General features: G+C 33.8%; 52 protein-coding genes (1 of these 52 running past the window's edge). 22 read left to right on the forward strand and 30 right to left on the reverse strand.

Annotation, left to right across the window (positions count from 1 at the left end):
• Positions 1-138 precede the first annotated feature (138 nt).
• The 7 genes from H6622_13210 to H6622_13240 form a co-directional block, all read right to left on the reverse strand.
• Complete coding sequence (locus H6622_13210; protein ID MCB9062474.1) at positions 139-393, reverse strand: hypothetical protein; 255 nt, start codon at positions 391-393, stop codon at positions 139-141.
• A 24-nt stretch (positions 394-417) separates the two neighbouring features.
• Entirely contained in the window at positions 418-1,416 is a 999-nt protein-coding gene (locus tag H6622_13215; protein MCB9062475.1) for a hypothetical protein, read from the reverse strand.
• A gap of 16 nt (positions 1,417-1,432) precedes the next feature.
• Positions 1,433-2,227 carry a hypothetical protein gene (locus H6622_13220; GenBank protein ID MCB9062476.1) on the reverse strand — a complete coding sequence of 265 codons (795 nt, stop codon included), beginning with the start codon at positions 2,225-2,227 and terminating at the stop codon, positions 1,433-1,435.
• Between the two features lie 81 nt (positions 2,228-2,308).
• Complete coding sequence (locus tag H6622_13225; GenBank protein MCB9062477.1) at positions 2,309-2,743, reverse strand: hypothetical protein; 435 nt, start codon at positions 2,741-2,743, stop codon at positions 2,309-2,311.
• 83 nt (positions 2,744-2,826) lie between these two features.
• Entirely contained in the window at positions 2,827-3,009 is a 183-nt protein-coding gene (locus H6622_13230; GenBank protein ID MCB9062478.1) for a hypothetical protein, read from the reverse strand.
• Between the two features lie 30 nt (positions 3,010-3,039).
• Positions 3,040-3,654: a matrixin family metalloprotease gene (locus tag H6622_13235; protein ID MCB9062479.1), complete on the reverse strand. Its 615-nt coding sequence runs from the start codon at positions 3,652-3,654 to the stop codon at positions 3,040-3,042.
• A gap of 263 nt (positions 3,655-3,917) precedes the next feature.
• The gene (locus H6622_13240) at positions 3,918-6,797 is read right to left on the reverse strand and encodes a hypothetical protein (protein ID MCB9062480.1); all 2,880 of its coding nucleotides are present in this window, start codon (positions 6,795-6,797) and stop codon (positions 3,918-3,920) included.
• 459 nt (positions 6,798-7,256) lie between these two features.
• On the opposite strand from H6622_13240, the gene H6622_13245 reads away from it, so the two are divergent.
• The 5 genes from H6622_13245 to H6622_13265 all read left to right on the forward strand — a co-directional run bounded on the left by H6622_13245 (position 7,257) and on the right by H6622_13265 (position 11,646).
• Positions 7,257-8,141, forward strand: a complete 885-nt coding sequence (locus H6622_13245; protein MCB9062481.1) for a hypothetical protein — start codon at positions 7,257-7,259, stop codon at positions 8,139-8,141.
• Positions 8,142-9,122: 981 nt separating this feature from the next.
• Entirely contained in the window at positions 9,123-10,277 is a 1,155-nt protein-coding gene (locus tag H6622_13250; GenBank protein MCB9062482.1) for a hypothetical protein, read from the forward strand.
• Positions 10,274-10,825, forward strand: coding sequence for a hypothetical protein (locus H6622_13255; GenBank protein ID MCB9062483.1), 552 nt, complete (start codon positions 10,274-10,276; stop codon positions 10,823-10,825). Before H6622_13250 ends, H6622_13255 begins: the two co-directional genes overlap by 4 nt.
• Positions 10,826-10,857: 32 nt before the next feature.
• The gene (locus H6622_13260) at positions 10,858-11,085 is read left to right on the forward strand and encodes a hypothetical protein (GenBank protein ID MCB9062484.1); all 228 of its coding nucleotides are present in this window, start codon (positions 10,858-10,860) and stop codon (positions 11,083-11,085) included.
• Between the two features lie 3 nt (positions 11,086-11,088).
• Entirely contained in the window at positions 11,089-11,646 is a 558-nt protein-coding gene (locus H6622_13265) for a response regulator (GenBank protein ID MCB9062485.1), read from the forward strand.
• On the opposite strand, the gene H6622_13270 is transcribed toward H6622_13265, so the two are convergent.
• Both H6622_13270 and H6622_13275 read right to left on the reverse strand, forming a co-directional pair.
• On the reverse strand, positions 11,636-12,298 hold the full coding sequence (locus tag H6622_13270) for a hypothetical protein (GenBank protein MCB9062486.1): 663 nt from the start codon (positions 12,296-12,298) through the stop codon (positions 11,636-11,638). The genes H6622_13265 and H6622_13270 overlap by 11 nt on opposite strands.
• 211 nt (positions 12,299-12,509) lie before the next feature.
• Positions 12,510-13,712, reverse strand: a complete 1,203-nt coding sequence (locus H6622_13275; protein MCB9062487.1) for a PAS domain-containing sensor histidine kinase — start codon at positions 13,710-13,712, stop codon at positions 12,510-12,512.
• Between the two features lie 79 nt (positions 13,713-13,791).
• Between H6622_13275 and H6622_13280 the strand changes: the two genes are divergently transcribed.
• Positions 13,792-15,384 carry a hypothetical protein gene (locus H6622_13280; protein MCB9062488.1) on the forward strand — a complete coding sequence of 531 codons (1,593 nt, stop codon included), beginning with the start codon at positions 13,792-13,794 and terminating at the stop codon, positions 15,382-15,384.
• Between the two features lies 1 nt (position 15,385).
• Here the strand turns inward: H6622_13280 and H6622_13285 are convergent, their stop codons facing one another.
• The 5 genes from H6622_13285 to H6622_13305 form a co-directional block, all read right to left on the reverse strand.
• Positions 15,386-17,233 (reverse strand): HAMP domain-containing histidine kinase, encoded by a 1,848-nt coding sequence (locus H6622_13285; protein ID MCB9062489.1) that lies wholly within the window; start codon positions 17,231-17,233, stop codon positions 15,386-15,388.
• A gap of 3 nt (positions 17,234-17,236) precedes the next feature.
• Positions 17,237-18,169 carry a YcaO-like family protein gene (locus H6622_13290; protein MCB9062490.1) on the reverse strand — a complete coding sequence of 311 codons (933 nt, stop codon included), beginning with the start codon at positions 18,167-18,169 and terminating at the stop codon, positions 17,237-17,239.
• Complete coding sequence (locus H6622_13295) at positions 18,148-19,593, reverse strand: hypothetical protein (protein ID MCB9062491.1); 1,446 nt, start codon at positions 19,591-19,593, stop codon at positions 18,148-18,150. The genes H6622_13290 and H6622_13295 overlap by 22 nt, the downstream gene beginning before the upstream one ends.
• A gap of 82 nt (positions 19,594-19,675) precedes the next feature.
• Positions 19,676-19,840, reverse strand: coding sequence for a hypothetical protein (locus tag H6622_13300; protein ID MCB9062492.1), 165 nt, complete (start codon positions 19,838-19,840; stop codon positions 19,676-19,678).
• Positions 19,841-20,070: 230 nt separating this feature from the next.
• A complete protein-coding gene (locus H6622_13305) occupies positions 20,071-22,764 on the reverse strand; it encodes a hypothetical protein (protein MCB9062493.1) in 2,694 nt (897 codons plus the stop codon).
• Positions 22,765-23,075: 311 nt separating this feature from the next.
• Between H6622_13305 and H6622_13310 the strand changes: the two genes are divergently transcribed.
• The 3 genes from H6622_13310 (at position 23,076) to H6622_13320 (ending at position 25,404) form a co-directional block, all read left to right on the forward strand.
• Positions 23,076-23,612 carry a hypothetical protein gene (locus tag H6622_13310; GenBank protein MCB9062494.1) on the forward strand — a complete coding sequence of 179 codons (537 nt, stop codon included), beginning with the start codon at positions 23,076-23,078 and terminating at the stop codon, positions 23,610-23,612.
• Between the two features lie 275 nt (positions 23,613-23,887).
• Positions 23,888-24,883, forward strand: a complete 996-nt coding sequence (locus tag H6622_13315) for a LysM peptidoglycan-binding domain-containing protein (GenBank protein MCB9062495.1) — start codon at positions 23,888-23,890, stop codon at positions 24,881-24,883.
• Complete coding sequence (locus H6622_13320) at positions 24,880-25,404, forward strand: hypothetical protein (GenBank protein MCB9062496.1); 525 nt, start codon at positions 24,880-24,882, stop codon at positions 25,402-25,404. Before H6622_13315 ends, H6622_13320 begins: the two co-directional genes overlap by 4 nt.
• Before the next feature lie 5 nt (positions 25,405-25,409).
• Here H6622_13320 and H6622_13325 read toward each other — a convergent pair whose 3' ends face one another.
• A complete protein-coding gene (locus H6622_13325; protein ID MCB9062497.1) occupies positions 25,410-25,898 on the reverse strand; it encodes a hypothetical protein in 489 nt (162 codons plus the stop codon).
• Here H6622_13325 and H6622_13330 point away from each other — a divergent pair.
• The 3 genes from H6622_13330 to H6622_13340 all read left to right on the forward strand — a co-directional run bounded on the left by H6622_13330 (position 25,897) and on the right by H6622_13340 (position 27,901).
• A complete protein-coding gene (locus tag H6622_13330; protein MCB9062498.1) occupies positions 25,897-26,220 on the forward strand; it encodes a hypothetical protein in 324 nt (107 codons plus the stop codon). The two genes, H6622_13325 and H6622_13330, sit on opposite strands and share 2 nt — an antisense overlap.
• Complete coding sequence (gene tnpB, locus H6622_13335; protein MCB9062499.1) at positions 26,195-26,548, forward strand: IS66 family insertion sequence element accessory protein TnpB; 354 nt, start codon at positions 26,195-26,197, stop codon at positions 26,546-26,548. The genes H6622_13330 and tnpB overlap by 26 nt, the downstream gene beginning before the upstream one ends.
• Before the next feature lie 270 nt (positions 26,549-26,818).
• A complete protein-coding gene (locus H6622_13340) occupies positions 26,819-27,901 on the forward strand; it encodes an IS481 family transposase (protein MCB9062500.1) in 1,083 nt (360 codons plus the stop codon).
• 90 nt (positions 27,902-27,991) lie between these two features.
• On the opposite strand, the gene H6622_13345 is transcribed toward H6622_13340, so the two are convergent.
• The 5 genes from H6622_13345 to H6622_13365 form a co-directional block, all read right to left on the reverse strand.
• Complete coding sequence (locus H6622_13345; GenBank protein ID MCB9062501.1) at positions 27,992-30,139, reverse strand: hypothetical protein; 2,148 nt, start codon at positions 30,137-30,139, stop codon at positions 27,992-27,994.
• Positions 30,124-31,290, reverse strand: coding sequence for a DUF2779 domain-containing protein (locus tag H6622_13350; GenBank protein MCB9062502.1), 1,167 nt, complete (start codon positions 31,288-31,290; stop codon positions 30,124-30,126). Before H6622_13350 ends, H6622_13345 begins: the two co-directional genes overlap by 16 nt.
• The gene (locus tag H6622_13355; GenBank protein MCB9062503.1) at positions 31,277-31,810 is read right to left on the reverse strand and encodes a nucleoside 2-deoxyribosyltransferase; all 534 of its coding nucleotides are present in this window, start codon (positions 31,808-31,810) and stop codon (positions 31,277-31,279) included. The genes H6622_13350 and H6622_13355 overlap by 14 nt, the downstream gene beginning before the upstream one ends.
• 64 nt (positions 31,811-31,874) lie before the next feature.
• Positions 31,875-32,108 (reverse strand): hypothetical protein, encoded by a 234-nt coding sequence (locus tag H6622_13360; GenBank protein MCB9062504.1) that lies wholly within the window; start codon positions 32,106-32,108, stop codon positions 31,875-31,877.
• 1 nt (position 32,109) lies between these two features.
• Positions 32,110-32,664, reverse strand: a complete 555-nt coding sequence (locus H6622_13365; GenBank protein MCB9062505.1) for a hypothetical protein — start codon at positions 32,662-32,664, stop codon at positions 32,110-32,112.
• A 136-nt stretch (positions 32,665-32,800) separates the two neighbouring features.
• On the opposite strand from H6622_13365, the gene H6622_13370 reads away from it, so the two are divergent.
• The 3 genes from H6622_13370 (at position 32,801) to H6622_13380 (ending at position 38,356) form a co-directional block, all read left to right on the forward strand.
• Positions 32,801-33,352, forward strand: coding sequence for a hypothetical protein (locus H6622_13370; GenBank protein ID MCB9062506.1), 552 nt, complete (start codon positions 32,801-32,803; stop codon positions 33,350-33,352).
• A 29-nt stretch (positions 33,353-33,381) separates the two neighbouring features.
• A complete protein-coding gene (locus H6622_13375) occupies positions 33,382-34,899 on the forward strand; it encodes a fibronectin type III domain-containing protein (GenBank protein MCB9062507.1) in 1,518 nt (505 codons plus the stop codon).
• A 100-nt stretch (positions 34,900-34,999) separates the two neighbouring features.
• Positions 35,000-38,356, forward strand: a complete 3,357-nt coding sequence (locus tag H6622_13380) for a hypothetical protein (protein MCB9062508.1) — start codon at positions 35,000-35,002, stop codon at positions 38,354-38,356.
• 4 nt (positions 38,357-38,360) lie between these two features.
• Here the strand turns inward: H6622_13380 and H6622_13385 are convergent, their stop codons facing one another.
• The 3 genes from H6622_13385 to H6622_13395 form a co-directional block, all read right to left on the reverse strand.
• Entirely contained in the window at positions 38,361-38,885 is a 525-nt protein-coding gene (locus H6622_13385; GenBank protein ID MCB9062509.1) for a hypothetical protein, read from the reverse strand.
• Complete coding sequence (locus H6622_13390; GenBank protein MCB9062510.1) at positions 38,882-39,877, reverse strand: LysM peptidoglycan-binding domain-containing protein; 996 nt, start codon at positions 39,875-39,877, stop codon at positions 38,882-38,884. Before H6622_13390 ends, H6622_13385 begins: the two co-directional genes overlap by 4 nt.
• 275 nt (positions 39,878-40,152) lie before the next feature.
• Entirely contained in the window at positions 40,153-40,680 is a 528-nt protein-coding gene (locus tag H6622_13395) for a hypothetical protein (GenBank protein MCB9062511.1), read from the reverse strand.
• A 312-nt stretch (positions 40,681-40,992) separates the two neighbouring features.
• Here H6622_13395 and H6622_13400 point away from each other — a divergent pair, with 312 nt between their 5' ends.
• From H6622_13400 to H6622_13420, 5 genes are all read left to right on the forward strand, one after another.
• Complete coding sequence (locus H6622_13400; GenBank protein MCB9062512.1) at positions 40,993-43,686, forward strand: hypothetical protein; 2,694 nt, start codon at positions 40,993-40,995, stop codon at positions 43,684-43,686.
• 199 nt (positions 43,687-43,885) lie between these two features.
• Complete coding sequence (locus H6622_13405) at positions 43,886-44,686, forward strand: hypothetical protein (GenBank protein MCB9062513.1); 801 nt, start codon at positions 43,886-43,888, stop codon at positions 44,684-44,686.
• An 87-nt stretch (positions 44,687-44,773) separates the two neighbouring features.
• On the forward strand, positions 44,774-45,922 hold the full coding sequence (locus H6622_13410; protein ID MCB9062514.1) for an MFS transporter: 1,149 nt from the start codon (positions 44,774-44,776) through the stop codon (positions 45,920-45,922).
• Positions 45,915-47,417, forward strand: coding sequence for a hypothetical protein (locus H6622_13415; protein ID MCB9062515.1), 1,503 nt, complete (start codon positions 45,915-45,917; stop codon positions 47,415-47,417). The genes H6622_13410 and H6622_13415 overlap by 8 nt, the downstream gene beginning before the upstream one ends.
• Positions 47,418-47,449: 32 nt before the next feature.
• Entirely contained in the window at positions 47,450-49,504 is a 2,055-nt protein-coding gene (locus H6622_13420) for a HAMP domain-containing histidine kinase (protein ID MCB9062516.1), read from the forward strand.
• Position 49,505: 1 nt separating this feature from the next.
• Here H6622_13420 and H6622_13425 read toward each other — a convergent pair whose 3' ends face one another.
• Positions 49,506-49,709, reverse strand: coding sequence for a hypothetical protein (locus H6622_13425; protein ID MCB9062517.1), 204 nt, complete (start codon positions 49,707-49,709; stop codon positions 49,506-49,508).
• A gap of 135 nt (positions 49,710-49,844) precedes the next feature.
• On the opposite strand from H6622_13425, the gene H6622_13430 reads away from it, so the two are divergent.
• Entirely contained in the window at positions 49,845-50,111 is a 267-nt protein-coding gene (locus tag H6622_13430) for a transposase (GenBank protein ID MCB9062518.1), read from the forward strand.
• A gap of 29 nt (positions 50,112-50,140) precedes the next feature.
• Positions 50,141-50,965: an IS3 family transposase gene (locus H6622_13435; protein MCB9062519.1), complete on the forward strand. Its 825-nt coding sequence runs from the start codon at positions 50,141-50,143 to the stop codon at positions 50,963-50,965.
• Here H6622_13435 and H6622_13440 read toward each other — a convergent pair.
• The 6 genes from H6622_13440 to H6622_13465 form a co-directional block, all read right to left on the reverse strand.
• On the reverse strand, positions 50,962-51,207 hold the full coding sequence (locus H6622_13440; GenBank protein ID MCB9062520.1) for a hypothetical protein: 246 nt from the start codon (positions 51,205-51,207) through the stop codon (positions 50,962-50,964). The two genes, H6622_13435 and H6622_13440, sit on opposite strands and share 4 nt — an antisense overlap.
• A gap of 312 nt (positions 51,208-51,519) precedes the next feature.
• Positions 51,520-53,250: a recombinase family protein gene (locus H6622_13445; protein ID MCB9062521.1), complete on the reverse strand. Its 1,731-nt coding sequence runs from the start codon at positions 53,248-53,250 to the stop codon at positions 51,520-51,522.
• A gap of 940 nt (positions 53,251-54,190) precedes the next feature.
• Positions 54,191-55,708, reverse strand: coding sequence for a site-specific integrase (locus tag H6622_13450; protein MCB9062522.1), 1,518 nt, complete (start codon positions 55,706-55,708; stop codon positions 54,191-54,193).
• Between the two features lie 62 nt (positions 55,709-55,770).
• Positions 55,771-56,016, reverse strand: a complete 246-nt coding sequence (locus H6622_13455; protein ID MCB9062523.1) for a helix-turn-helix domain-containing protein — start codon at positions 56,014-56,016, stop codon at positions 55,771-55,773.
• A gap of 10 nt (positions 56,017-56,026) precedes the next feature.
• Positions 56,027-56,989, reverse strand: a complete 963-nt coding sequence (locus H6622_13460; GenBank protein MCB9062524.1) for a hypothetical protein — start codon at positions 56,987-56,989, stop codon at positions 56,027-56,029.
• Positions 56,989-57,671, reverse strand: the 3' portion of a protein-coding gene (locus H6622_13465) for a hypothetical protein (protein ID MCB9062525.1). Its footprint extends 601 nt past the window's final position; only the last 683 of its 1,284 coding nucleotides appear in the window; the start codon falls outside the window, past its right edge; its stop codon occupies positions 56,989-56,991. Before H6622_13465 ends, H6622_13460 begins: the two co-directional genes overlap by 1 nt.

Here is a 57,671-nt window from a genome sequence, read left to right on the forward strand (position 1 = left end):
AATTAAAACACTTGGCTACAATTTTAGAATTCCTGATATCTCAGATGCATTCTCTCTTGCTTTTATGTTGACTCGAATCGGTTGTGGGATAAACGACATTCTTTTAAGTGGAAAACTTAAAAAAGCACTTAAAGTTTCCTAGTTTTTTCTCAGAATAAAATGTAATTTGTTAAATACCGCGCTATCTATGTTTCTTATGGCTTCCATAACTTCGTTTTTGTGGTTATTATTTGAATGGATAACTGTGAAAAGCTCTTTAGCACTTTTTGTTCCAGAAATGGCAATGTTTAATTTTGCCATAGCTTCTTCGATGCTACAGTTGTTAATGTCGCAATTATGAATAATTTCCATAATTTCTTTAGTCAGTATCTGGATTTTGTCTTTGTCTTCCATACCTCATAATAGAGGTTTTCTGCACTATTTTTTTAAAACGAAATTTGCCGTTCTCTTAACAACATCTGCCTTGTCTAGGATATGGAAGAATCTAGATGATATTTCTTTTGCGATAATAAGATACCTTCTGTCTATTTTACAAGGAACTTGTATTCTTTTTAGAACCATTTCACCAGTATGTTTTTTGCTGGCATATTCAAAATCTTCGTAATAAATAGGTGAGAACAATTTTTCCATTATATTAATATATAAACCAAGAGCAGTATTTACTTTAGATGAATTGTAATTTGGTTTAAGCATTTTTTTCCATTCATCTTTTATTGGGTAAGCTCCATTAGTAATTGAAATTCTCCAAAAATAGGCATCTCTTGCAATATCTTCCATCTGTTCATTTGTAAGTTTTAGCTCTCTAAAAGCTTTCATAACACTTACAAGCTTGAAAGAATTAGCTTCCATGTCTCTGACCCACTCATTGGCGTCTTTTGTGGTAACATCGGTTCTTCCATGTACGACTTTTGAAAGACCAACATCTCGATTATCCTTAGCTTTTTGTCTTGCAAAAGGAAGAAAAATGCCACTTTTTTCAATTTTGGCACAGAGGTAGATTACATTTGAAGTGTTTCTTCTTGAGCTTAAACTTAAAACCATGATAGGGGTGTATTCTTCATTGGCAAATGAAGCAAGTCTACTTGAAGAGAGAATGGTTAAAAAATAAGCCTCGTCTGTTCCGCGTTTTGTTTCTGGATACTGAAAATCCTCTAAAAGAAAACCATCTTTAAAAATGGTTTTAAAAAACTCTGAAAAATTAATATTCGAGTTAAATCCTTTGTGTCTACCTTTAGTAAGTGGGCTATTTAAAAAATCTTTCTGGCTGACATTTTTTTGTGATCTACTTTTGCTATCTTGCTCTCTTTGCTTTACAACTTCAGCTCTTACATTTGCAGACATAGACCTGCTCTCTACTACAAGATCCTTTATAGAAAACTCTCTGATTTCCTTAACTTGACCTGCATCTTTTTTCATACACCCCTCTTTTTATTCAGGCAGCTTTTCCAAATTCTTCTGCCTTAGTTCTTATAAAATCATTAAAAGCGTTCTTTTTGTAATAATTTTTACCAAGTCTGCTTATTACATTATCGTAACTTATACCATTTTTTAATAATTTTATTGCTTCTAAAAATTGTCTTTCTTTTCTCGTAAATGATGTTTTTTCAATGTATGTTAAAAAATCAATAAGAATAAGACCATTGCTAAACAACTCAGATTCCTTCGAGAGTTTATTAACATGAGATGATGACACGTTTTTTCCGCATGAATTAAAGATAGTGCACGACTCACTCATATCCGTAAACTTAGTTGATGAACTTACTGTGTCACTTATAAAGCTTGACCAATTATCACTTGATAAGCAAGTTTCTCTAGATGCTCTTAATTTAGATGATTTGTGCAAGTTTGCTATTCTATTTCTACATGAAGCAACCATATAGCCATAAACCATATCAATACTGTCAAAGTTAATATGATCGCCGATCGAAGGGAGAGTTCCATCTTCAAGTATATCCGTTAAGCTTTTATACTCAACGATATCAATATTTGACTCTTTTTTCATGCTTTTCAGCCTCTCTCTAATTAGAAAGTGTTCATATGCTGCAACAGTTCTTGCTACGACATAATAAACAACACTTTCTACCTCATCATATTCTAGTAGATCTGAAGTATCAGATGTACCTCTAATGATATTTCTTGATTTAACCTCATCTAGTAGCATTTTTGCTAATTTATCTTTGGTTAATCCTCTTTCATTATACAGTTCTTCTAAGTAACAAGAACTCATGGTAACCTCCGCAAACGTACCGCTCTAATCCATCATTTTTGTTAAATTCTTCCTATCCTTAAGAAGAACAGTTTTTACTGACTATCTATTTGGAGATGGACAGTAGTATTTTGTTTTATTCATACCTTTTGTACAGCTTGAGATATAATTCGCCTCACCAAGTCTAGGAGCTTGCGAGCAAGGAATTTGTCTCATTGAGTAATCAAAAGTTTTTGACTTTCCATAAAGCATAACTACTCTGTAGAGCATGTAGTCTTCAGTTGGTTTTTCACAAACAAATTTAACCTCTCTTCCTTTTACCGAGAGTACTGAACAATACTGATTTTCTCCTTTATCTTCTCTGATAAAACAAGATCCAGTTTGCATATCAGCAAGAGTTGGCTCTTTTTTCGCTGAATCGTAAATGCTAACCTCTTTACAGTTTCCTTCTTCGCATACGGTGTAGGTTTTTCCAGCAGCTACACTTGAGGCCATACTTGAGGTTGAAAGTAGTAATAAAGCAATTAAAGTTTTCATATATTCTCCTATGTATTTAGTTTATAGTATATCTTGCCTTGTGTCAACTAAAAATTTTAATATAACCAAAAAAAACTCATAAGCTATTGATTATATGTAATAATAGAGGTTTTTACTCCATTTATAAAATTAGCGTTCGTTGTATCCTCTTTGCGGTTATCATCCCAAACCAGTTTTTCTAGCAATTCAATAGTCTTATCTGTCTGCTTTAATTGAAGCTCTAGTAGCCTAAGTGTTTCTGTGGCTGTATTTTTTTTGTTATTCATATGGTTTCCTTTATTTTTATTTCAAATCTCTTATCTGTATAGTTCAATTATTCTTTCTTGATCATTTTTAGAAAGTTCTCTTTTTTGTTGTCCGTAAAAAGAGTAAGGATACATAACGTCTTCAGCATGATCTGAGTGAGCTAGTCCCAAAAAATGACCCATTTCATGAATAGCGATAGTTTCTAAGTCCATTGTAAAACGAGCAGTTTCTTCTCCTGTACTGAATTTGTAATTATGATAATTAAAGTGGAGATCTGCTCCTTTTATAAAACCGCCTAAAGATGTATACCAACAAAGGGCAACAGTTGTTTTTTGAGACTGATCCCAAGTGTATTGTTTTGTTGCCTCTGATACTCTGTCATGAACAGGAAGCTCTAAATTAGTATATTGGTTATTAACTCCACCTCTAACAATATCTATAGCATTTGTTCCAAGAGTATCATTCCAAACTTGAGCAGCATTTTGGAGAGCGGCAAATTCATCATCTGAAAAATCTTCGGTTACATAGATTGTTTGACCTAAATTTTCCCATCTAATATCACCTTGATTAGTATTCATTGTGGATACTACAGTTTGAGTTTTACCACATGCTACAGTTAGAGTGATTATTGCGATTAAGATGATGTTTTTTGCAGTGTTCTTCATACGTTCTCCTGTTTTATATTTATATTTAAACACTGCGTTATATTATGATCAAGTACGATATAAAAATATTCTTAAAACATTGAAATAATTAGGATTTTAATGAGTGTGAATTTAAAACAAAGTATACGTATATTATGATAAGTGCCTCTATTTTGAGTCACAGGTGTGTTAACCTATTAAAAATATTAAACCAGCTATTAAAAATAAAAACCCCCAATAAAGGGGGCTGTAAACTGCTATTAAAGCAAAAAGAAAGTAGGTTATTAATTTTGAACTATATGTGAAAAAAACAACGTAGCATTACTTTCTGAGATAAAATTACCAAAATAAGGTATCTCAGACATAGTTGAATCAAGAAATACATATAAGCCAGTATCTCGTTTTTTAGCGTAAAATAGGTCTTCTCCTTCTAGTGTAATCATCCCGTAAACTTCGGTCTTAAAAGTATCGTCAGCGGCTTTAATAGTAGCTTCATCAGTTCCATCGTAAGTGTATACACCGTAACACCAAGTTCCCCCTCCATCTAAACAAGTTTGAGATCTTGTAAAAATATAAAGAAGTGACCCGTTGTGGTACATATATCTAATACCAAGGGGAAGAGTGAGTGTTTTTTCAGCATTTGTGTTAACGTTCACACACTTAACAAGGCTTTGCTCCACATCGTTTAGCGTAGCACCTTGAATGATATAGCAAAGCTCATCTCCTAATATTACTGAATATTTTCTTTGAGTGCCATTTGAAGAGAGCCCAGGATACATAAATGTATCTAAATCAATATCAAGGTTATATTTTTGGGTGATAGTTCCATCATTTTTATTAAAATGAAACATATTTGCTATTGTTCCATCTTGAAGCAACATATCAAAGCCACCATCTGTGACATTAAAAATATTTCCATTATCTACATTATATCCCTCAGTTCCGGATGGTATAGAGTATGTTGAGTACTGAAAGAGTTCGTAACTGCCAGTGCTAACTAGATTTGCTTTGTTTGCGCCAGCCGTTGTGTAAAAATACTGACCAGTAAGTCCCGCTGATTCAAAGGCTAAATGAAAAGCATGAGTCCCTTTTTCTATACCGAAAGGAAAATTTGAATCTTCGACTGTATGGATAAGGCTAGGAGATCCATCATTTAAATACGTGTTTGGTGTACTTGAGTCTGCGGCATAAAATTTTGAGTCAGTTAAATCAAGAACTCCAAAGTCAGAGTCAGCATTACCCATATCAAAAAAATTGTCATCTCCACCGGACATGAAAACTAAATTATTGTGAACCCTAACAATTGGAGACATAATACCTGGCATAACCGCCGATCCAGACGTAAACGGCGTATCGGTTTCTTGTACAAGGTTTATGCCATCATAAGAATATAGTAGAATATTAGTTGAATTTTGGGCATCAGCAAAATAAATCTTGTTCCCTGAGACCTGAAGTGAGAGGAGATTACTACCTAGAGTTGAAGAACAATAAATGTTTTCCGAGGTTAAGTTGTCATTAACTTTAACAATGCATTTCCCCGCAGCTCCAGTATTATCATTACCATCAAAATAAAAATTATCTCCTAATTTTACAATTGAACTCACGGATATAACCTTTGTCGGCTGGTCTGCTTTTGAATAAAGTGTATATGTGTGCTCTTTATCAAAAGATAACATTGCTGTGAATCTCGCAGTATCAGAGCTTCCTGTATAAACTGTTCTTTTAACTGCATCTTTCGCATCTAGGTCCACATCAACTGTTGAACCGTTAAAAAGCTCATATGTAACAGTAAAAGGGTAGGTAGGCTTGCTTAGCGTGAAACTGTTTTTTGTAAGTTCAATTGTACAGCTACTACCTGCTGGAAGGAGCCAGTTTATACCACTTTGACAATCTCCTCCGCCTGTTCCTCCAAGTTTTGAAGTATCAACGTAGATACCAACAAACTTAGCTTTATAAGCAGAGTTATTTTTTAAAGTTAGAGAAAAAGTCATTCCAACATCAACTGGTCCAGTGCTGTCGCCATTAATTTCGAGATCGATTACTCCGTAAACCGGATTAATTGCTAATGTTTGAGTTGTTCCAGAAGTTATTGCACCGTTTTCACTATATCCAATATTAATATTATGATTTACAACTGCGCCAACATCAGTTGATTGAACCCCAAATGTACAACTTGCTCCAGAAGCTAAACTTTGCCCAGAGCAATTATCATTAACTAGAGCAAGATTTGCACCACTAACAGAAGGAAGGACAATGTTCATGCTTTCAGCTAATGAATTTGTGTCACCATTATTTGTTATAGTTAATGTTTGCTCACTGAGTGCGCTATTTCCCTCTACATCGCCAATTGCAGCTCCTGATACTGACAAATTTGCTACTGGTCTTAAAACGGGTTCTACCGGAATTTCAACGACTAAAGTCTGAGTACTTCCATTATTATCAATATAATCAAATGAAATAGAAGCTGTGTACGAAGAAGATTGAACAGCGACATTAATTTGAATACTACAAACTTCATTAGCATTGAGAGTTGTACCACTACAATCTCCCAAACTAACAAGTGATGCCCCGCTTGCTGTATTTAAAGATATACTCCCAATTGTCCCAAGATTTGAAAAGTTTGATAAGCTTAGGGTTTGAGGTGCATTTTCTCCGATAAATACGTTTGTTGGTTGAGTATAAACGTCGCTACTTACAACTGCCGTTCCATCATCCGGTTTTACAGGAGTGCCCACAGAGGTAACTTCTACAGTTTTTGTTTGTCCAGATTGGTCGTAACTAAGAAAGGCCGACTTGTTTCCAGAGTTATCAGTATTTGGGTCTTCTAGAACAATAGTACAAGATTCCCCTTTATTAAGAGTCACACCGCTACAAGTTCCGCCAGTACCAGGAAATGAACCACCTTTATATTTAAGTCCTCCCGTTTCTTTCTTACTTGATATATTAGACATAGGGGCATCTTCATTATTAGTAATTGTAATAACCCTATCTTCTTGAAGCCCAGCAGTTGAATTTGAGTTGTTAATAGAAGATGCACTTACTCCACTAGGCGCGGGCGTACCTTGATCTCCTTGTTCTCCAGCCCCGTTACTGCTTACATTAACACTTCCCTTACTACACGAAGCAAGAGATATTACGAGCGCGATTAAAACAAACAATTTCATAATTCCTCCATTTTTTTATTACTTATTGTTTCTACTTATAAAATAGAGGTTTTGATTAATCCTTGTGATTAACTTCGGAAAAAATATTGTGATGTTTGTTAGAGCGGTTGTTAATATATACATCGCAAGCTTTACAAATTGTGAACTCGTGGTTCGTTTTTGGCGCACTTGTCTGCATCACATATCTGATCTTGGGCTCAACATGGTGTTTTGAGAGATTATTCCTGAGAAAACCTGGAATATTGCAGTGACGTCTCGTTTTTGTCATCAAGTGCCAATTTGTCCGCACATTGTCCGCTTTTGTCCGCCTGTTGTCCGCTTTTGTCCGCCTGTTGTCCGCTTTTGTCCGCCCATTGTCCGCTTTTGTCCGCCAATTGTCCGCTTTTGTCCTGACATTTTACGACAAATGTGAAGAAAAATTCACGAAATAATCCACTATTTTGTATTAAAGGAGTTTTTATGGATACATCACTAATAACAGAAACCGAGATACAGCAAGATTCAAAAAAAAGGATGCTAAGAAGAAAGTCACAAAAAAAGAGCGAAGAGAAGGTCAACAAGCAAAAAAGGAATGCTATTCTTCTAGTTTCCGGGACAGTAACTTTATTATCTATTTTGCTTCTCATGAGAGATTCTTATAATATGTACGTTCAAGCGGATTCAATGCCAGCACTTTTAGCATGGTCAGCTTCTTTGATTATGGAACTAGGGGTAGTTGCTTCTATTTTGGTTATCCAGACTAAAAAAGACATTAAAAGTAACGCTTTATTTTACGTTCTTATCCTTATTTTGAGCTTATTTACGGTTTTTGCCGTCAGTTCTCACGTTGTTAGAAATAAAGACTCTAAATCAATAGAAATTGAACAACAAATTGGAGAGTTAAAAGCTGGAATTGATCAAAATACGCAAAAAAGCCTCTATTTAGAGGAACTGAAAGCGCAAAGGGATATTTTAAGAGAAAGCCTTAAGGTTAAAATGGGTAATAATAAGCAAAAAAGGGGTACTATTGAGGCTCAGATACCCTATTTTAAGGAAAATAACCAAAGAGCAAACCTCGCCAAAGCGACCCGTGACCTCAATGTCCTTATTTTAAGCTCTGAGCGTGATATAAAGGCACTAGAAGACAAGATATATGACAAATCAAACGAAATTAATGACCTCTCTAAGCAGTTATATAACTCCAAAATAGGTGCTGATAAGTCTCAAATAAGTGCATTAAAACGCAAGCTAGGGCACACATCAGACGAGGGTGTTTCGATGGTGTTATTGCGACTAATGTATGTGATATTAAATATTATATTTTCTAAAACATTTCTAGCAAACCTATTTGTATACAAAGATTAATAACCTATTTGAAATCGATTTTTAAAGAGAGAATGAATGAACCAGTTTGAATGACGTTTGTTCGTAGAACAACGGAATTTGAACGAGGGTTCGTGAAATGAGTCTCTGACCTTCCGCGATTTCATTTTTTACAGAAGGGTCTATTTTCGGTGTTTTTAGCCGTTTTTGGGTGTTTTTATGGATGTTTTTGAATTAATCTTAAAATTTTAAAAATCGTTCATTCAAAGAGTTTTTAGCATTTTTTGAAAACTTGCTTATATAGAGCTAATTAGATACCTTTAAAGCGATTTTTATTTATTTAAGAAGGGACTCTTTTGCTAAAATGCTAATTTTTCCCAATATATAGGCAAAAACCGATTCTTAGCACCCCTTTTGTTCAAAGCTTGTTTTAAAATATGCGATTAGAAGCCTTTAAATGTGCCTAGAAATCAAAATTGGATAAAATCAAGTATGAAACCTAAGAATAAACCCAATATATAGGCAAAAACCGATTATTAACACCCCTTTTATTCAAAACAGTACTTTTAATTACAGTTGTAAGTGATTGATTATATAGAGATTTATTGTTAAATATTTTAAGATTTTATCACTAAACTTAAGAATAAGCCCAATATATAGGCAAAAATCGATTCTTAGCACCCCTTTTGTTCAAAACGTGTCTTTATAAAATACTTGTAACTAATTAATATTATTAGTTGTTCATCCTAAAGATTTATGCAAATTACCACTAAACTCAAGAATAAACCCAATATATAGGCAAAAATCGATTCTTAGTACCCCTTTTGTTCAAAGCTTTGAATGAATGAATTCTTGTAAGCTATTGAAATTATTGACTAAATATTTACAAAATTTGCTTATGGAACTAGTTAGGGTGTTGAATAAACCCTATATATTGGGGATTTTGCATCCTTACAGGAGTACTTAGGGTGTAGTTTAATTTTTTTTGCACAAAATCTTCTATTTTATAATTAAGGAGATTTTATGAATGAAGGTGCTAATGTAATTACCTCCAGTGTTTTAAAAACATTGATTGAAAAGGAATCTAAGTTTTGCGACTATTCAGAAATGGTCAAAAATATCATAGCTTTTGAGCGAGATAGTAACCATAGAATAGACAAAAAGGTCGTAAAAATTAGGGCAAAGGAGTTGCTAAAAAAATCAATTCGAACGGTCGTTTGGGTTCTTGATAGGCATCTTGATCATGAGGTTTGTTTAGAAACGTCTTTAGTTTTTTGCATTAGTCCTTTTAGGGATAAATCCCTTGCTAGAGCGCTTGATATGGTTTTTGAGTTTTTTAACTCAAAAGGGGCTTCTTATAAATCAGATATTGGTCAATATATTTACTATAAGTTTAACTTAAAAAAAGTCCAAACATATATTAGGTTGAAATTTAACCCAATTGTAGACCTTTATAGAATTCTATTTCCTGGTAAAAAAATGGAAAGTGTTAAAGATGCAGTTACCAAAATCACTAAAGAGGTTATTTCTAATAAAAAAAGAATTAGTCGCTACAAGACCAAAGGTGGCGAAAAAATGACTGAAAAAAGAGCAAATAGACTTATAGCTAATTTAAATTCCAATCAGAATAAAGACATGAAAGAGGTTTTGAATGAGATTCTTGATGAAAATAATGATTCTGATAGCGAACATTTATTATTAGAAAATGATACTGAAATTCCTACTGCTCAAATTGACGTTGAAACTGATACTGACAAAATAGACAAAGAAGATATCCCTGTTAACAAAATAGAAATTCAAACTAATCAAAGATTAAGCAGTAAGCAGAAGACAGCGTATGACCTCCTAGTGGCTTTTATTTTAAGTTTTAGTACTGATCCTGGAAATGATGGGGTAATGCTTCCTGGTTTTTGGAAAAGGTGTATTGGAGATATGTCAATGAGTTCAAGTGAGCGTTGGGGTACGGTTCCGCGGGTAATTGTTGATTTTGATAAAAACGGACTTAAAAACATTGAGGAACTAAGTGATTCAGTTAGAAATGGTAGTGCCGCAAAGAGACTCTTTCATAAAGACCTTTTTCAAAAAGGAAGCTTGTTAGATGTCCTTGGTATTTATAAAGAGGTAGATTTAAACTCATATCAAAAATTGATTAATTCTATGCTGGAGGTTGTTTCATGAGTATGGCAAAAAGGGTTATATGGGATAAGACTCCAGATGAAATAGCTTTTGAATTATCTAAGAGTGATTTTGTTAAGAAGTCTCGCAGGATTATTTTAGCGGGTCCATTTTGTGCCGGAAAAACAGTGGTCGGGAAGGAGCTTGCGGCAATATTGAAAATACCTTTTTTTGATCTTGATAACTGCTTTAATCCGCTAAAAGAGTCAACTTCAGATATTAGGGATAGAGAAACTAAAGCACTTAATACATTCTTAAAAACACACCAAAAAAATCCATATATTCTAGCATTAGGAGGCGGAACGCTTCTTAGGGCGGAAAATATAGACTCTGTTAAAAAAAGCTCTATGGATATTATGATTTTTCTTAACCCACCAGAAGGTAAAATATTTTCAAATCTTGGGATTGGAGACAATCTTAAGGCGAGACAGTTTTTACCACAATTTCCATGGACTCCAGTGATTGCCTCTAAAGTTATAGAAATGCTTTCAGATAGAAAAAGTTCACTTTCTAATTTTGTACACTTTAGAAAATGTTTAGTGGTTAGTTAGCTAGAACTCCTATTTTGAATATAGGAGGATTTATGAGATCAAAAAAGAAGACTAAAACGAGTTCGGTATCTAAAAAGAGAGTGAAAAAGAAGAAAGTTGTAAAGAAAACAGCTAGAAAAAAACCTAGCAAATCTAATAATGTTTTTGATCAAAAAGAAATTGATAGGCAACTTGCAGCCATAAAATTAGCGTTATCGCGAAACGAGTTAACGTTTGAACCACTTGTCGACTATGGAAGAAAGATAAAAGATGCGGAGTAGAAAATGGATTTTAATTTACTAATTTTAGCAATGATTGGAATTGTTATATCCGGTAGTTACCTTATTACTCAGGGTGTAACTATGATAGAGGAGGTGTATACGGAATTTTCTAAACCCTTTGAGGGTATGCGAATACTACATGTAGATGATGATGAATCATGTCTAAAACTAATCTCCAAAAAGCTTGGGAGGAAGGGTGCAAATGTCCTTAGTGTTAATGGTTCACAGGAATTTGTTGATAAGATTGATGGATTCAAACCTCAGTTTGTTATCTTTGATTATAATATTGATAGAAATAACGGATGGCAGCTTTTTAGATACGCCCTTAAAAAAGGCTATCTTGATGGAGCAAAAGCAGTGTTTTATACAAGTCAAAAGACTCTCCTTAGAGATGTTATGATAAGTGAGAGATTTAAAATTCCAATACTTAGAAAAAACTCCGTAAATCCACAATATATTTATGATTCTTTTAAGAATTCATGGTTTCTTTCTCAAACTTTTGGCTCGGAAGATATTAGAAAGCTGACAGAGAACGAGGGTTCTCTAAAGCTCAAATATTAAAAGCTCCACCAGAAATTTTGGTTATCAAGTGGTCAATATTCCCTCCAGCGCAGTTTGGATCTCCATCAACTTGATCAGTGGATAGTTCCCCATATGGAATGAAGTTTGCTTGCCAATCGACATACTGTGATGGACTATTGTTATAAGAAAAAAGAATTTTTGAAAAAGTACCATCTGGTAGGTCAGGTCGTAGATTAGAGGTGTCTACTTTAACCACAATTGACCCATGAAGCTCGCAATCTTCAAGATTAGCAAATACAAAGGTGTACTCATCTTGTCTTTTTGTTAGAGACAGTTCAGGATTTCCTTCCCACGGTTGATCTTCTGCCGACTTATATACCCAGCCTTTTCCTGATACAGTTTTTCGTTGCGAACCAGGGGTATTATCTTTGTATGAAAATGTGTACAAAAATGCACCATTATACCCGATTGAAATATTTGTAACCCCTCTTCGTTCTCCGACGTTGTCTATATTTAAAACAACACCTAGGTATAATTTTTGATCAGCAATATCTGGAACAGGATAAGGACTTTTTGATTCTTGTACATATCCAGAATAGGACATCTGTTGAGCATCGATGAACTCTTGGACTCCCTTTTGTCCACAGCTAGATAGAAGAAGTGTTAAAAGCATAGATGTCATAATTTTCATAAAAACCCCAAATTGTTTAAGCAAGCTCAGTTTATCACGGTTAACACTATGAGTCAACTTGAAAATCTATTATATTTTTAATTATTTTGTAACTATCTGTAAGTATTAATTAAATTAGCATGAAAAAATTGCCATGATTTTTAATGCGGTTTTATACGACGCAAAATTATCGCTAAAAGACAGTCAAAATATTTGCAGTCGTTATAATTTGTTATTCTGAGATTTTGAGATAGATCTCTATTTTAGCCCCGCCCAAATTTGATGAGCCAGCCAAAATTCTTCCTCCATGAGAAGTAATAATTTCGTGACAAAAAGGAAGGCCAAAACCAGTTCCAATTTCGCCGTTTGAACCAGTTGATTTTTCTAGCTCTTTGTACTGAAAAAGTTCAAAAATATCTTCTGGAGGTATGCCTGGACCAGAGTCTTCAACGCAGATAAGGGCGTAATCGCTTCCTTTTTTATATACGCTAATAGCTATTTCGTCTCCTTTTTGGCAAAACTTTTCTGCATTAGTCAGTAAATTGATAATAACTTGGTTAATAAGGAGTTCGTCTATCTCGCAAAAAATTGGTTTTTCAGGTAGGCTTTCTTTTAAAGTTATATTCTTAAGTTTATATAAATTCTTAAACTCGCTAAGAGTTGTCTTTATAAATTGCACAATGTCTACGTTTTTAAGCTTGAGATCTATATCTCCTCCTTTTATTCTTTGAGAGGATAAAAGTGAAGATATTAAATAGAGTGCAGATTCCGATACGTCATAAATATTTTGAATAATTTCTGATACTTCAGTTTTGTCCATCGACTCCATATCTTCAATTAAAATTTCTGATAAACTTTGTATTTTGCCAACGGGGGTCCTGAGATCGTGGGAAAGAAGAGAGAGAAATTTATCTTTATTTGCAGAGTCCTTTTCTGATTTAATTGACTCTTTTATCGCCTGTTTTTCTGCGCTTATATCGCTTATTGCTCCAACAAAATAGCGTGTATCATTGTACCATATTTCGTTAATTTGGATTTGAATTGGAAATTCTTCACCATTTGAGCGTAGAGCATATATCTCTCTTAGGGATACATTTAGCTGGTATTTGTATTCGTTTTTTAGATAGGTTTGCATAAGAGTATCATGCATTGACGCTATGGTTTCTGGCATCAGTTTATTTATACTAGATCCTACAAGTTCATATCTGTTGTATTTAAACATTTTAAGTGCGGTCTTGTTTACCATTTGGATAATACCGTTAATGTCTGTGATAAATAGGGCACTTGTTGATACGTCCAAGATTTGCGAATTAAGCGAGTCGATAATTTTATGCTCGTTTGAAAACCAAAACACACTCTTAAAGATGATTAATATTATTAGAAAAAATGCCACTATAGCGACAATAAGTAGTAGGACATGACCTGAAATTTCCATAAAAGCTCCTATTTATAAAATAGGAGTTAAAAACTTAAAAAAATGAATTATTGACCTCTATTTTTTATATGGAGGATTTATGAGTAATATTATCTATGTGGGAACAGATGCGCATTTTTGGCAAAATTTAGTAATCGATTTCAAAACAATCGTTGAAAATGATGATATTTGTTTTCATTTTGTAAATTTACTAGAGACACCCTCTCAACTTGTTGTAAAAAAAATAGTAGATTTTAACCCAAGTATTATCTATTTTGATTACACATCATCAGGTGATATTTCTCAGTATATTAAACAAACAAGAACTTATAGAACATTTAATAATATAACCACTGTATTCTTAAACAAGAGTGCAGATGAAGAGCTTTGTAAAATGCAGATTTCAGAAAAAGTTCATCTTTTTTATACAAAAGAAGGCGATTTTGGTGAGATCATTTACGGACCACTGGATATGACTTACCCCTATATTAAGAAAAGACCAAAGTATTCAAAAGCAGTTTTTGATGGAAGAATTACTCTCCAAGTTCCTGCAAAGGTTTATTATGCGACAAGTTCAGAGGTTATAGTTGATCATGTAGGGGAATTTAATAGCGGAACAGAATTTGATACTTATAATTTTTTTGTACCAAAATCTATACTTCCTTCTCAAAAGCTAATGTCTGGAAATTCGTATAATGGCAGACCTGGTTTTTTTGCGAATGTTTTTAATCCGATAACCAGAACAAGTGACGAAATGATTGATCTTGATAATTTAGATGAATCAAGCACTTTGAATGAATATGAGGTTATACAGGAATACAAGGACTATATTAAGAGAAATTCTAAGATATATTTCCAAAATAACACTATACGCGCAATAGTTATATCTCCCGAGCTTAGTATTGGAAAAAATAAGCGGGTTTTTGATGGAGATAAGCATTACACCTATGAAATAGTGAGAACTCCTCGTGAAGCGATAGAAGTGAGTAAGGTATTTAAGCCACATATAATTGCTTTTGAATATAATCATTCTGATATGAGTATTATTCCTGAAGAACAGCGAACAAATTTTACTGGAAACGAAGGGTTTAAGTATCTTCTAAATCACTTAAATGAATTCGGTTTCAGGGGAAATTTCCTGGTGTTCGGATTAAAATCTGATCAGATTCTAACAGAAATCCTTGCTATGGCTCCTAATCGTATTTTTGCTAGAGTTGGTTTTTTAAATGAATTATCAATAGATGAAGAAGCTCAAAAATTCATTAATATCATAAAAACAAAGCAGAACGACAGGGCGTTAGAAGCCGTTAAGAAGCTTAAAAAAATAGACCCTAAAAAATACCTTAACTTAACACCAAGGCATCTTTTGGAGGATAAATGTTATTTCTCAATGGATGACAGATCAAGCATGTTCGCACTTAAGCGGCTAGCCTACTTAACAAGTATAACAGAATCTGTTGTTACTTTATCAAGTGATATAAAATTTAAACACGGCGACGTTGTCATTATTGAGTCTCCGGTAAAAGTTTTTTTAACAATTATCGACACTCAGGAAGTGTTACCTATTGCTAAAAAAAGAGAGTTTTCACAAGATTACAAATGCTTAATTAGTTTCACGGATGAAAACAAGCTTAAGGCACTAAGAAGATTTGTAAATATCGCAAAACAGCAAACAATGAAGACAAAAAAATAAATTACCAGGGAGACCCTTTCCCTTGAATTTTGATTTGTTTAGGTAGATCAGAAAAGTGCTCCTTTTCATATCCAGTTGCAATGGATACTTTTTCATATCCACAAGTAACTAAGTCTCTAGCTATATCTTCACCTTTTACACCATCTCCGAGACAAGAATCAATGTAAATTGGTGAGTCTTTGGATATATTAGGTAGCTCGTTATAAAAATCATCTTCATTTGAAAAACACTTAAATTCGATCCCCTGCTCCTTTGCTCTTGTTTTCCACACCAACCTAACGAGTGGGTCATCATCAATTAGGATTGATAAATTTCTAATCTTAGAGTCTTCTTCCATAATGATAGGGATATATGGAATCATGCTCTTATCTACGAGACCGATACCACTTTTCTCACATGTTTTTTGAATTTCGGAATTCTCATAATGGCTGGTACACAAAATACTTTCTTTTGCGATTCCCATTGATAGAATGGTTTCAAGTCCATTTGTGCTTTCTTTTTTAAATTCTTGATCAAAAATATAGATATATCCACTCTCATCGTTCTCGACTTTCCACTTTTTAAATGACTCCAGTGTAAAGAAAGACTTTATTTCTCTTTTAAATCTTGATTCCCATGCTTTATGAACTGAAGGATCGTCTTCTATGAGGACAATTTTGGAATCTCTTTTAAGACTAATTTGACTAACAAAGGACTCTGGTGGAACTATTTTTGGTATTCTGATAGTTATAGTGGTTCCCTTACCAATTTCGCTTATTACATTAATTTTACCGCCAAAAGACTCTACTACACTTTTTGCGTGAGAAAGACCTAATCCATTGCCGTTTTCCTTGCCAATAGATTCACCTTGAATAAAAATTTTGTCTAGATATTCATTCGGTATTCCCTTGCCAGTATCACTTACTTCAATAGTTACATTTTCTTTATCAGAGCTAATATTGATAATTATATCATTCTGTTTATCATTTGAAGCTTCTACGGAATTATTGATTAGATTGGATATAATTCTAGAGAACTCTTTTTTACTAAAAACACAAAATGACTCATAACCACCGTCAAGAATCGTAAATTCAATTTTTAAATTCATGTTTTTTGAATATTCGAGCCTTTTTTCAGATGTTATGAGATTTAAAAGTCTTGCAATGGAGATTTTTTCAATCTGTTTTTCTTGATCTCCAGGTTCTTTATTCTTGCTAAGAAGATCATTTGCCAGGTCGTGAATTCTGTTAATTGCTGAATTAAATATGGTTCTTTCAAATTTGGTTTCATCAGGTATAGACTTAATAGCGATGTCAAGCGCGGCAAGGGGAGAGCGGATATCGTGAGCTACTTGCCTGGCAATTTCTGCAACGAGAACTTCTTTTTCTAGCTTATTTTTAACATCTGCTTTTTTACAAATATATCTTCTTATTATTTTAGCTGAGAATAATGCTAGAAGTACTGATATGTATACCCCTATCTTTAAAGAATTAAGCCAACTATATATAAATACAACTTCGCCAACTTTAGAAGATTGATTATTCTCGAAGTAAATATCTTGCACTATTCTCGATTCACCAAAGCGAGCGTGTCTATCTCTTCTTGAGACAGGAAGTGATATTTGTTTAATGTTATCATATGATAATTCGATCAGTTCAAAGTTATTTTCTCTAATAGATTCCAATATGTATATTGTACCGCGGATATCGCCACTTTTTAAAGGACGCTTTACAACTGATGTTATCTGAGTAATTATGTTTTTTTTATTTTCTGACTCTGTTACTAAAAGAAGAGAACAAAATGTTATAGAAAGAGTTGTAAAGATCGCCAGTCCTACTGATAAGGTTGAATATTCTGATATTTTTTTCATTCATTATCCCATTGGGTGTGGCACTTGCTCTAAACATGACAGATTGACTATTTTGTTATTAAATTCTTTAATACGTCTTAGATTTATATTTTCTTCATTTATTTTTCCAAAAAACATATTTTGTAGTCGTTTTGAAGAAGAGTATGTAGTGTACATTTCAATTCCAGAAAAATATTCAAATACATTCCATGTTTTCGTTTTGAATTCTTTTGACTCTATTTTAAAGTTTGCAATTTTACTTTTTTTTATACTGTTAATATAAAAAGAACTCAGATTTAGAATATTATTTCTCAGATGAAAGTTATAGTGTTCTTTTGGTGTGTTTGGTATCATGATTAGATCATTAAAAGAATCTTCGTTATCTGCCATTAAGCAAAATAAACATTCAATCATTGATTTTTTTAAAGCTTTTTTGCAGTCTTTTGATGTTCCCAATCCAATTATGTGACCCGATTCTTTGAATTTTCCAACTGATAAAAACGTAAAATAGTTATTAAGTTTACTTAATTCAAATACCTCTACTGACCTGTCCTTAGTTCTTATCTGATAGTTTAGTTTTTCAACTTCGCTATTAACAAACTTCTTGCCGGGTGTACCAGACAAATAATGCCCTAGAAAAATATCTCTCTCAATCAATTCAGATATTGAACTTTCAAGTGACTCTTTTTTTGTCCAATGAGTACCTATTCCTCCTGCTTTCATATTATTTATTTCAAAGAAAAAGCGGTCAACAGCTTCAGAAAAACCTTTTAGGAATGCTATTTCTTCATCTTCATCTATACCAATGCCAGAATATTCACGTCCATCTATTGAAATATGTATTCTATAATCGTGCAAACCGTTTAGATATTTTTCCCCCCAAGAAGAGTAGTGTGCCTTTAAATTAATCTGCTTTGACAAGCTTAAGATTTTATCTATTTTTTTGTGATTTGCCATATTGGATCATTCGCATAAAACTGAGAAAAATTTAGGTTCCAATTATCTCTTACGCATGAAACATAAGGTACGGAGACCAAGGGAACAGTATAATAATTAGATAGTATTCTTTTGTGCATTTCTTTTAGCATTTTAATTCTATGTGTTTTTTCTGGTGTTTTCATGTACGTTGAAAGCCAATTGTTAAGCATTTCTTTTTGTGGTCCAAAAGCACCAGAGTTTATAGAATAAGTAATAAGTGAAATGTCTTCTAAAAAACCCGTATCTGGACCAAGTATAAATGCATGTACTTTATCATCTGTTCCAGAAAAGGAAGGAATGGCTTCTGATTCTATCAATACGATGTTACTCATATTACCTTTTTTGTACTCATAAAAAGCTTGTAAAGCGTTTGGAACTCTTACTGAATTAATTATGATTTGTTTGTCAGGTAAATCTCCTTGATATTTAAGTAAGTTTTCAAGGTCTTTAATTTCATCACTATTTAACCATGCTTCTCCAAATGCTGGAAAAAACTGATCAGTATTTTTGTAAATTTCTGATTTTACATAAAATTGATTAAACGCTCTTTTAAATTCAGCACCTATGGCCTTTCTTTGTTGTAATGTTAATTCTTTAATACCTTTACTCGTAAATATTAGTGAATGAGTTCTAAGATTCATCGTTGTATGTTTTGAACAAGAATATTTTTTAGAAAAATCGTATACTTCGTGTTCTGATTTCTTATCAATAGTTGTAATAAAATCAACTTGGCCTTTTTTAAACAATTCAAGCGAACTTTCGTAGTTAGCAAATCCAGCAGGTATAAATTTAACCTTTTGAGGGATATTTTTATTGTATAAATGGTGATCCTTATTTGCTTTTAATTCTATCCCCCCTTTGCCATCGTCTGATACAACAAAGTAAGGTCCAGATGTATTAGAGTAATCTTTTATAGAAAGATTTTGCTCATCTATCGATGAAGTAGGAATAATTGCAAAATCAATCGCTGCAAGCATTGGTATCAGAAAATCATTTCTTGAAGGAGTTTTGATCGTAACAGTGTTTGAAGTATCATCTGCTAACAAGTTTTCACACTCATCTGCAAGTTTCTCAATCTTAAGATTTGGACAAACAATCGCCTTGAAGCGACCATGAGTATTTTCGCTTAGAATAACAAGTCGCTTTAGCGAATTTACTACATCAACCGGTTTAATTACTGCACCAGATGAAGTTTTGAGATTGTTTTTTAATGTGATTTCGAGGTTATTACCATCCCAAACAAAACTCTTTGCCAGATTAGGTATAGGTTCTCCAGTTTTTGGGTCTAGTCTAATAAGTGTGCTATAAATATTTTCTAAAAAAGCATATTCAGGGGAGAGATATATTTTTGTTGGTTCGTAGAACTCAACTTTTTTATCATACGGGAATGCGACCTTAAGCATATAAGTATCTCCACTTCCACTTAGCCGGCATCCATAAAGATTTATGGACACGCAGCAAAGTAGCAAAATAATTATATTAATTTTAAGCCGCTGGGCCACCACATCTCATTCCTGATATAGAAGTGTCTGTTGAACTTACTAATACTCCAGCATTTTTAAGTTTAGAATTTAGTTTAGATTCTTTTAAAACATATCTAGCTGATGAAAAACTTAAAATAACACCGATAATAAAGAATACCTTTGACATATAAATCTCCTGTGTTTTGTTTATACAAATGCTTTTAACTAATACATTTTTTGCAGAGAAGCAATAAAACTGAGCTATTTTTTCAGAAAAGATAGTATTTAATGTCTAAATATAGGTGTGTTAATAAATTATGTTTAAACATATAAGTTGTATAAGTAGAAGTTGGTTTTCACTTTTTATCTAGATCTAGCATTCTTCAATTTGTGAAACATATTATTTTACAAATAATGCTATTTAAACTCCAAGAGTATTTTTATTTCTGGTTTTGGTTTCATAATTCTAGAATAAGCATTTTCGCTTTCTATATAGAATCCTTCTTTATTTTCATTTTTCATAAATTCGGCAGGAGTCAAACGTTCGTCAGTAAGAAAGAAGTGATACTTCTCGGTTACATTATCTAGGCCATACTTGACGACTGCTTTGATAATGCGGTCGCTTTTTTCTAGTAATTTTTCATTAAAAGTTACGTTGTTTTTCTTTGTAATGTCGTCATAATACGCATAGGTTTTAAAGTAGTACTCCAGTTCTCCAGGTCTAAATTCCATTTCTTCGCTCTCATTTTCACCTTTAGATGCAGATTTGCCGTCCTTATTGCCAGTTTTTTTCTCTTGTTCTGGTTTACCAACAAGTCTGCTTTTAGAATCTTCTTTCTTTTCATCAATAGAAGCTATTTCTCTTTTTGGTGATTTGCTAGGTTTTTCCTTGGACTCTGTGTCTTCTTTTTTCTTCTGTGTTGGAGCATACCCGTTATATTCAGGATTATAACCAACTGATCCACTTCCAGAGCTTCCGCCCGAGCTAAATCCTCCTCCTGAACCAGTGTTATAAGATCTTCGAGGTCTTGGTGTATATCCACCATTAGATGGTGAACTGATTGCGGTCTGTCCGCGTCCATTAGTTTTCACCCTTGGTTTAATAGCAATTTCTTTAGGTTGGGGATCTCTTTCTGGTGAATAATCTTCTTCTGGTTCCTTTGGGACAATCTCATCTTCTACTTTAGTTTGTTCATGTGAAACTATTTTTTCTAGCTCTTTCTTTTTATTTTCAATTTTTTCTAATTCTTTTTCTAGTCTTTGAATGTCAGGGTCGTTTTTATAGGCAGCAATTCTCTCTTCTTTAGTAGCGTGTTCACCTAAAGAAGTATTTATTTCTTTTTGTTTAGCAATTATGGAATCTTGCAATCTTTGTTTTTGGATTTTTGATTTGAATGATTCTGTTGCAGCTTTCATGTATCCAGAGTTTTTTGAAGGCATCGCTACTTTTTTACGTACGCTAAACATTTCTTGAAAATTCATTTTTTTTGAAACAGAATTGGATATCTCTTTTGCCATTTCTAAAGCTTTTTCATCGCTAACCTTTACGCCATATGAGTTTGCTGCAAATCTAATGTCTGAAGCAACTGTTGCTAGTCTTTCATCATCGTCTTTTATGTTAGAATAATCCCTAAAGGCACTTGGGTCTTGTTTTTCACCATTGGGCAGGTCCCATCCGTTTTTAACGACATCTTTTAAGGTTGATTCAATTTTTGTTTTTTCACCATCTGTGGTATACATCGTCATAGTTGTCTTTTCATCTGGGTTAAATTCAGCTCTTTCCGCTTGAAGTTGCGAGTGTTTAAAGTTCATGTCCTGCATATCTTCATCAGTAACTTTAATATGGGCGGCATCTCTTGCTAGATCGTTACATTTCGAAACAGAGTCAAGGGTACACGTTTTCTTTACATCAAGCATTTTTATTGCTGTATCTAAATACGTTTTAAGTTTATGTTCTTCTAAAATCATTTCTTCAGTTTTTTGGGTGTTTGACTTAAGCTCATTGGCTTCTTGTTTTAATCTCTCTTCTGCACATTTTACTTGATCTTCCATATCGTCAAACGCGACCTCATCTCCTGTAATACTGTTTCTGCGACTTTGAAGGGCATTAATGTAAAATGCTATATTCAATTCATTGCTAGATGTGTTATATTTTTCGATCACTAAGTCTTTATCTTCGTTTTGAAACTTGATTGCATTAATTGGTTGTATTTGGATTTCAGGTTCTGATTCTGACGAATATGCCTTTTGGGGGAAAATAAGATTAAGCATAAAAGCGCTGGTTTTTTTAAGTTTTAAAGCATCTTCTAAGCGACGTTTTCTTTGAATGTAGTCCCTTCTTGTAAATATACATCGGTCTTTTTTAAATAATTTCGCTTTGTGAATTGAAGGATTTTTAATTTCAGCGAGAACAACAGCCTCTGGAGGAGTTTGTTGCTCTCCACATCTCTTATTTGGAGGTTTTGTCCCGTTATAAGCAGCATTTTCAAACAGTTCAACATAAACAGCTAGGTTCATAAAGGAATCAGGTGAAAGATATTCATCATTTGGCATAAAATCCCATAACGAGAAGTATATTTCTTCAATTGGTCGTTTAGAATCAAGTACGTAATCATACAAGCTTCCTTCCTTTATTAAAAACCTTAGAAATTCTCTAAAATTATCACGAGTAAAGAGTTCATCTGTTTCGAATAACCGCTTATGGAGTACGATTTCTGTCCCATCTTCTCGGACAGCAATATAAACAGCTCTCTTTTTTCCATCTTCTAAAATTTGCGCACCATATTTGAATTTTACTGTTGGGGAGCCTTTTTCTGCTAAAAAGTCCCTTAGTTCGCTCATGTCGTTTGATTTTGCAACTGGAGTTTTTATTGGACCTCTTTGCCTTTTTCCGCGTTTGTTAAATTCACAATTATAAGGTGTATGTCCTGCGCCACATTTTCCAATATTCAAATTTCTTGTGTATCCAGAATTTTTAATGTGTTTACTCATGAGATTATGATCTTGAGCAAACTGCAAAGCTTTAAGTTTTAGATTATTAAAAAAATCGGCGTGAGCACTATTTTGCAAGCTAAATGATAAAAGCAGTAACGTAAGTGTTTTTGCGACCATAAAATCTCGTTGATCATATTATTATGGTTTAAACTTATGAAAATTATTAGATATTTTTGAAATTTTAAAGCAAGTTTTATAAATATTACGGTCTTATACATTTTCTTGAAACGTGATTAATTTGGGTTGGATGCCAATTAAAATTGCCTCTTTTAAATATAAGCAAAGATGAATGTTTTATATCTTACGCGTGTTTAAACTTTGGGCAGCAAAATTATAGTCAATTGAGCTTTTCGTGTCTATTTATAATGGTTTATGTATTTGGCATTTTGATTGCATCTAATTATCTCAAATCTTATAAGGGGCAAAGCATGAAAAAGTTATTTTTAATACTTATCTTAATCTCAACTTCAAATGTTCTTTTTGCAAAAGAGAAGGTTGTTACTTGCTTGAATTTTTACAAAAATTATTATTTTGTAAAAGATCAATATAAGAATATTGAATATGCAATTTTAGGAGCACAATACTATATAGAGGGAGAAAAAGAAATAGCAAGTTCAATTGATAATGACGGGACAACATATTACGAAATATTGCAAGGTAGAAGAAGATATTTACTTAGTGGTCTTCAAATTTTTGATGATCGTTTAAAAGATAATCTTGGGTATTGCACAAATGGAAAAGATGCTGAACCAGAAGATATTAAACCTAAAATAAAGGAAATTCATGATGAAGCTATAAATAAATTACTACAGTTAAATGAGCTGGAAATGAAAGTTTTGGATTACGATAGAAAAAGACTAAAAAGAGATGGCTTAAGCCAGGTGGATCTTGAAAGAACACCAGGAAAGAAAATCGAAGAAAATGAAGAAAACTACGAATTTCAGTCAGGTGTTATTGTAGGTTAATATATTGGTGGTCAGATTTTGTTACTCTAGGAACTGATGGACGAGTTAAAATCCTAGCTGCATAAGATAGTGTAAATTTAAAAATCTAAGTAATATTCAGTTCATTGAAATATCCTTAGACTAAATAAAAATAGCAATAAGATCGTTATTAAGTTCAGATAACCAACTGATAGTTGATCCTTTACAAATTTCAAGTATGAAAAATTCGCAATATTCTCTCGATTAAATACTTAAATATGATATTAACCTTAAAAATATTCTAACTGGAGTGAAAAATGATCGAAGTGAGACCAAGTAGTTTTTATAAAATTTATGAGGTTCAGCCTGGAGATACCTTATCTCAAATTATCACAGATCACTTTTCGTATGATGACTTGCCTCATAGTCCGAATCTTAATTGGTCTGAAATAAATTATCTCATAGATATTGTACTTCATAATAATCCTCATATAAAAGATCCTAATAGAATACAGCCATGGCAAATGATAGATCTTGCTACATATAAGAAAAAACACTCTGAAATTTATACCAGTGCTCATCACGCATTAATGAAGAGTATATTTAGACATATACCAATAGGAATGTCACATATTATGAACAGAAATCAGGGGGGTATAGATTGGCTTGCGCTCTTTATTTCTGGATTGGTATCAGGAACAGATGGCGTAGCAAAAGTATATATCAAAGCAATGGAAAGGTTTGCTGATTTTGTAAACCAAGGCGGTTATACATTTAAAGGTTCTAGCAATAATCTAGCAGCAATGCTTCAGGACGTTTGGGATAAGGGTCCAATTAAGAAAGAAATAAATGCGATGAATGACCTTCTTATCGCTCAAATCAAGGGACTAAATTATAAAGGGTATATTAATCCTTTGAAAAAACACCTAGTTTTTCCTAATACATTTGCACCCAGAAAAGCTGTAAGATATGCTGAAAATGCCGTAAAGCATCTTGGGAAAGCTAGGAAGGTGGCATTTGGTACGAGTTATGTAATTGAGCCGGTACTAGGTGCTTTTAGAGTTTATAGAGCAAAAGATGGTGAGAAGGTTAAAGTTGCTTTTGAGCAGACAGGTGGGGTGTTTGGTGGGGCAGCTCTTGCAGGTATAGCTGCATATGGAGTATGTTCACTTGTTCTTCTTTATCCATCCGGTGGTTCAAGTTTGTTTACTTGTACGTTTGTAGTATCTTTTGTTGCTGGCGCTTTCGGAAGTTACGGAGGGTCAATGGTTGGAGGCGAAATTTACGATGGACTGGAAGGGATTTTATATTGAACATAGAAAATATAACTCTTAATATTTTTGGGTTAATGCTTACCTATTTTGTGATAGTTGTGCCTTTGTTTACATGGTTTTATTTGGATAAGAAATACGTAAGAATTAAGAATAATATTGTCTATAATACCTTAAACAACGTGTACTCTAGGTTCAAAGTTATTCATAGGTTTTACGCGTATATCACTATTTTTGTTTTTAACGATCAAACTAATTATAAAAATAGAAATAGACTTTCACACTTCCTAGAACCTCAGGTCAAAATTAAAGATATCGTTGAGATTGGAACTTGGGAGAAAGTGATTGGATATTTCAATATATTAATTATTTTTACATTTATTATTGATGCCTGCATATTCTATTTTTTATCAAAAGGTTGGCCCATAAATTATCTCTACGGTATTGAAAGAAGTCCCACAACATTGCAAATGTATCATCTTACTGGTCTTGCCGTTACATTAATTGGTTGCGTTATATACTATTCATATAAATTTATAAAAAAGAGAAAAGACAGGAAGTAAATTTTCTAGGGTCTATACACGCATCTAAAACCAACATCTGCGGCAGTATATGTTGACAGAGAGTTTGTTGATAGTCCGTAAATACCGGATTTATTTCCCCAAGAATAAGTTCCACCTCTAAAAGCTCCACCGCCTGACCCGCCTTGCCACTGTCCCATAGACTGAGAGTGTGTATACGACCCGTTTGGAGAAACGTCATTAGATGAAAAAGAACCATCTAGAGTTAATACATCTTTCCAGGAGTTTGTAGCATCAATTGGGGAGTTGTCGTATCCAGCACTATTTTTATCCCAATCAACTTTTTCAAGAACATTTCCTCCGAAATCCCAAATGACAGTACCATTTGACAGATAGTGTATTCTTTTTTGCTCCCATCCGCTTCCAGCGCTTTCTCCAGCGTTGTTTCGTAAGCGGTAAGTTAACAGCACCTCGTTTTTGTTGACGAACTCTTCGATACTAGTTTCATGACATAATATTTTCAGGAGGAAAGTCATGAAACTCTCAAAATCTCAACTTTTTTGGAAATACCACATTGAACAGTGTGAATCATCTTCCTTATCTCAGGCCCAGTATTGTAAACAGCACGGAATTAACAAAAGTTCTCTCAGTGCCCAGAAGTCATGGTTTAAACAACACGGTTTACTGGAAACAAAGAATCCAAAAAGTGATTTTATAAATCTAACTGATAATCAAACAAATAAATTTCAGATCTCCTTGTCTAACGGAATACTTTTAACGTTTGATCAGCTACCACAGGCCAGCTGGATTGCCCAGCTCATAGGACAGATGAATGATCCTCAACCTGAGAAAATTTAAAAAGATTTATCTCTATAGGCCCTGCACGGACTTCCGCAAGGGTATATGGGGGTTGAGTTCTTTGGTGCAAGATCAAATGGACCTTGACCCCTTTTCCAGTTATTTGTTTATTTTTTGCAATTCAAAAAGAAATGGCCTTAAAATTCTGTACTGGGATAAAAATGGCTTTGCGTTATGGTATAAGCGCTTGGAAAAAGAAAAGTTTAAATGGCCCACCCATCTCGAAGGAGACTCAATTGCAGTGAATTTTAAGGAAGTTGAGTCCTTTTTGTATGGCCTAGATCCATGGCAAAGACCATTTAAAAAATTAATTTATAAAAAAGTTTAATCTGGCCTTGGCCAATGAGATATCTTTTGGTAACGTAGTTTTATTATGAATGTTCAGTCGCTACCAAATGATATTAATATATTAAAAGAATTGATTCTTCAGAAAGATCAACAGTTAAAAGAAAACAAAAAATACATTGAAGTGTATAAGTAAGCATCATATCTGACATTCCGACAAATCAAGTAGGAAATATCCTTACATTTGAAAGCATTGAGATCAACTTTTATAATTTGATTTTATCACAAACAAAATTAAACAAAGGAGATCTCAATGACTTCAGTCAATGTTACAACAAAATTAGTACAAAACAAACTAGGACTTTTAAACCTTGCTGCGGAATTAAATAATATCAGTAAGGCGTGCAAAATCATGGGAGTTTCCCGTGATACCTTTTATCGTTACCAAGAGGCCAAAACCACGGGTGGACTTGAAGGTCTTTTAGATAAACCAAGAAATTCACCGAATTTCAAAAATCGTACAGCACCAGAGATAGAAAAAGCAGTTATTCAAATAGCATTTGATGAACCTGCGTATGGACAGACGAGAGCATCTAATGAACTAAAATCGAAGGGACTTTCGATCTCAGGTGCCGGAGTGAGGGGAATTTGGATTAGAAACAATTTGGAAACTTTTAAAAAACGTCTTGAAAACGTTGAAAAAATCGTCGCTAAGGAGGGAAAAGTTTTAACAGAGGCACAGCTTAAAGCATTAGAGAAAAAAGAAACTGAAAAGGAGGCACATGGGGAAATTGAGACTCATCACCCTGGATATTTAGTTTCTCAAGACACTTTTTATGTCGGAACCATTAAAGGAGTTGGAAGAATATATCAACAAACGGTTGTGGACACATATTCGAAAGTCTCTTTTGCAAAACTTTATCAGATGAAGACAGCAATTTGTGCTGCAGATATTTTAAATGATAAAGTAATTCCATTTTTTGATGAAAAAAATGTCCCAATACTAAGAATGTTAACTGACCGAGGAACAGAGTTTTGTGGACGCGCAGAAGAGCATGAGTATCAACTCTATCTGGCCATAAAAGATATTGATCACACAAAAACCAAAGCAAGACACCCACAAACTAATGGAATATGTGAACGTTTTCATAGGACGATATTAGATGAGTTTTACCAAGTGGCCTTCAGGAAGAAAATTTATAATTCCCTTGAACAGCTTCAAGCAGACTTAGATGAATTTATTTATAAATTTAATAATAGTAGAACTCATCAGGGTAAGATGTGCAATGGAAGAACTCCAATGGAAACATTTAATGAAGGGATAAAAAAATGGAATGATAAAAATTTATCATCATATTTGCAAAGGGGGCTTGATGAAAAAGCAGTTATAATATAAAAGGAAATAAGTAAGAACGGACACTTTGATAAAATCTTACAGTTAAAAGTAAAATGATCAAAAATGCCCGAGTGTTAGATCTGATAGCAGTCAATACAACTTAGAAGTATTGTTTTTTCCCTCATTTCTTTGTTCGCTTTGTTTGTTCCTTCTGTTTTCCATATAATTCTTGCGAGCATCATTGCCGATAATTGCAGCTTTTGAGACGCCTGAAAATGACGCCTTTGCCATTCCATATGAGACATGACCAGCCAAATTCTTAAACTCGCCAATCACTTTGAATACATCATCAGTATTGCCCATTATGGCGCTAGTAGAAGCAGAAACAATCCCTCCGATTGCCTTAGCGATTCCATGAGGCTCACCGCCTTTTTCGTTTTTAGGGGCTTTTTTGAACGCCTCAGTGAGAATTTGCTCATGCTCAGTATCCCCTTCTTTTCTCGCCTGTATAATCTGCTTAGCAAGGTCTTTCTTAGGTCCGCTGCCAGCAAGTGCGGAAGAAAGGTCCTTATCTTTGATTCTAGTTTTTTCATCAAGCATTGAAGAGGCGTTTCCTACACTAGCTACACCACTTGCCAGTGTTCCCCCGTTTAATGCTGTTAATATCTGAGAAAGAAGATTTACTATTGCCGAATCGCTACCACTTGGATTGTTTGAACCATTTGCTTCTTTGAATTTATCCATTTGAGCTTTTGCTTCCTCATTAGTTATCTTGCCTTGATCTTTTAACCCCTGGAGTCTTATTGCTTCTCTTATATTGTCAGTTTCTCTTTGCATTTCTCTTCGCTCACTTGCAGACAGGTTTGAAGCGCTTGAACTTGGCTGAGAAGGTCTATTTATTGGATCGTTGCCAGTTGATCTAGAGTAAGAACTCTCCTGATTTGAGTCTGTTGGGTTTGAGCTAAATTTATTTGGACTAATATTAGGTCTTACTTTTTCGATTGGACTTGCGTCACCTCCACTAAAATTAGATCCACCACTTCCAAAATTACTTTTGCCGGAGTTGAATGCGTTTTTAGCGCCACCCATAATCTTTCCACCTGCACCCATGAGTGCGCCAGCCCCCATCAGTGCTGCTCCACCAGTAAGTCCAGCAATCGTTCCACCAATAGCTTTTCCTGCGCCTTCAGCTACATCAACTAAAACTCCAACATTAAAATCAACAAGTCCCTTTGTTATTGTTGGTGATTTGATAACAAGATAAATTGATAAAACTTGAAGACAAATAAAAACAACGGTTGTCCCTGCTGAAGTTGATTGGATTCCATTTTGGAAAATCTCAGCAGCACTCCCCAATTGAGTATTTGTGGCAATTGAAGAAATAGACGCTGCTGACATAAATTTAACTATATGAATAGTAAACGGCAGCATCCCTAGAGTTACAAAAGTTTTAAGACTTTTAAAAATATTATCTCTTGCTTTATCATAAGGAAGAAAACAAGCAACAAGCGGAAATACAAGTATTCCGAATATAGAAACAATATACTGAGCATACACAACAAGAGTCATTGCTAGCTTAAAAAATAAATCCGATAATGAGTAAACCATATTTAAAAATATAAGAGAATAGTCACCACTTGATAAAACTAAAAGACTATCTTTTATTGCGCCAATTGGGCTACCAGTCTCGCTAATTGTTTCAGCAGCTTTTCCAAAATCATCTCCTTGAAAAAGACCCTCAATAGAATCAGGGTCCTTTCTCTGTGTGGAATCATCATCAATTCCATATTTATATATAAAATCATTGTAAGCAGTTATTATTTCTGCCTCAGTGGCAATTCTTCCAGTGTTAAAGAGTATTATTTTTTTATCCCAATAGTTAATACATTCATCCGATCCTCCTTGAGCGTTTTTTACTGCGCTATTACCACAAGACTTTTGTATATATGTTGCTAGAGTTTTAATCATTGGAGTTTTTGCCGAAGCTGATTTTATCATACATTGTACAGGATCATTATTTTTATCTGCGGCGCACTTTTTATAAAACTCGCTACCGTCATCTAATTTTGATGACAAATCAAGCCTACTTGTTAAAAAATTAGAAATCGACATTCCAATCGAATATGCTCCAAAAGCAATATTTTGCGTGATATTTGAACCAAGGTTCTTAGAACCACAAATTGAGCCAGAAGACTCTAGCGCTACATTGGTCTTATTATCCGGATTAGCGGCTTTACAAAAATTAAAATCACCTATACCGCCTTCACCAGTAAAAACTCGAGCTAGCGCCCAAAACACGGCGATTGTAAAAAGTTTTTTTGGTCCAAGGACATCTGATAATTCCGAACCATTTCCAAGTTCTTTAAACAGTGTAAAAATTCGAAATGCTCTAATTTGTTAAAATCATCACTTCTTTGAATATGCAAAGAAAACTGAAATGGTATCTGTTCACCCGGTATTGTTCCAACAAACGGTGGAATAATAGAGTTAATTGTTTCATAATCAAGATAATAGACCGGGTATCTTAATTGATTTAAAAATACCTTTAATCCATTTTTATTAATTTGAGGCTCTTTTGTTTTGTATACGTCATAGTCTATTTTAATAACAGGATCAAACTCTTTGGCATCTTCAGCCGTTAGGTCTTCAATAAGTATTTTCCCCTGATCTATAAACTTATTTCTAAGCCTCCACTGGCGACTTAATAATTTCGATACTCCATACCCGGATTTATCACCCCAACAAATACTATAAGCATCACAAGTAAAACCCTTTAAGCAATGAGACCCAATTTCAATTTCTGGAATTTTTCCACTATTAATCATCTCTAAAAGACTTGGGACTTCATCACATGAGTCTTTTGCAATTTTAACAACCTTTTTAGTTACATCTGTAATAATAAAATATTCGTGGAAATTAAATGTAGTATCTCTGATAAAATCAGGATTAACCGTTACAAGAAATATCTTATTTATTTTGTATCCAGCTCCATTAAAAGCATTGTACTGAATACTGGCATCGTTAAAATGATAAGCGCCAGGAGTCGATTTTGTTGCTTTAACCTCGTAGAGATTAATCGAACCATCATCAAGAATTTCAACTATATCATTTTTTGCCCAGACACCATCTTTATCAGATTCACTTGCTCCTTCAAATATCATTCTATAGCCATTCTCGATAGCTTCTTCTGTCTCAATAATGGCGTCATCTTTTTCCCAAGGCTTTTTATCAATATAAATATGTTTATCTTTGCCGTACCTGCTATCACAAATTTGAGAAAAATATCTAACAGCTAACTCACCAACTGTATTTCCTTGGTCAAATCTTTCTTGTGACTCCAAATCAGGAGAAGGCAAATCATTATAATGAAACTTCTTAAAATAAAGAAGCTTTGGACATTTTTGTCCTGCCTGAAGCTGAGTTTTTGATAAATGCTTAATCTTCGCCATATATTGCTCCTGTATTCATTGCTCGAAATAACGCCTCCTCAAAACTACTAGAAATCGACTCGATCGAATTAACTAACATAAGGCTATCAATTAGATTAAAACTTTCAATTACCGGGTAATCACTATCAATAAGATAAGGACTTCTTTTAACTCTATTAACAAGACTTGTTCTATCGCTACTATAAGCAAAAACAGGCTTGCCCATAGCAAATGCAACCCCTACTTCATAAGCAGTGGTAGCATCAACTGAATAGCCTCTGAACGGAGATATGTTTGCTATAACAAAATCACACTCAGTAATCATTTTTATATTACTTAAAAAAATATCCCTGTGATTAACATTTCTTTTTAAATTAATTTCATTATCAAGTGGATACAAACCTTTTATTCCATTTTGGATACATATATTTTTTAACTTGTTACCATACTCAATAGCATCCGCTCTAAAAACATCTGGTCCTGCAAGATACGCTTTTGCTTTGTAAAAATCGATTTCTTTTTTAAACAAACAAGAATCCATAAAACCTCCATCTGTATTAAAAATAGAGGTTAAAACTTTGAAAATGGGGAAATTGTAAAAATATTTAAATATCATCAACACCCTGATACTCCCTAATGACGTAGAAATCTTTTTCTTTATCTATGCTCTTTCCTTCAGGGATAGCAACACAATCTCCACTTTCAACAGCGCTTAGGACATCTTCGAATTCTTTTGTCGTTGCAAGTATAATTTGAGAACCAATTCTTCTTACTGCTCCAAATCCACTTTTTTCAAGTTTTTCACATATTTTCCTAATTTTCTCACTAACAAGACTCATACTAATTTCCTTTTAAAACTAACCTTTTATAAAGAACATCAAATATTAAAAAAGCACTATCTTCAGCACTTTTTATTTGTGGATTTTCCATTCCTTCTAATTCCAATATCTCATTTAACGTTGGCACGTACCCAAAGCTTTCGAAATACAAATTGCCAACATCTATATATCTTTTCTTAATGTTTAACTTTCCATCAAGAAATCTTTCTAAAAAAGGAGCACTAAAAGAACCAACGTTGTTGCCAGCTAGTTGAATAAAACCATCCTCTGACCAATTGCTTAGTGATTCGTTGATAAGTGATAAAGCGTCTTTTTTAGATAAAAACTCAACACCGTCACTTTTTAGCTTAATTATTTTTTCATTAAATTCTTTTGCACCTTTTGCCCAACTCACCCTAGACTCATCAAAATCAATAAGTATCTCTAATTTTTCGGCATCAAGTGGGCAATCAACCTTACCGTCAAACTTTATCATATAAACACTTGTTACCCTGTCGTATTCACTGAGCCCAGTTGTTGATAAAGTTAATATGCAAAAAGGCTTTAATTCTTTCATAGACACAGCATATCATTTATATCATTATTAATCTACGTATATTATTTATTAATTATGATATATTAACAATATCAGCATGTTATATATTAATTAAATATGCATTAATTCTCTAATTCCTTATTCTTATTGCCATAAAATGCCCGTATTTCGCGGCACTTCGTTTTTTAAACTCTATTCTTTAGATATGAAGACTGTTGCTTTGTTTTTAACATTCGTAAATTGCTTTGCCTTTGAGTATTCTAGAAGTAGATATATTGCAAAAGAACACGAAAAATTAGAACAAATCGTAAGAAGATACAGCGGACTCACTGGATATGAGTTAGTAGCAGAAGTCGGAAGAATCGCATACATTAATCATATATCAAATATACATGAGATTTTTCCAGGACAGGAAATCATTCTTATTAAGAATTCTGATTTATCTGTTAATAAAATAATTAATCCTGTCACTAATACAGTGCCAAAAAAGCTTAAAAAAAATCACAGATTCCAAATTATCTACGGAATGTCAAAAACTGATTCTGAAATGAGTGTTGACTCTGTTAATAGGAAAATAATCTTAAATAAAAAATATCAAACAGAGGGTCGATTTATTTATATGTATTCTCCAGACAACAGCTACTTCTCTTTTGGCGGGTACGCTGGAGACTCAAACTCTTTTGGTATCTCAATCGGTGTCGATTTTTAGAATCGCTTTCAAACCTCTATTATATAAATATGAAGAGATACAATGAAAAACACACTAAAACTATTGCCATGAACCATAATAAGGTTTTTATAGCTTTTGAAGCGTTATTAATTTCACTGCTACTTGTAATAATACAATCTTGCAACAGTGGGAGTGCTCCAACGGTAATAGATGACCCTTTTGCCTCTCCTGCTGACTCAGATACAGGTGGAAATACTGGAGGTAATACAGGAGGCAGTGTTGGTTCTTTAACTTTCAATGGACTCAATAATATCGTAACATTTGATGACCAAACTGCAACTTTAACTTGGAGTTCGTACTCTGGAGCAGCTCTCTATAATATCTTTGACGTTACTGGAGGCAGTGTCTCATTTTTAACAACGGTTTCCTCTGCTTCAACAACTTATACTGTCACTGGACTTATTCCTGGTCAGACCTATACTTATAGAGTTAGGGTCATGGATAGTGAGGGTAATTTTGACACAAATACGGTAAATAAAAATGTAACGACAAATATTGCGCCAAATGCACCAACCTCTGTTTCACTTTCAAATCCATCAACTTATCCAAGTACTGTATTAAACCCAACAATTGAGATATCAGGGATAAAAAGCGGAGATATAATTAAGCTTTACACGGATAGCTCGTGTACGCAAAACGTAGGCAGTGAAACTGCAAGCTCTGGTACAGTCCAAATTACATCATCTAATCTGGAAGAAGGTGCTTATTCTTTGTATGCTACTGCTACAAATTCAGAAGGTAATGAATCGGTGTGCTCATCAGCTTTTGCCAGTTATGAGATTGTTCTTCCACAGTGCCCTGAAGGATATATTGACGTTCCAGCATACCCATCTGTAGATATCACTTCTAATTTTTGTGTAATGAAGTACGAAGCAAGTTATGACGGGTCTGGAAATGCTGTTTCGGTAGCTAGCGCTACTCCACCATCATCTATGTCTGCAAGTACTGCAAAAAGCAAATGTACATCACTTGGCGCGAAATACGACCTTTTGTCAAACGCTGAATTTATGGCGATTGCTAGAAATATTGAACAGCAAGATATTAATTGGGTCAGCGGAACAGTTGGAGTTGGGTGCTTAAAAAAGGGTATGGTTAAATCTGATAGCGCCTGTGGAGAAATCGGCAGTGGTACTGATAAGAGAATTTTTGTTTTAAGCAATGGGCAAGAAATTTGGGATATTGCAGGCGGAAAAAGAGAATGGGTTGACTGGATTAAAGGTGGAACATTAGCTGGTGTCTATAGTTTATCGTCGTTATCAAATGTAGACATTTCATTTGTTAGTCATGCATCTCTAGATAATAAGTATTTCAATACAGAAAATGGAAATTACAATCAAGCTGATAATGGAGTAGGCGTTTTATCAATCGGAGGAAGTGGAAACTATTACGTCCAAAGAGGAGGATTCAAATCAAATCTTACTGGTTACGACTCACTCACAACAGGTCTTTTTTATATGTACGCTGCTTCTTCAAGTTCTGCCACAAACGATACATATGGCGGCTTTAGATGCGTCTATAGGCCTTAAAAAGTATTTCGTTAACACTGGCTTACCAATAGGCACGTGAACACAACAACTGCAGAGATAATTTATATAAAACCCCTATTATTTAATATAGGAGTAAAAAATGAAAAGAATTGCTTTTTTAATCATTGTTTTATTATCAGTAACCAGTTGCTTTAAGCTAGGTACAAATGTAAAGAAAAAGAACAAAGACCAAGACAAGACAGAAATACCATCAGAAATTAATCCTCTAAATAATTCGTCGGTATTGTCTACAAATATAACAAACAACCAACTCGTTATTATAGGAAATAACCTAACCTCTGTTACCAACGTGAAAATTCAAGGATCAGGGATTAATGAAGAATTTGACATAGAAACAAAAAATGACAACCAGATTATTGCAAATGCTAGAAATACTATAAGCTTTATCGCTGGAAGTATTCTTAATTTAATAATATCTAACGCCTATGCTTCAGCAACTTTTCAAATAACAATGGATGTAACAGATGGATCTATAACTGCAGCAAAGTTGTCAGACATGGGGGCTAGTGTTGGCCAGATTCTTAAGTACAATGGTACAACCTGGGTTCCAAGCGATTTGGGAGGATTGACTTACGCTGGAAACTGGAACGCATCAACAAACACCCCGGACCTTGATGGCGGAGGAAATTCAGGTGAATACTACATAGTCAATACATCTGGCTCATATGATCTTCTAGGTGGCTACGGTACAAACAATTGGAACGTTGGAGATTGGGCAGTTTGGAATGACGTTCTTGCTCAGTGGGAGAAAATTGATAATGCCTCAAGCGTACAAAGCTTTAATGGAAGAAGTGGGGCAGTTTTACCTCTTCCAAATGACTACACATGGTCGCAGATTAACAAAACAACTTCGTCTATAAATGATATCACGGATGTTGACACCACTGGAGCGAGCAACGGATCGGTGCTTAAATTTAATGGAACCAAGTGGATTGTAGGTTCTGACAATACAGCCGGAGCAGGAAGCGTTACATCGTCAGACATTGGAGATGGAGAAATAGTTAACGCAGATATATCTGCAAGTGCCGCAATATCACAATCTAAAATTTCAGGACTAAGCTCTAGCTTAGCATCAAAACTAGATATTTCAGGAGGAACTCTAAGTGGCAATATTGACATGGGGTCAAATAATATTATTACAGGGGGAACAGTTGATGGTGTAGACATAAGCACGCTCGATTCTCAAGTTAGTGCAATTACTGCAACTGTGTCATCAAATTCAAGCAGTATTTCTACCAATACAAGCTCTATTGCATCAAACACTTCAACAATAGCTCTTAAGGAAGATGCTTTTACTGCCGGAACATCTATGCAATATTTCAGAGGTGATAAAACATGGCAAACATTGGATACGGACAATGTTACTGAAGGATTAAGTAACAAATATTACCACGCTTCACAAGTAATTAACGATATTATTGAAATTGGCTCAATTACAGATGGAGAGTTAAATAAGGTCCCTAGTAGTAATGACGTTTTTGATGCATTATCATTGAAACAAAATAATCTTGGATTTACCCCTATTAATAAAGCCGGTGATTCAGTATCTGGAAATATTTCATTAGAATCAACAAAAGAACTCAGATTTAATGATTTGGATAATTCTGCGTACATCGCACTAAAATCTCCAGATAGTGTAGCTAGCAGTATAACTTTAACGCTGCCAGAAACAGCAGGATCTAATGGACAGATTCTAACTACTGACGGATTGGGAGTTTTAAGCTGGACAACAATGAGTGCATCTGGAGATATAACTGATGTTGTTGCCGGATCTGGACTTACTGGTGGAGCATCATCTGGAAGTGCAACATTAAGTGTTGACACTGGAACGGGTGCAAATCAAATAGTTAAACTAGATAGCTCAGCAAGACTTCCTGCTATTGACGGGTCACTTCTTACAAATATTCCAAACCAAACATTATCAACTTTATTATCTGGTTTTTCCGTTGGTGCAGACTCTAGTATAACCAGCACTGATAGTGTTTTAAATGCCCTAAGTAAAACTCAAGGGCAAATAAACGCAAATAACTCTGATATTGCATCTAATTTTACTGCACTACTTGGGAAAGAGGATTCAATTACAAAAGGGGATATTACAGAATCAACATCATCGGTTTTAACAATTACAGGCGGAAGCTCTTCTGTTATTGGAAGCGGCGTAACAATTGAAGTTAAAAAATCTGATTCATCTAATAATGGTTATTTATCAAGTACAGATTGGAATACATTTAACAACAAGCTTGGAACTGACAACGTAGACAATAACACTATTGAATTGAGTAGCAACAATCTACAATTAAAAGATTTAGCAGTCGTAGAATCAAAAGTTGCAGATAGAGCTATAAGCAATACAAAGATTAAAAATAACGTTAAGCTCGTAAGTTCAAACTACACTGTATTAACAGGTGATATTAACTCAACAATCATTGTTACCTCTGGTGCAAATATTACACTTCCTGATCCATCAAGTGAAACTGGATTTAAAGTGCTAATCAAAAGTGCATCTTCAACTCCTTTTAGCATACTACCTAATTCATCAGAAACAATAGATGATAAGAGTGTTATAAGTATGAATTCAAAAAATTCTTTCATCGAACTTATAACAGATGGTGCAAATTGGTATATAATAAAAAGCTCGGACTCTGTTAGTGTTGGCACTATTCCTTGCCCAACTGGATACATATCGGTTAATGGAAGTGCTACTTTTGGCACAGATAATTTTTGCGTTATGAAATTTGAGGCAAAAAACCTCTCTGGAACACCCATATCTGTTCCAAATAATACACCATGGGTATCAATAGATTCACCAAGTGCTCAAAGTGCATGCGAAAGTGTGACTGAAGTTGGTTTTACAGGAACTTTCACATTAATTTCTAACCAAGAATGGATGACTATAGCTAGAGATATCGAATCAGTTCCAGCAAACTGGTCTGGAGGAAGTGTAGGAAGTGGTCATATAGCTAGAGGTCACACTGATAACTCGCCATCTTCAGCTCTAGCTATATCAACAGTTTCAGATCCATATAACGGCACTGGAAACAACGCTGGAGAAAGCGCTGGAAGCGGATGGGAGCAGAAAAGAATACACTATCTGTCAAATGGTGCTGTCATTTGGGATTTCGGAGGAAATGTTCTTGAAAAAGTTGATTGGGATAAAAATAGTGCCGGATACGATAACGCCCCAATTGATGCTACAAACTCCTGGAAAGATGTATTAACCCTAGATGGTTCTTTTTCATCTAATGACGTTTCTCCAAATGGGTCGTATACACACTCTCAGTCTATGGGACAGTGGCAAGGCGGGTCAGGCGGCGGAGCTTTTAGAGGTGGAACTTATTCCTGGGGAGATAAATCCGGTATTTACGGACTATCAACAAATTCGTTATCAACATATACTGCCGCAGATGTTGGTTTCAGATGTGTGTACAGACCTTAGAAATTTACTTCCTTTCTCTTCTCTTTTTTATAAATTTATATGAATAGTATATAGTCGCACCAATTAAGGTAACGGCAAGACCGGTAAGATGATACATTTGCAATGTTGTGGGACTTCTTTCAATACCGTAGAGATAATTTATAGGCCAACCTTTTGATAAAAAATAGGATATGCAGGTATCAGTAATAAATATAAAAATTATAAATATATTGAAATATCCAATCACTTTCTCCCAAGTTCCAATCTTGACGATATCTTTAATTTTGACCTGAGGCTCTAGGTAGTGTGAAAGTCTATTTCTATTTTTATAATTAGATTGATCGTTAAAAACAAAAATAGTGATATACCCGAAAAACCTATGAATAACTTTGAACCTAGCGTACATATTGCCATAGGTATTGTAGATAATTTTATTCTTAATTCTTACGTATTTCTTATCCAAATAAAACCATGTAAGTAATGGTACAGCTAAAACAAAATATATCGCTATTAACCCAAAAATATTAAGAGTTATATTTTCTATGTTCAATATAGAACCCCATCCAGTCCATCGTAAATTTTGCCTCCAATCTCTGATCCTTTATAACTTCCGATAGCGCCAGCAGCAAAAGATACTACAAACGTACAACCAAACAAGCTTGACCCGCCGGATGGATAAAAAAGAACAAGTGAACATACTCCATATGCCGCTGCAGCTGCAAAAGATGCTCCCAAAATAACTCCACCTGTCTGCTCAAAAGCAACTTTAACCTTCTCACCATCTTTTGCTCTATAAACTCTAAAAGCACCTAGTACCGGCTCAATTACATAACTCGTACCAAATGCCACCTTCCTAGCTTTCCCAAGATGCTTTACGGCATTTTCAGCATATCTTACAGCTTTTCTGGGTGCAAATGTATTAGGAAAAACTAGGTGTTTTTTCAAAGGATTAATATACCCTTTATAATTTAGTCCCTTGATTTGAGCGATAAGAAGGTCATTCATCGCATTTATTTCTTTCTTAATTGGACCCTTATCCCAAACGTCCTGAAGCATTGCTGCTAGATTATTGCTAGAACCTTTAAATGTATAACCGCCTTGGTTTACAAAATCAGCAAACCTTTCCATTGCTTTGATATATACTTTTGCTACGCCATCTGTTCCTGATACCAATCCAGAAATAAAGAGCGCAAACCAATCTATACCCCCCTGATTTCTGCTTATAATATGGGACATTCCTATTGGTATATGTCTAAATATATTCTTCATTAATGCGTGATGAGCACTGGTATAAATTTCAGAGTGTTTTTTCTTATATGTAGCAAGATCTATCATTTGCCAGGGTTGTATTCTATTAGGATCTTTTATGTGAGGATTATTATGAAGTACAATACCAATGAGATAATTTATTTCAGACCAATTAAGATTCGGACTATGAGGCAAGTCATCATACGAAAAGTGATCTGTGATAATTTGAGACAAGGTATCTCCAGGCTGAACCTCATAAATTTTATAAAAAATACTTGGTCTCACTTCGATCATTTTTCACTCCAGTTAGAATATTTTTAAGGTTAATATCATATTTAAGTATTTAATCGAGAGAATATTGCGAATTTTTCATACTTGAAATTTGTAAAGGATCAACTATCAGTTGGTTATCTGAACTTAATAACGATCTTATTGCTATTTTTATTTAGTCTAAGGATATTTCAATGAACTGAATATTGCTTAGATTTTTAATTTCACACTATCTTATGCAGCCAGGATTTTAACTAATCCATCAGTTCCTAGAGTGGCAAAAACTGACCACCAATATATTAACCTATAATAACACCTGACTGAGATTCATGGTTTTCTTCATTTTCTTCGATTTTCTTTCCAGGCGATCTTTCAAAATCCACCTGACTTAAGCCATCTCTTTTTTGTTGTTCTCTCTCTTTATCAAACTTTATAACTCGTTCCTTCATCATATTAAGTTTTTCAGTAACATAATTGAAATAATAAATGATCTTATCAGCATCTTCCTTATTCTGACCTTTCATACAAGAAATCGGCTGCTCTTTTATAATATCATGAAACTCCTCAAGACTGCTTACTTCAAGATCATAATATGCTACAATGAATTCAATTATGGTTATATTAGTTCTTATAAGTTCAAGTGATATCCGTTCATGGTCATTCCTGGTATAATCTAGCGCTATATTGATTGCTGCCAACCCATCGGAAATTATACCTTTTGATTTTTTAATTTGTTCTTTTAAAAAGTCGCAATTATTTTCACTTTCTTGAGCTTTTAAAATGTTCAAAGATGCTATCAAGGTAAATACAACAAGAAGATTTTTCATAATTTTTTCCTTTATAATATTTGAGGTAATTATTTGCAATCAAAATGCCAAATACATAAGCCATTATAAATAGACGCAGAAAACTCAATTGACTATAATTTTGCTGCCCAAAGTTTAAACACGCGTAAACTTAAAACATTCATCATTGCTAATATTTAAAAGAGGCAATTTAAATTGGCATCCAACCCAAATTAATCACGTTTTAAGAAAATGTATAAGACCATAATATCTATAAAACTTGCTGTAAAATTTCAAAAATATCTAATAATTTTAATAAGTTTAAAACCATAATAATATGATCAACGAGATTTTATGGTCATCAAAACACTTACGTTACTGCTTTTATCATTTAGCTTGCAAAATAGTGCTCACGCCGATTTTTTTAACAATCTAAAACTTAAAGCTTTGCAGTTTGCTCAAGATCATAACCTCATGAGTAAACACATTAAAAATTCTGGATACGCAAGAAATTTGAATATTGGAAAATGTGGTGCAGGACACACACCTTATAATTGTGAATTTAACAAACGCGGAAAAAGGCAAAGAGGTCCAATAAAAACTCCAGTTGCAAAATCAAACGACATGAGCGAACTAAGGGACTTTTTAGCAGAAAAAGGCTCCCCAACAGTAAAATTCAAATATGGTGCGCAAATTTTAGAAGATGGAAAAAAGAGAGCTGTTTATATTGCTGTCCGAGAAGATGGGACAGAAATCGTACTCCATAAGCGGTTATTCGAAACAGATGAACTCTTTACTCGTGATAATTTTAGAGAATTTCTAAGGTTTTTAATAAAGGAAGGAAGCTTGTATGATTACGTACTTGATTCTAAACGACCAATTGAAGAAATATACTTCTCGTTATGGGATTTTATGCCAAATGATGAATATCTTTCACCTGATTCCTTTATGAACCTAGCTGTTTATGTTGAACTGTTTGAAAATGCTGCTTATAACGGGACAAAACCTCCAAATAAGAGATGTGGAGAGCAACAAACTCCTCCAGAGGCTGTTGTTCTCGCTGAAATTAAAAATCCTTCAATTCACAAAGCGAAATTATTTAAAAAAGACCGATGTATATTTACAAGAAGGGACTACATTCAAAGAAAACGTCGCTTAGAAGATGCTTTAAAACTTAAAAAAACCAGCGCTTTTATGCTTAATCTTATTTTCCCCCAAAAGGCATATTCGTCAGAATCAGAACCTGAAATCCAAATACAACCAATTAATGCAATCAAGTTTCAAAACGAAGATAAAGACTTAGTGATCGAAAAATATAACACATCTAGCAATGAATTGAATATAGCATTTTACATTAATGCCCTTCAAAGTCGCAGAAACAGTATTACAGGAGATGAGGTCGCGTTTGACGATATGGAAGATCAAGTAAAATGTGCAGAAGAGAGATTAAAACAAGAAGCCAATGAGCTTAAGTCAAACACCCAAAAAACTGAAGAAATGATTTTAGAAGAACATAAACTTAAAACGTATTTAGATACAGCAATAAAAATGCTTGATGTAAAGAAAACGTGTACCCTTGACTCTGTTTCGAAATGTAACGATCTAGCAAGAGATGCCGCCCATATTAAAGTTACTGATGAAGATATGCAGGACATGAACTTTAAACACTCGCAACTTCAAGCGGAAAGAGCTGAATTTAACCCAGATGAAAAGACAACTATGACGATGTATACCACAGATGGTGAAAAAACAAAAATTGAATCAACCTTAAAAGATGTCGTTAAAAACGGATGGGACCTGCCCAATGGTGAAAAACAAGACCCAAGTGCCTTTAGGGATTATTCTAACATAAAAGACGATGATGAAAGACTAGCAACAGTTGCTTCAGACATTAGATTTGCAGCAAACTCATATGGCGTAAAGGTTAGCGATGAAAAAGCTTTAGAAATGGCAAAAGAGATATCCAATTCTGTTTCAAAAAAAATGAATTTTCAAGAAATGTTTAGCGTACGTAAAAAAGTAGCGATGCCTTCAAAAAACTCTGGATACATGAAAGCTGCAACAGAATCATTCAAATCAAAAATCCAAAAACAAAGATTGCAAGATTCCATAATTGCTAAACAAAAAGAAATAAATACTTCTTTAGGTGAACACGCTACTAAAGAAGAGAGAATTGCTGCCTATAAAAACGACCCTGACATTCAAAGACTAGAAAAAGAATTAGAAAAAATTGAAAATAAAAAGAAAGAGCTAGAAAAAATAGTTTCACATGAACAAACTAAAGTAGAAGATGAGATTGTCCCAAAGGAACCAGAAGAAGATTATTCACCAGAAAGAGATCCCCAACCTAAAGAAATTGCTATTAAACCAAGGGTGAAAACTAATGGACGCGGACAGACCGCAATCAGTTCACCATCTAATGGTGGATATACACCAAGACCTCGAAGATCTTATAACACTGGTTCTGGAGGAGGATTTAGCTCAGGCGGAAGCTCTGGAAGTGGATCAGCTGGTTATAATCCTGAATATAGTGGTTATGCTCCAGAGCAGGATAAAAAAGAAAGCACAGAATCAAAGGAAGAACCTAGCAAATCCCCAAAAAGAGAAATAGCTTCTATTGATGAAAAGAAAGAAGATTCTAAAAGTAGACTTGTTGGTAAACCAGAACAAGAGAAAAACACTGGTAATAAGGACGGCAAATCTGCATCTAAAGGTGAAAATGAGAGCGAAGAAATGGAATTTAGACCTGGAGAACTGGAGTACTACTTTAAAACCTATGCGTATTATGACGACATTACAAAGAAAAATAACGTAACTTTTAATGAAAAATTACTAGAAAAAAGCGACCGTATCATCAAAGCAGTCGTCAAGTATGGTCTAGATAATGTAACCGAGAAGTATCACTTCTTTCTTACTGACGAACGTTTGACTCCTGCCGAATTTATGAAAAATAAAAATAAAGAAGGGTTCTATATAGAAAGTGAAAATGCCTACTCTAGGATTATGAAACCAAAACCAGAAATAAAAATACTCTTAGATTTCAAATAGGATCTTGCCACATCTCTAATAAACAATTAAAAATTTAGCCAGTCTAAGTTCATGTAAACAATTTTACATTAAATTAAACCATATTAAGTACGTAAAATGTGATATAAATTAAATTTATTACTTATATTTAAAAAATAATTAATTGCGCACAATAATATTTAACTTGATTTACAATGATAAAAATGAAAATTTACAAATAATGAAAAGTAAAGCAAATTATCCAGATGATATAATTTCATATTTTAAAAACAAAGATTTTAAAATTGAGGTTAATGATTTTTCTAAAATTATTTTCGACAATCGAATTCATTGCTATCAAATAATTTCATCTAAAAATAATGATTGTTTCATAGGGATTGGTACAGACTTACAAAAAAAAGATGCAGCAAGCAAAGCATGCTCAGAACTTCTCGAAAGATCACTATTTATACGACCTAAAGATCACGGTTTTTTTGCATCAGCATTTCACCCAATCAAAAAAAAAGCTATTGATTCTTTTCATAAAGAATTTACAGAAAGACAATGTCTGTATTCTCTTTTGTTTGGAATTAATCCTTTCAAAATATTAGAAATAAACAAAACTAAATTGAGTTTCTCCTGGAGTAAAAATATCGATCTTACTGAATATAAAATCTTCATAGATGGAAATGTTCTAATCATTCATGAAGCAAGCGCAAATTATAAGAATAAATGTTTTATTGGTAACGGATTTTGTTCTGGTACAGAAAACGGTAAATCTATTAACGAAGCGATAAGAAGATTGTCATTCAAATTATTTAATAATCATGATTCTAACATTAGTACTATCCAAATCTTAAAAGAGCGAGCTATTTGCAGCTATAAAAATAGAATACACCTGCCAAAAGAACATGACTATGAATTGATGAGTACAAACGAGGGTTTTTTGTGTTACATATCGTCTCGCTGTCCAACAATATTTAGCAAAGACCAAAATGATAAAAATGCATATCATAATCTAATTAGAGGCTATCTACAATAACGTAGATGAACAAGGAGTAATAATCATGACAGAATTTGAATCAATCGCCGTTGAAGCGACAAGCGTACCTGGAAGCATAGTTCCAATATGCTAAAGCCTACTTGTGCCCTCAGATGGGGGCACTTCTTATCTGTTCTTGGAGAGAGACTCACGTTTGTGTCTATAATCTTGTATTGCCAGGATTTTTTTGGAATAAGTACAGGAACAATAGTTGCACTATCCCTATACACACTTACATTCGTAGTTGTGTCTCCATTTTCTGCCAGAATATTAAATAGTTTCAATAAGAAAAAAATACTTATAGTATCTGATATCATAAGGTCATTTTTAGTAATATCCTATATCCCATTTTTAAGTCATAAAGAACACACAATACCTCCGATTATTTTTATTATATTCCTGGTTATTTCCATATCAACAATAGCCAGAAATGCATTTTGGTCTATCATACCCGACGTAGTTCATAGCAACGATATACAAAATTTTAATATGAAAATTTCTTTAAATGAAAGTGTTGGCCTTGCTATAGGAACAGCACTTGGAGGACTGCTTTTAAAATGGATGTCGTACAAATATATTTTTATTTTTGATTCAATTACATACATTATATCTATGTTTTGCTTGATGTCGGTGGAATATGAAGATAAAACATCAAAAATAAAAAATGATTCGCCTAAAACCAGGATATCCGATTTTGTAAACTTGCTAGATGACAAAGTATTGTTGTCAATGACGTTTGCCATTGTCTTTACATGCATTCTTAGTGGTTTTTCTAACTCTTTTATAGTTTCAAATATACAACAATCGTTAAATCTTTCAAAAGACCACGTAGGTTATTCCTTTTCAGTTTTAGCTGTAGGCAGTTGGTTAGCCCCTAAATTTTTAGAACATACAAGACTGTCAGCAATATTTGAATCTTTAAAAATGTATTTAATTATCCTATGTGGGTCAATTGCAACCCTATCAATAACTAGAAATATTTTTGTTTTCTACGTTCTATGTTTTCTAACTGGAGTTATTATAACTTCTGGCACTGCCAAGTTTAACACTTTAGCAATGATGAGACTAGATTTCGAGAATAGAAATTTATATATATCATACCTAACATCATTGATAAGGTTTTTTATGTTTATCGGCATTGTAATATCTCCAATTGATACAAGAGTAACTGTCTGCATATTTGCATCAGTTGTAATGCTAGTTATTACTCTTTTTAAAAAGAATGTGTATGTATAGGATATTTCTATCAATCATAATAATGTGTTCTATTGCTGCAAAAGCTGAATCAATCGCCCGATGGAGCATGTCATCAATTCCTAACAGAATAGACAGTTTAAAATGGAGATCATTGGAAGATTGGTATATAATGATACAAGTATTCGATACAATGGTCTTTAATAAGGGGCATTATGGAACAAATGGGAGCTTATTAAAAAAGTGGAGTATCTCGAAAGACCGGAAAGAGTATAAATTCTATTTAAAGGAGAATATTTATTTTAGTAACGGAGAAGAGATAACTTCTAAAGATGCAATATTTTCCATAAAGAGATACCTCGTAAGCCAAAATCAAACAAATCCTTTTAAACAGTCTGTGCTTGGAGCTGATAATATTACAAGTCTAACAGAACCAATTAAAGGATTAAATCTAATCAATAAAAAAGTGTTCCAAATTACTTTAAAAAACCAATTTGAAAATATATGGTCTTTTTTACTATTACCAATGTGTACAGGAATAGTAAGAGAAGCCGACGTTGATACAAAAACAAATCGTTTAAAAAAAGTGTTCGCGTCATCTGGTGCGTACTATATAGAAAAAATGGATGATTCGAGTATTATTTTAAAAGCAAATAAGTACTATCGGGAATATTCCAAAAGCAAGATACAGCAAATTGTATTTACAAAACATAGTAATTTCATAGATGCTTTAAACTATTTCAAATTAGGAAAAACAAACATTATCCCAATTCTTGAACCATTTAATGATCCACTTTTTCCCAGCATAAGTACAACCACTAGTTGGAAAATGCTAAGATTCCCATATCATAGGGTGGGATTTATTCTTCTAAATAATAAAAACAATTTTTTTAAAAATAAATCTATAAGAAAAAAAATAAGAAACAGATTTTCATATAAAAATATGAAAATGTATCCCGAGAAAAACTATAAATGGTCCAACAGCTTTTTTCCAAAAGGAAGCCCTGGTTACATGGAAATTGAAAATAATGATTCAAATCTCTCTAAAAAAGAAGTGGAAATAATTTCAAAGATGAAAGTTTTGCTGGAAAAAGGAGTTGACACAGATACTATCAAATCAGTCATTCGTGACAAAATAAGTCCGAACATTAAAATAGAATATCTCTATAAAAAAGACCTCGTTGGAAAAATCATGCAAAGCGATTACGATATTGTTGTAACGTCAATAGGTCTACCAATCTTTAATCAAGAGTTCGGGATATACTTATACTTCTTAGAGGACCCGAAATATTTCGACCTAAATATATCTGGAATAAGTGAAAAATATAAAGAGCTATCACACACTACTTCCATAGAGGATAAAACAAATTTATTAAAACAAATTAATTCAAATATACAGGAAAATGCTAGCTTAATACCAATTTATTCGTCTAGGGTTATGTACTATTATCGCGACCCTTTAAAAATAAGCAATCAACTAGAGAGACATTTATCTTTTAAGATAATCAATTTCAACACAGAAAGCGAAGATTTGTGAATTCATTGGTAAGGTTATACATTGTCAGTTTTTTGTTTTTATTTTCATTACTACTAGGAATATTTTATTCATCATATATTTATATCACAGACCAAATAAGAGATAATTACATTCAAAGTGTTCTAGACAAGGCTATCTATATCCATGGCACTACCAGATCAAAGATACTTGTTGATAACGATAACTATGTTTATGATCTAATAATAAATACATTGTGCAACGAAAGAGATAATTCATCTTTTGAAGGTTTTTTTATTGAAAGATCAGGCGAAATTGACATGGAAGCAAAAGACATTGTCAATAAAAAAGAAATAATCAACCACAAATATAAAACGATTAATAAAAATCTGAGTTTTTATGCTGATTTGAAAAATATTTATTTAAAAATATCTTACTACTATTCAGAACAAGGGAATGATTTAGCGGCAATGTTATATATTGTTTTCAATAAAAATAACTTAGTCAAAATTATTTCAGCAGTAAAATTAAAATTTGCAATCGCGATTTTTGTTTTAACTTTTACAATTTTAATTGTTTTCCTATATACAATAAACAAAATAAGGGTTCGACTAAAAAACATTGATGGCGTATTAACTGGAGTTATAAACGATGACTTTGATAGTCTAGTTAAATATTCTAATCTGGAGGTTGTAGATAGAGATTCTTCCATAAAAGAAATAGCTTTAAAAATATACGGCCTATATAAAAGCAACATTGAACTAGTAAAACAAGAGTCGCAGCTGTCAATTATTAAACAGATCACACATGACATCAGATCCCCCCTTGCAGCGCTTGATATTGCTGCAAAATCAATCCCAGATGATACAAAATATGAAAGAGCAATATTCAACTCTGCTATCAACAGAATTCATGACCTAGCAAATGACCTCTTAAGCAAGAATAAAGATATACACTTTGAACAAAGGGAAAATAAGAAAGTTTCAATTGTTAAACTTTTAAACCTCATTGTATCTGAAAAACGCCTTGAGCATTCTAAGAATGACAATGTCAGAATTGAGTTTAAAATGCTCAACGGCGGCTACGAAGCATTTAGCGAATTTAGTAAAAAAGAATTCTACAGGATTATCTCTAATCTTATTAACAATTCAGTCGAAGCAACGTACAGCAAATTAAATGAAATTACCGCAAGTCTAAGCTCGAATAAAAATGATGTTAATATCGAAATAAGTGATACTGGCAAGGGAATACCGAATGAATATCTAGACAAAATTTTTATTCAAGGTGAATCTATTGGCAAGGAAAACGGCAATGGACTAGGTCTTTTTCACGCAAAAAGTTTAGTAGAGTCTTTTGGCGGTAAAATTAATGTAATAAGCGAAATTGGCAAGGGAACCACTATAACTATCAGAATACCAAAAATTGTTCCACCAGAGTCCTTTGTTAGTCAAATTAGTCTTAAAAGAGATTCCAAAATTGTCCTAATAGAAGACGATCCTTCAGTCCATAAAGCATGGGAATCAAGATTTAAAAGAGAAATAAAGTCTTTCTTTACGCTGGAGTCATTTAAAAAGTGGAAAGTCGAAAACGATGAGAGTGGATATATCTATATTTTTGATCAAGAATTTAAAAAAGAAAGCACTAATGGGCTTGAAACCATTCTTGAATTAGGAATAACAAAAGAAAGTATTCTGTGCACCAGCCATTACGAAAACTCAGAAATTCAAAAAACATGTGAGAAAAGTGGTATCGGTCTCGTAGATAAGAGTATGATCCCATATATCCCTATCATTATAGAAGAAGACTCTAAGATTAGAAATTTATCAATCCTAATTGATGATGACCCACTCGTTAGGTTGGTGTGGAAAACAAGAGCAAAGGAACAGGGGATCGAATTTAAGTGTTTTTCAAATGAAGATGATTTTTATAACGAGCTACCTAATATATCCAAAGACTCACCTATTTACATTGATTCTTGTCTCGGAGATGGTGTAAAAGGTGAAGATATAGCTAGAGACTTAGTTACTTGTGGATATGAAAAAGTATCCATTGCAACTGGATATGAAAAGGAGCGCTTTTCTGATCTACCTAAACAAATCAAAATTCAAGGAAAAGGGTCTCCCTGGTAATTTATTTTTTCGCCTTCATTGTTTGCTGTTTTGCGATATTTACAAATCTTCTTAACGCCTTAAGCTTATTTTCGTCTGTGAAACTAATTAAACATTTGTAATCTTGTGAAAACTCTCTTTTTTTAGCAACAGGCAACACTTCCTGAGTGTCGATAATTGTTAAAAAAACTTTTACCGGAGACTCAATAATGAGTAAACGGTACATAATCCACATATTGACTTGAGGTCAATTTATTATTCTACAATATCTTAATTTAGATACTGTGACCATAAACCCAAAATTTAGTCCATTCTCAGGATGAGTCTCACTGTGTTAAAAATAAAACAAGGAGACAATAAAATGAAAGGAAAAAAATTTTCAGAAGAAGTGATTTTCAAAATTTTAAAGGAATATGAATCTGGAATTCCAGCAAAAGAACTTGGACGCAAATATGGAATGGCCGAGCAAACAGTTCATAAGTGGAAGAAAAAATATCACGGGATGCAGGTATCTGATGCTAAAAAACTAAGAAGTCTTGAAGAGGAGAATCGACGTTTAAAACGACTCGTTGCTGATTTAAGTTTAGATAACCAAATGCTCAAGGAAGTTACAAAGGGAAACTTTTAAGGCCCAAACAAAAGAAAAATGCAGCTAAAATGCTCATTGATAAGTTTGGGGTCAGTGAGCGGCATTCGTGCCAAGTTTTAGATATTAACAGATCAAGCTATCGATATGAATTAACTTTGATTAAGAATGACCAAATTGTTATTAATCGAATGCAACAAATTGTACATAAACATCGAAGATATGGATATCCACGAGTTCATGTGATTCTAAATCGAGAAGGAATAGTCCAAAATCGCAAGAGAACCCAAAGAATTTATTTTGAGCAGGGATTTTCTTTAAAATTGAAACGAAAAAAGAAAAAACAATTTTTTCCACGGATAGTAAAACCTTCGGCATCGATGGGGGGTGAAGTTTGGTCTATGGATTTTGTTTCAGACTCACTTGCAAATTCAAGAAAGATTAGAATATTGACAGTCATAGACCATTTCACAAGGTATTCCCCAGGTTTTTATATTGATCATTCAATCTCGGGAATAATTGTAACCAAAGAACTTGATCGAATGATAAAAGAACATGGAAAACCAAAAAGAATTCAAGTAGATAATGGGCCAGAATTTACATCTAAGGCCATGTTGGAGTGGAGTTACAGGAATAATATTGAAATAGATTTTACTCGTCCAGGAAAACCAACAGATAATGCTTATATTGAAAGTTTTAATGGTAGCTTTCGAGATGAATGTCTAAATCAAAATTGGTTTTCTACATTGGCAGAAGCACGAGTTGTAATTGAAAGCTGGAGAAAAGAATACAATGAAGAGAGAATACACAGTTCATTAAAATATTTAACACCTAAAGAATTTGTCAAAAAGGAACGAGAAGATGTAAAACACAGACTCAGTGCAACTCATCTTTAGACTGGACTAGTCAATGGTTTAAGGTCATTATCAGCATCTTCCTTATTCTGACCTTTCATACAAGAAATCGGCTGCTCTTTTATAATATCATGAAACTCCTCAAGACTGCTTACTTCAAGATCATAATACGCTACAATGAATTCAATTATGGTTATATTAGTTCTTATAAGTTCAAGTGATATCCGTTCATGGTCATTCCACTGTAGAATGTTATAACAAACATGGTAGAAAACTATATTCATGCACAAATGCTTGTCTAAAGTCCAATTTCACCCAAGAGGAGCTTGATTTTTATCTTGAAAAATTCAACATAAGACGCCGTCTTTTGTATATTGATGATGCAATTAGCATCTAGGATGTCTCAGATAAATTTTTCATCCTAATTCCTTAGATCTTCTTTTTTAAAAAAAAATAAAAAAATAATTGTGAAGAAAATATCACATCATTTTTATCGGTAAATTCAAGATTTTAGAATTTCATTCTCGATTGTTTGAGTAGGAAAAAAAATAAAAGTCGTTCTGACTTTTGAATATTTCTTCACATTCTTTTAATTTCTAATATATACAAATTGGTAAACACGCACGGTTGAGGGCCGTGTGGCGCGAGCTTTGGAGGTTCAAGTCCTCTCCTGGGCACCATTTTGAAAAAGCTTCCTTTTTAGGAAGCTTTTTTTTTGCCAACTCCTCTAAATCACGAATCTCTCCCAAAATTTTAAAAGGCTTATGCAACGTACTTTCAACTACTTTGCCATTCAGTTGTTGGTTCGAGAGTAGTAGTTTTAATAGTTCTACTCGTTCTTCCTTGTTCTTTGTTTTCCATAATGATTTTGAGTGCTTGGCCAGTTCGAGAATAGAATCACTTGTAAGCATAAAACCTGCAGCAAATTTGCTTTGAACTCTTTCAATTTGAGAAGAGAGAATTTTTTTATCTTCTCTAAGCTGCTTCAACTTTCGCTGATAAGACACCTCATCAATTGTTCGACTCATCAGTAACTCAAGCAGATCATCTTCCTGTTTTTCAAAAGCTTTGATTGCTTGCTGATCACGCTGTATTTGTTTCTTCTGGCCATCAACAATTTTTCTATGCTCATCTTTAAGGTAGTTTGATATTTTAAGAGCAGAACTTTCACTAATCTCAAAGGAGTCTAGGACTGCTTCAAATTGAGCAAAAATCTTCTCCTCAGAAATATTGACTTGTTTTTCACTGTTTTGTTTATGATGTCTCTTACCGTCAGAGCAGTGATAGTATTCAAATTGACGTGTTATATCCTTACTCTTTATATATTTCTTTTTGGGATCATAAAGGATAGCACAACCACATACAGAGCATGTTAGGAAGTTACTGAATATCCCTCTAGGTCTTAGAGTATGTTTTCCTCTTTTCGTGTTAAATACAATATCTAGATGCTCTTTAGGAATGATAATTTCTTGGCTTCCATCATACTCCTCATCAATCCATACAAATTTACCCATATAAAACTTATTTTGAAGTATTTTTTCAACACCTGTTTTTGAAAAGGATCTTACTTTTTCTGGTGGCAGAATATTTTCTTCAATAATTTGATGTTTGATTCCCTCATAAGAAAGTCCATTTACAGCACGAAGTTCAAAAATTCTTTTAACGGCCTTAACACATCTTTCATCTGGATCAACAATAATAACTGCTCGACCTCTTTTATTACGGTTTTGTTCTTCATGAATTCTTTTATTCTTGTAACCAAGAGGTGCTCTTCCTGGAAATACACCCTCCATAGCTTTTTCTTTGGAACCTTTTTGAGATTCTCTACCAATATTAGCAGCAGCGTATTTCGCTACGGCCGTTTCAATATCATCATGGAAAACATCTTCAGGACTACAGTTCTTATCAAAGATCTTTTTGGTTTTATAGTAATGAATTCTAAGCATACCCGCTTTTGCAAGTTTTTGAAGCGTTTCCTTGCTCGTGAAGTTCCTACTTAAGCGGTCGCTCTTTTCAACAATTAGATTAACTGGGGTAGATGACATTGATGCCAGAAGTCTTATCTCTTGAACCATTTGATCAAAGTTTTTCCTCAAGTGGCTTTTAGAAGCAGTTTCAGCAATATTATATTCAGTAAACAAAGTGTAACTCAAATCAGTAATGTACTCATCTCCATGGCGGTGCTGAGCACCTAAGCTGTATCCATCTTTTTGAGAAACATCTGATACACGATTTAAGAGAAGAGCAATTTCAACTCCTCTAAGCTTTGCTTTGGTAATCCCTTTGGGATCAACATAATGTTTTATCTCAATACTTTTCTTTTTCATTTTCAAATCCTTCTTATCAAAATTTCCAATTTAATAAAAGACCAAACAGACTTCAATGTAATTCTAGTTCGAGAATGACCTCCAGTGTGTTAGGAGGCCTCCTCTGAACCTTCTGAATTATCATTTTTCTCTAGGGATTCTTGTTGCCATTTGAAAAGGAGCTTAAAAAACTCTGCTCCTCGTTTAATGTCCTCAAGAGTTAGGTCATCTTCTTCAGTACTCATAAAGTAATCCATTCAGCTATATTAAGCTGTTTGAAAAAGTTTTTTGAGTAAGCACCGTTGGGTACTTCCTGAACAACCTTTAAAATTTAAATTTGTCTGGGACGGATATTGAGGGTGACCGTTGGAGCCAAAATATCTAGGTCAATGACGTACGTCTGATAACGAAAAGTATGACTACTGCAAATGTTGTCCTCACTTGCCATAATCGATCTATTTAATCTTATGAAATTACAGTTCATGCTGTCAAATTTTTCTAGTATCTGCTATCTTTCCATGCACGAAGATTTGCACGAAAATTTAGGTGTTACTTACGTTTTTATAGGTGTTCTTTAGGTCAAAAATTTCGTGCAAAAAATTCTAGAATCTAACAGGGGCAAAGAAAATCAGTTGGTTAGAAAATATTCTAGAGAAATCCCTTATAGCCTAGAAGGCTACAAATCAAAGTTGCAAAACCATTGATATATAATGATTTTCAATCACTCTGCACGAAAAACAGCACGAAGATTAACGTACTAGATCTGTAGGATTGCGTATCAAAATTGAGATTAATCTAGCCTTGGCCGCAAGCTTTCTCCAAGCTATCACATAGCCTCCAATTAGGTAAGAATTAAGAAGAGAATGAAATAGCGATAGAAAGTCTAACGGTCTATAGATCGTTGTCATGTTCCAAATAAAGATGCTCCTCTTAGATACAGATAAAGAGGAGCTTAAAAGATTTATTTTTTGTTGAAATCTAGGAAATTAAGTGAAGAAAAATCCAATGAACTAGCTTCATTAGTCCAGGTTTTAATATATTGGGAGTTACACATTAGTGGCTCTTGCTCAGATTGTGTTGAGATATTGTGTCGAGAATATTTAGCCGCTATATGGGAATCTCTTTTGATAGCTGAAGCAAGTGAGTTTTCAGCATCTTTGCTGTTCATTGCTGAAATATCCTCGCTTAGTGTGTAGTGTTTGAGATTTGTTTTTTCTGAATGTCCTAAGAAAGCACATGTTTGCGAGAGACTGTAACCCATCTCAATTCTAAAATAGATATTAGCACTTCTCCTGAGATCGTAGAAGTAATAATCATCCCTTAAATCAAGATTAAACTCATTGATGGCATGATTAGTAATGTCGTCAAAAAGCTTTTTTAACTTTTCATCATCACGTAAAAAAAGCTCCTTTTCTTTATCCCAAAATACAAATAGGAATGGATACTCAATAAGCTTATTTTTGTACTTACCATACCTCTTGTAACCTTTTAACTTGGATTGTATCGAGAGAATATAGTCACCTGCCCAGTCACTTAGTTTTATAGGACGATAGCTTTTTTTGTTTTTTGGAGCAAATGACATTTTTGAACCATTTGGGCATTTTTCTAGTTTCTTTATTCTGATTTCGATCGGATAACCATTTTTATAAATAATATTATCATCGTTAAGAGTGTACATCTCAGCAGGACGGACTCCAATTTCTCTCCAAAAACGAATGAGCTTTCTAATGTCAGGCATGACAGATTCATCAACATGAAAAGTACATTTTTGAACAGCATCAATAAGAACTTGTGGATAAACGACGTGTCTAACATCAGCCAATTCATCAATTTCACCACCTTTGGTAAACTCATATATATTCATTTTTTCAGGGTTACATCTTAATGCGTAGCCTTGCTCTTTGGCCGTATTAAGATAGGCACGAAATTGTTTTCGCCAAGAGTTCCTAGTCGCAGCAGAGATACATCCTTTTCCTCTCAATTTTTTTGTATATTTTAGACTCAAATCCCATGACTTTAGGTGCTCATTAGTAATATCACAGATTGAATGTATTCCGAGATTTTCAAAAAACGGTATTATACGTCTAAAAACAGATCGTAGATTATCTTTAGATGCTTCACCTTTTTGTCTCTCATTAGTAGCATAGTCACTAAAATATTTTGGAGTATAAATAGAAAATTTCCCATCCTTAGGATCATAACTGCTCTTGCGTAGTGCCTGTGCCCCTGAGTTTGGAAGAAAGCCAGATGATAGTGCATGGTTGAACTCTGCAATATATCCATCTTTTTCACGCTTTGATTTGAGTTTAGGTGTAGAATAAAAATAACGATAGACTCCACTAGGTAGATAATAGTAGATCTTTTCACTCCCTGGTTTTTTCTTATCCTTGTGAAACTTGGTTTTTCTTAAAAGTGATGGATCCTCATATTTGTAACCAACAAATATGAAGTCCTTAATGTTTAGATATTTATAATCCATAGTGATGCCTCCTTCAATTAGCAATCACTAATCAAGCCGTATTAATGGATTATTTCTCCTCATTAAAAAACAAACCCTTTTTTTACTTTTTTATCTAAAAAATCTTCCAGATCCTTTCTCCTAAAAACAAGCTTTCCTCCAAGGTTTATGTAGGAAAGCTGCTTTTGACGTCTGCTATAGTAGTCAACTGATTCAACTGGGATTTTTAGATATTCAGCAGCTTCTTCTATAGAAAATGTATCTTTATTAAGCTTCTCAATAATATTCCCCAAGTTTTGTAAGATTATTAGTGTTCTATCATCTGACATATAAGCTCCTTTACGAAGACACGATCCAACGAATTGAGGAACAACGAAATTCAAAGATTCCAATCTCTCCTGTATGCATTCCTAAGAGAACACGGCCGTAGGGATGCATTAGGATCTTCATGGGGAAGCGTCCTTTTGGCAAATGAACCTTATTGATGGAAATACCTTCATTATCAAAAAATACAATTTGTTCCCTATATCCTCTGATAACAACTTCTTCCGTGACATACATTGAGTGATGTTTTCCTCTTGTCTCCTGATGCTCTCCAATAAGCTTATTCATGATGTATTCTGATGAACTTGGGGAATTGAAAACAGATTGACCAGCTTTCACAACATTTAGTCCATCACTCCAAACTTCATCATAGAAATAATCAGGTGAAGGTTGATCAATAATAAGTTTTAGCATCCCATCAGCAACTTTGAGCCAGTAAAGATTTGAATTTGAACAAGAGACAATACATTTATCCTTAACTCTTTCAAGCTTACTCATATTCTTAATCTTTCTTCCTGGAAGGAGACGTATTTCGTTAATAACTTCTTCAGTCGCTAATGATATGTATTGAATGCATGATCCTTCTTCATCATTTCCATGAGCAATAACAATTGTTCCATCTTGGAAATCACAAATAGAAGTTATTTCAGACCTCTGACCATCTAATATAGGTACTGCGTTGAAGTCTTTATTAATAAGCAGAAGATTCCCATCAACAGTTCCAATCAATAGCTGCTTTTGATCTTGATAATTGATGATTGCAGAAGCTGCAATCCTGTCATTAACAAGCTTATCAAACTTGAGGACTTCTAATGTTTCACTCTTTACAACAGCAATAGATCCATCCTCAGAGACGCTGATAAATTTGGTCATGTCATCAAAGTGTTCATGTACTCCAACGACAACATCAGAATGTACTGGAATGATATTGCCGCTAATTTTATTACCTTTAAAAATTTCTATTCCACGTCTTGCCATTATCTTTCTCCCACACGACCAAGATCTCTTTTGATCTCATGCTTTAATGTTGAAGTTGGATGAAACATGCCAGATGCAATTGCAGTAAGTGCCATGTCATCTTCCAGAACTCTAGCTACTTCGGCATCATTCCAGCCTTGGCCACCATCTGTTCTAGATAAATGGCGTGTGTGAATAATGGCGTCAGCCAGAGTCAGCTCATAGCTACTATGGACGGCTCTTCTAACAACTGTGATCTCTGTTGTACTTGAGATTTTTAGCTTCTTAACCCAGTAATTAACAACAGCATGAATTAGCCTGAAGTCTGCATTGATAAAGAGTGTATTAGTGTTCATTACATATCTACCAATACGATCTTCCATATCGCCTTCATCTCGTTGTCCAATATTTGAATCTACAGGACTCCTAGATAACCAAACAATCTGTGGATAATCTTTTCCTCGACCATCCTCAACGGCTTTATTATTGCCCCCTTGTTGTGAGTAGTAGGTCTCAGATATTTCTCCACCGCTACCTTTCTTCTCTCCAGGGTTTTTGACGTGACCATCTTTTGGGGTCCATTCATTATTTCCATCATTATGGCCAGGGCCACTACCTTCACCATGGATATATGAGAACTCAGTTTCAAGTTCGGCATAAAGATCTCCACTCTTTGATTTTTTAAATCTTGGAATTTTGATCC

The organism is Halobacteriovoraceae bacterium (assembly GCA_020635115.1).
GTDB lineage: Bacteria > Bdellovibrionota > Bacteriovoracia > Bacteriovoracales > Bacteriovoracaceae > JACKAK01.

Bases quoted from the DNA above. Each gene is read 5' to 3' on its own strand.
- H6622_13210 (MCB9062474.1), bottom strand. From the start codon at position 393: ATGGAAGACAAAGACAAAATCCAGATACTGACTAAAGAAATTATGGAA.
- H6622_13215 (MCB9062475.1), bottom strand. From the start codon at position 1,416: ATGAAAAAAGATGCAGGTCAAGTTAAGGAAATCAGAGAGTTTTCTATA.
- H6622_13220 (MCB9062476.1), bottom strand. From the start codon at position 2,227: ATGAGTTCTTGTTACTTAGAAGAACTGTATAATGAAAGAGGATTAACC.
- H6622_13225 (MCB9062477.1), bottom strand. From the start codon at position 2,743: ATGAAAACTTTAATTGCTTTATTACTACTTTCAACCTCAAGTATGGCC.
- H6622_13230 (MCB9062478.1), bottom strand. From the start codon at position 3,009: ATGAATAACAAAAAAAATACAGCCACAGAAACACTTAGGCTACTAGAG.
- H6622_13235 (MCB9062479.1), bottom strand. From the start codon at position 3,654: ATGAAGAACACTGCAAAAAACATCATCTTAATCGCAATAATCACTCTA.
- H6622_13240 (MCB9062480.1), bottom strand. From the start codon at position 6,797: ATGAAATTGTTTGTTTTAATCGCGCTCGTAATATCTCTTGCTTCGTGT.
- H6622_13245 (MCB9062481.1), top strand. From the start codon at position 7,257: ATGGATACATCACTAATAACAGAAACCGAGATACAGCAAGATTCAAAA.
- H6622_13250 (MCB9062482.1), top strand. From the start codon at position 9,123: ATGAATGAAGGTGCTAATGTAATTACCTCCAGTGTTTTAAAAACATTG.
- H6622_13255 (MCB9062483.1), top strand. From the start codon at position 10,274: ATGAGTATGGCAAAAAGGGTTATATGGGATAAGACTCCAGATGAAATA.
- H6622_13260 (MCB9062484.1), top strand. From the start codon at position 10,858: ATGAGATCAAAAAAGAAGACTAAAACGAGTTCGGTATCTAAAAAGAGA.
- H6622_13265 (MCB9062485.1), top strand. From the start codon at position 11,089: ATGGATTTTAATTTACTAATTTTAGCAATGATTGGAATTGTTATATCC.
- H6622_13270 (MCB9062486.1), bottom strand. From the start codon at position 12,298: ATGAAAATTATGACATCTATGCTTTTAACACTTCTTCTATCTAGCTGT.
- H6622_13275 (MCB9062487.1), bottom strand. From the start codon at position 13,712: ATGGAAATTTCAGGTCATGTCCTACTACTTATTGTCGCTATAGTGGCA.
- H6622_13280 (MCB9062488.1), top strand. From the start codon at position 13,792: ATGAGTAATATTATCTATGTGGGAACAGATGCGCATTTTTGGCAAAAT.
- H6622_13285 (MCB9062489.1), bottom strand. From the start codon at position 17,233: ATGAAAAAAATATCAGAATATTCAACCTTATCAGTAGGACTGGCGATC.
- H6622_13290 (MCB9062490.1), bottom strand. From the start codon at position 18,169: ATGGCAAATCACAAAAAAATAGATAAAATCTTAAGCTTGTCAAAGCAG.
- H6622_13295 (MCB9062491.1), bottom strand. From the start codon at position 19,593: ATGCTTAAGGTCGCATTCCCGTATGATAAAAAAGTTGAGTTCTACGAA.
- H6622_13300 (MCB9062492.1), bottom strand. From the start codon at position 19,840: ATGTCAAAGGTATTCTTTATTATCGGTGTTATTTTAAGTTTTTCATCA.
- H6622_13305 (MCB9062493.1), bottom strand. From the start codon at position 22,764: ATGGTCGCAAAAACACTTACGTTACTGCTTTTATCATTTAGCTTGCAA.
- H6622_13310 (MCB9062494.1), top strand. From the start codon at position 23,076: ATGAAAAAGTTATTTTTAATACTTATCTTAATCTCAACTTCAAATGTT.
- H6622_13315 (MCB9062495.1), top strand. From the start codon at position 23,888: ATGATCGAAGTGAGACCAAGTAGTTTTTATAAAATTTATGAGGTTCAG.
- H6622_13330 (MCB9062498.1), top strand. From the start codon at position 25,897: ATGAAACTCTCAAAATCTCAACTTTTTTGGAAATACCACATTGAACAG.
- H6622_13325 (MCB9062497.1), bottom strand. From the start codon at position 25,898: ATGACTTTCCTCCTGAAAATATTATGTCATGAAACTAGTATCGAAGAG.
- tnpB (MCB9062499.1), top strand. From the start codon at position 26,195: ATGATCCTCAACCTGAGAAAATTTAAAAAGATTTATCTCTATAGGCCC.
- H6622_13340 (MCB9062500.1), top strand. From the start codon at position 26,819: ATGACTTCAGTCAATGTTACAACAAAATTAGTACAAAACAAACTAGGA.
- H6622_13350 (MCB9062502.1), bottom strand. From the start codon at position 31,290: ATGGCGAAGATTAAGCATTTATCAAAAACTCAGCTTCAGGCAGGACAA.
- H6622_13355 (MCB9062503.1), bottom strand. From the start codon at position 31,810: ATGGATTCTTGTTTGTTTAAAAAAGAAATCGATTTTTACAAAGCAAAA.
- H6622_13360 (MCB9062504.1), bottom strand. From the start codon at position 32,108: ATGAGTCTTGTTAGTGAGAAAATTAGGAAAATATGTGAAAAACTTGAA.
- H6622_13365 (MCB9062505.1), bottom strand. From the start codon at position 32,664: ATGAAAGAATTAAAGCCTTTTTGCATATTAACTTTATCAACAACTGGG.
- H6622_13370 (MCB9062506.1), top strand. From the start codon at position 32,801: ATGCCCGTATTTCGCGGCACTTCGTTTTTTAAACTCTATTCTTTAGAT.
- H6622_13375 (MCB9062507.1), top strand. From the start codon at position 33,382: ATGAAGAGATACAATGAAAAACACACTAAAACTATTGCCATGAACCAT.
- H6622_13380 (MCB9062508.1), top strand. From the start codon at position 35,000: ATGAAAAGAATTGCTTTTTTAATCATTGTTTTATTATCAGTAACCAGT.
- H6622_13390 (MCB9062510.1), bottom strand. From the start codon at position 39,877: ATGATCGAAGTGAGACCAAGTATTTTTTATAAAATTTATGAGGTTCAG.
- H6622_13395 (MCB9062511.1), bottom strand. From the start codon at position 40,680: ATGAAAAATCTTCTTGTTGTATTTACCTTGATAGCATCTTTGAACATT.
- H6622_13400 (MCB9062512.1), top strand. From the start codon at position 40,993: ATGGTCATCAAAACACTTACGTTACTGCTTTTATCATTTAGCTTGCAA.
- H6622_13405 (MCB9062513.1), top strand. From the start codon at position 43,886: ATGAAAAGTAAAGCAAATTATCCAGATGATATAATTTCATATTTTAAA.
- H6622_13410 (MCB9062514.1), top strand. From the start codon at position 44,774: ATGCTAAAGCCTACTTGTGCCCTCAGATGGGGGCACTTCTTATCTGTT.
- H6622_13415 (MCB9062515.1), top strand. From the start codon at position 45,915: ATGTATAGGATATTTCTATCAATCATAATAATGTGTTCTATTGCTGCA.
- H6622_13425 (MCB9062517.1), bottom strand. From the start codon at position 49,709: ATGTACCGTTTACTCATTATTGAGTCTCCGGTAAAAGTTTTTTTAACA.
- H6622_13430 (MCB9062518.1), top strand. From the start codon at position 49,845: ATGAAAGGAAAAAAATTTTCAGAAGAAGTGATTTTCAAAATTTTAAAG.
- H6622_13435 (MCB9062519.1), top strand. From the start codon at position 50,141: ATGCTCATTGATAAGTTTGGGGTCAGTGAGCGGCATTCGTGCCAAGTT.
- H6622_13440 (MCB9062520.1), bottom strand. From the start codon at position 51,207: ATGAATATAGTTTTCTACCATGTTTGTTATAACATTCTACAGTGGAAT.
- H6622_13445 (MCB9062521.1), bottom strand. From the start codon at position 53,250: ATGAAAAAGAAAAGTATTGAGATAAAACATTATGTTGATCCCAAAGGG.
- H6622_13450 (MCB9062522.1), bottom strand. From the start codon at position 55,708: ATGGATTATAAATATCTAAACATTAAGGACTTCATATTTGTTGGTTAC.
- H6622_13455 (MCB9062523.1), bottom strand. From the start codon at position 56,016: ATGTCAGATGATAGAACACTAATAATCTTACAAAACTTGGGGAATATT.
- H6622_13460 (MCB9062524.1), bottom strand. From the start codon at position 56,989: ATGGCAAGACGTGGAATAGAAATTTTTAAAGGTAATAAAATTAGCGGC.